Source organism: Clostridium frigidicarnis, from assembly GCF_900111985.1.
Lineage (GTDB): Bacteria > Bacillota > Clostridia > Clostridiales > Clostridiaceae > Clostridium_Z > Clostridium_Z frigidicarnis.
On record NZ_FOKI01000029.1, the window covers coordinates 1 to 45436 of the forward strand.

The 45436-nt window shown below is 29.4% G+C and carries 44 protein-coding genes and 2 riboswitches; of the genes, 28 read left to right on the forward strand and 16 right to left on the reverse strand.

Annotated elements, in window-relative coordinates; genetic code table 11:
- Positions 1-201: 201 nt before the first annotated feature.
- From noc to BM119_RS14425, 5 genes are all read left to right on the forward strand, one after another.
- Complete coding sequence (noc, locus tag BM119_RS14405) at positions 202-984, forward strand: nucleoid occlusion protein (protein ID WP_090042481.1); 783 nt, start codon at positions 202-204, stop codon at positions 982-984.
- An 859-nt stretch (positions 985-1843) separates the two neighbouring features.
- Positions 1844-2611 (forward strand): ParA family protein, encoded by a 768-nt coding sequence (locus BM119_RS14410; protein ID WP_090042442.1) that lies wholly within the window; start codon positions 1844-1846, stop codon positions 2609-2611.
- 7 nt (positions 2612-2618) lie between these two features.
- On the forward strand, positions 2619-3464 hold the full coding sequence (locus tag BM119_RS14415) for a ParB/RepB/Spo0J family partition protein (protein WP_090042443.1): 846 nt from the start codon (positions 2619-2621) through the stop codon (positions 3462-3464).
- 35 nt (positions 3465-3499) lie between these two features.
- Positions 3500-3997, forward strand: coding sequence for a DUF4446 family protein (locus BM119_RS14420; RefSeq protein ID WP_090042444.1), 498 nt, complete (start codon positions 3500-3502; stop codon positions 3995-3997).
- Positions 3998-4123: 126 nt separating this feature from the next.
- Positions 4124-4384 (forward strand): YkuS family protein, encoded by a 261-nt coding sequence (locus BM119_RS14425; RefSeq protein ID WP_177199441.1) that lies wholly within the window; start codon positions 4124-4126, stop codon positions 4382-4384.
- Between the two features lie 11 nt (positions 4385-4395).
- Here BM119_RS14425 and yyaC read toward each other — a convergent pair whose 3' ends face one another.
- From yyaC to BM119_RS14440, 3 genes are all read right to left on the reverse strand, one after another.
- Entirely contained in the window at positions 4396-5010 is a 615-nt protein-coding gene (gene yyaC, locus BM119_RS14430; protein WP_090042446.1) for a spore protease YyaC, read from the reverse strand.
- A gap of 61 nt (positions 5011-5071) precedes the next feature.
- The gene (locus tag BM119_RS14435; RefSeq protein WP_090042447.1) at positions 5072-6220 is read right to left on the reverse strand and encodes an aminotransferase class V-fold PLP-dependent enzyme; all 1149 of its coding nucleotides are present in this window, start codon (positions 6218-6220) and stop codon (positions 5072-5074) included.
- A 27-nt stretch (positions 6221-6247) separates the two neighbouring features.
- Complete coding sequence (locus BM119_RS14440; protein WP_090042448.1) at positions 6248-6895, reverse strand: LysE family translocator; 648 nt, start codon at positions 6893-6895, stop codon at positions 6248-6250.
- Positions 6896-7157: 262 nt separating this feature from the next.
- Between BM119_RS14440 and BM119_RS14445 the strand changes: the two genes are divergently transcribed.
- The 14 genes from BM119_RS14445 (at position 7158) to BM119_RS14510 (ending at position 19958) form a co-directional block, all read left to right on the forward strand.
- On the forward strand, positions 7158-7406 hold the full coding sequence (locus BM119_RS14445; protein ID WP_090042449.1) for a putative Se/S carrier protein: 249 nt from the start codon (positions 7158-7160) through the stop codon (positions 7404-7406).
- A 444-nt stretch (positions 7407-7850) separates the two neighbouring features.
- Entirely contained in the window at positions 7851-8696 is an 846-nt protein-coding gene (locus BM119_RS14450) for a mechanosensitive ion channel family protein (RefSeq protein WP_090042450.1), read from the forward strand.
- 34 nt (positions 8697-8730) lie between these two features.
- Complete coding sequence (locus BM119_RS14455) at positions 8731-8931, forward strand: DUF951 domain-containing protein (RefSeq protein WP_090042482.1); 201 nt, start codon at positions 8731-8733, stop codon at positions 8929-8931.
- A gap of 103 nt (positions 8932-9034) precedes the next feature.
- On the forward strand, positions 9035-9322 hold the full coding sequence (gene rpsF, locus BM119_RS14460; RefSeq protein WP_090042451.1) for a 30S ribosomal protein S6: 288 nt from the start codon (positions 9035-9037) through the stop codon (positions 9320-9322).
- A gap of 14 nt (positions 9323-9336) precedes the next feature.
- Complete coding sequence (locus tag BM119_RS14465) at positions 9337-9822, forward strand: single-stranded DNA-binding protein (RefSeq protein ID WP_090042452.1); 486 nt, start codon at positions 9337-9339, stop codon at positions 9820-9822.
- Between the two features lie 36 nt (positions 9823-9858).
- Positions 9859-10101, forward strand: coding sequence for a 30S ribosomal protein S18 (rpsR, locus tag BM119_RS14470; RefSeq protein ID WP_090042453.1), 243 nt, complete (start codon positions 9859-9861; stop codon positions 10099-10101).
- Positions 10102-10481: 380 nt separating this feature from the next.
- Complete coding sequence (locus tag BM119_RS14475) at positions 10482-10799, forward strand: MazG-like family protein (protein ID WP_090042454.1); 318 nt, start codon at positions 10482-10484, stop codon at positions 10797-10799.
- 16 nt (positions 10800-10815) lie between these two features.
- On the forward strand, positions 10816-11835 hold the full coding sequence (locus BM119_RS14480) for a YybS family protein (protein WP_090042455.1): 1020 nt from the start codon (positions 10816-10818) through the stop codon (positions 11833-11835).
- A 57-nt stretch (positions 11836-11892) separates the two neighbouring features.
- Positions 11893-13830 (forward strand): DHH family phosphoesterase, encoded by a 1938-nt coding sequence (locus tag BM119_RS14485; protein ID WP_090042483.1) that lies wholly within the window; start codon positions 11893-11895, stop codon positions 13828-13830.
- Positions 13827-14270: a 50S ribosomal protein L9 gene (rplI, locus tag BM119_RS14490; RefSeq protein ID WP_090042456.1), complete on the forward strand. Its 444-nt coding sequence runs from the start codon at positions 13827-13829 to the stop codon at positions 14268-14270. The genes BM119_RS14485 and rplI overlap by 4 nt, the downstream gene beginning before the upstream one ends.
- A gap of 15 nt (positions 14271-14285) precedes the next feature.
- Positions 14286-16193 (forward strand): Lon family ATP-dependent protease, encoded by a 1908-nt coding sequence (gene lonC / locus BM119_RS14495; RefSeq protein ID WP_090042457.1) that lies wholly within the window; start codon positions 14286-14288, stop codon positions 16191-16193.
- 105 nt (positions 16194-16298) lie between these two features.
- Positions 16299-17630 (forward strand): replicative DNA helicase, encoded by a 1332-nt coding sequence (locus tag BM119_RS14500; protein ID WP_090042458.1) that lies wholly within the window; start codon positions 16299-16301, stop codon positions 17628-17630.
- Positions 17631-18144: 514 nt separating this feature from the next.
- Positions 18145-18786: a lactate utilization protein gene (locus BM119_RS14505; RefSeq protein WP_090042459.1), complete on the forward strand. Its 642-nt coding sequence runs from the start codon at positions 18145-18147 to the stop codon at positions 18784-18786.
- 323 nt (positions 18787-19109) lie between these two features.
- A complete protein-coding gene (locus BM119_RS14510) occupies positions 19110-19958 on the forward strand; it encodes a YitT family protein (RefSeq protein WP_090042460.1) in 849 nt (282 codons plus the stop codon).
- Between the two features lie 265 nt (positions 19959-20223).
- On the opposite strand, the gene BM119_RS14515 is transcribed toward BM119_RS14510, so the two are convergent.
- From BM119_RS14515 to BM119_RS14525, 3 genes are read right to left on the reverse strand one after another with little or no spacing between them, the layout of a single operon-like run.
- A complete protein-coding gene (locus BM119_RS14515) occupies positions 20224-21033 on the reverse strand; it encodes a MetQ/NlpA family ABC transporter substrate-binding protein (protein ID WP_177199444.1) in 810 nt (269 codons plus the stop codon).
- Positions 21034-21052: 19 nt separating this feature from the next.
- A complete protein-coding gene (locus BM119_RS14520; RefSeq protein ID WP_090042462.1) occupies positions 21053-21712 on the reverse strand; it encodes a methionine ABC transporter permease in 660 nt (219 codons plus the stop codon).
- Positions 21713-21714: 2 nt separating this feature from the next.
- Positions 21715-22671, reverse strand: coding sequence for a methionine ABC transporter ATP-binding protein (locus BM119_RS14525; protein WP_090042463.1), 957 nt, complete (start codon positions 22669-22671; stop codon positions 21715-21717).
- A gap of 148 nt (positions 22672-22819) precedes the next feature.
- A riboswitch (SAM riboswitch) is annotated at positions 22820-22925 on the reverse strand.
- A gap of 450 nt (positions 22926-23375) precedes the next feature.
- Between BM119_RS14525 and sufC the strand changes: the two genes are divergently transcribed.
- From sufC to BM119_RS19990, 7 genes are all read left to right on the forward strand, one after another.
- Complete coding sequence (gene sufC, locus BM119_RS14530) at positions 23376-24113, forward strand: Fe-S cluster assembly ATPase SufC (protein WP_090042464.1); 738 nt, start codon at positions 23376-23378, stop codon at positions 24111-24113.
- Positions 24114-24140: 27 nt separating this feature from the next.
- On the forward strand, positions 24141-25550 hold the full coding sequence (sufB, locus tag BM119_RS14535) for a Fe-S cluster assembly protein SufB (RefSeq protein ID WP_090042465.1): 1410 nt from the start codon (positions 24141-24143) through the stop codon (positions 25548-25550).
- 12 nt (positions 25551-25562) lie between these two features.
- Positions 25563-26669, forward strand: coding sequence for a Fe-S cluster assembly protein SufD (gene sufD / locus BM119_RS14540; protein ID WP_090042466.1), 1107 nt, complete (start codon positions 25563-25565; stop codon positions 26667-26669).
- Positions 26662-27894, forward strand: coding sequence for a cysteine desulfurase (locus tag BM119_RS14545; protein WP_090042467.1), 1233 nt, complete (start codon positions 26662-26664; stop codon positions 27892-27894). The genes sufD and BM119_RS14545 overlap by 8 nt, the downstream gene beginning before the upstream one ends.
- Complete coding sequence (gene sufU / locus BM119_RS14550) at positions 27884-28315, forward strand: Fe-S cluster assembly sulfur transfer protein SufU (RefSeq protein WP_090042468.1); 432 nt, start codon at positions 27884-27886, stop codon at positions 28313-28315. Before BM119_RS14545 ends, sufU begins: the two co-directional genes overlap by 11 nt.
- Positions 28316-28668: 353 nt before the next feature.
- On the forward strand, positions 28669-30159 hold the full coding sequence (gene glpK / locus BM119_RS14555; RefSeq protein ID WP_090042469.1) for a glycerol kinase GlpK: 1491 nt from the start codon (positions 28669-28671) through the stop codon (positions 30157-30159).
- A 360-nt stretch (positions 30160-30519) separates the two neighbouring features.
- Complete coding sequence (locus BM119_RS19990) at positions 30520-30666, forward strand: hypothetical protein (protein WP_177199442.1); 147 nt, start codon at positions 30520-30522, stop codon at positions 30664-30666.
- Positions 30667-30699: 33 nt separating this feature from the next.
- On the opposite strand, the gene kamE is transcribed toward BM119_RS19990, so the two are convergent.
- The 8 genes from kamE to kal all read right to left on the reverse strand — a co-directional run bounded on the left by kamE (position 30700) and on the right by kal (position 39648).
- On the reverse strand, positions 30700-31488 hold the full coding sequence (kamE, locus tag BM119_RS14560) for a lysine 5,6-aminomutase subunit beta (protein WP_090042470.1): 789 nt from the start codon (positions 31486-31488) through the stop codon (positions 30700-30702).
- Positions 31488-33044 carry a lysine 5,6-aminomutase subunit alpha gene (gene kamD, locus BM119_RS14565; protein WP_090042471.1) on the reverse strand — a complete coding sequence of 519 codons (1557 nt, stop codon included), beginning with the start codon at positions 33042-33044 and terminating at the stop codon, positions 31488-31490. The genes kamE and kamD overlap by 1 nt, the downstream gene beginning before the upstream one ends.
- Before the next feature lie 3 nt (positions 33045-33047).
- Positions 33048-34544 carry a lysine 5,6-aminomutase reactivase ATPase KamC gene (kamC, locus tag BM119_RS14570; protein WP_242948438.1) on the reverse strand — a complete coding sequence of 499 codons (1497 nt, stop codon included), beginning with the start codon at positions 34542-34544 and terminating at the stop codon, positions 33048-33050.
- Positions 34537-35568 (reverse strand): lysine 5,6-aminomutase reactivase subunit KamB, encoded by a 1032-nt coding sequence (gene kamB, locus BM119_RS14575; protein WP_090042472.1) that lies wholly within the window; start codon positions 35566-35568, stop codon positions 34537-34539. Before kamB ends, kamC begins: the two co-directional genes overlap by 8 nt.
- A 34-nt stretch (positions 35569-35602) precedes the next feature.
- Complete coding sequence (gene kamA, locus BM119_RS14580) at positions 35603-36856, reverse strand: lysine 2,3-aminomutase (protein ID WP_090042473.1); 1254 nt, start codon at positions 36854-36856, stop codon at positions 35603-35605.
- 440 nt (positions 36857-37296) lie between these two features.
- On the reverse strand, positions 37297-38331 hold the full coding sequence (gene kdd, locus BM119_RS14585) for an L-erythro-3,5-diaminohexanoate dehydrogenase (RefSeq protein WP_090042474.1): 1035 nt from the start codon (positions 38329-38331) through the stop codon (positions 37297-37299).
- A gap of 94 nt (positions 38332-38425) precedes the next feature.
- Positions 38426-39244: a 3-keto-5-aminohexanoate cleavage enzyme gene (kce, locus tag BM119_RS14590; RefSeq protein WP_090042475.1), complete on the reverse strand. Its 819-nt coding sequence runs from the start codon at positions 39242-39244 to the stop codon at positions 38426-38428.
- 20 nt (positions 39245-39264) lie between these two features.
- Positions 39265-39648 (reverse strand): 3-aminobutyryl-CoA ammonia lyase, encoded by a 384-nt coding sequence (gene kal, locus BM119_RS14595; RefSeq protein WP_090042476.1) that lies wholly within the window; start codon positions 39646-39648, stop codon positions 39265-39267.
- A 112-nt stretch (positions 39649-39760) separates the two neighbouring features.
- Positions 39761-39938: riboswitch (Lysine riboswitch) on the reverse strand.
- A 764-nt stretch (positions 39939-40702) separates the two neighbouring features.
- Between kal and BM119_RS14600 the strand changes: the two genes are divergently transcribed.
- Both BM119_RS14600 and BM119_RS14605 read left to right on the forward strand, forming a co-directional pair.
- A complete protein-coding gene (locus BM119_RS14600) occupies positions 40703-41989 on the forward strand; it encodes an adenylosuccinate synthase (protein ID WP_090042477.1) in 1287 nt (428 codons plus the stop codon).
- 333 nt (positions 41990-42322) lie between these two features.
- Positions 42323-43048 carry an acyl-[acyl-carrier-protein] thioesterase gene (locus tag BM119_RS14605; RefSeq protein ID WP_090042478.1) on the forward strand — a complete coding sequence of 242 codons (726 nt, stop codon included), beginning with the start codon at positions 42323-42325 and terminating at the stop codon, positions 43046-43048.
- A gap of 206 nt (positions 43049-43254) precedes the next feature.
- On the opposite strand, the gene BM119_RS14610 is transcribed toward BM119_RS14605, so the two are convergent.
- Positions 43255-44499: a BaiN/RdsA family NAD(P)/FAD-dependent oxidoreductase gene (locus BM119_RS14610; RefSeq protein WP_090042479.1), complete on the reverse strand. Its 1245-nt coding sequence runs from the start codon at positions 44497-44499 to the stop codon at positions 43255-43257.
- A gap of 4 nt (positions 44500-44503) precedes the next feature.
- Complete coding sequence (locus BM119_RS14615; protein WP_090042480.1) at positions 44504-45298, reverse strand: nitrilase-related carbon-nitrogen hydrolase; 795 nt, start codon at positions 45296-45298, stop codon at positions 44504-44506.
- Positions 45299-45436: the final 138 nt, after the last annotated feature.

The following is a 45436-nucleotide window of genomic DNA, read 5'->3' on the forward strand; positions in this document are numbered from 1 at the left end:
TAATAATAAAAAAAATAAAAGAAACGCCAAAAGTTTACCCAAGACAATCAAATAGTATTAGTAAAAAACCTATAAAATAAAAGTAAACATTATAGTTTTCAATAAGATATTTAAAGTAAACTTTTTCTACCAAAAAAGAGGGTTTTTTTGCAATTATGTAGAAATGTTAATAAAAGGAAAATTGTGAGGGATGGTACGGGTATGCAAAATGAAGTTTATTATGTAGATCCACAATTAATTTGTCCTAATTTATATCAACCAAGAAAAGTATTTGATGAAGAAGCATTATATGAATTATCATTATCTATAAAAAGTTATGGAATAATTCAACCACTTTCAGTTAGAAAAATTGGTGATGATAAGTACGAATTAATTGCTGGAGAAAGAAGATTAAGAGCAGCTAAATTAGCAGGACTAAAACAAGTTCCTGTAATAATAGTACAGATATCAGATGAAGATTCAGCAGCTATAGCATTACTTGAGAACATACAAAGGGAAGAATTAAACTTCATAGAAGAGGCTGAAGCATATAATAATCTGATAAAAATACATTCGTATACACAAGAAAAATTAGCTGAATTAATTGGCAAGAAGCAATCTACAATAGCTAACAAGTTAAGAATATTAAAGTTATCAGATGATATAAGAAAAATTCTTTTGGAAAACAAGTTAACAGAGAGACATGGTAGAGCATTATTAAAATTACCTGATGAGAAGTTACAATTAGATGTGCTCAAAGAAGTTGTAAAAAGGGGTCTTAACGTTAAAAAAACAGAAGAGTTTATAGATAGAGAGTTATTAAAGCTTACAACAAAAGAAATAGCATCTGATGGTAAGAAGAGAATAAAAGGTGTGTTTTCATCTAAAATATATATAAACACAATAAAACAGGTTTTTGATAAATATGGTATAAATGCCCAATATAAATCAAAAGAGCTTGATGAATTTATAGAAGTTACTGTAAAAATACCAAAAAGTAAATAAAAAAAGGAATGTTTCACGTGAAACATTCCTTTTTTTACTTTATAGGATATTATAAAATTTCAAATCTGTGGATAATTTTATTAAGTGATGAAACATATGGAGTTTTAAGTTGAGAACTTTAATGAATAAAAAATTACAAGTGGCAAGTTGCAAGAGCTTAATAAATTGACAATTGACGATTGAAAATTGACAATTCAAGGATAAATCTTCTAAGGAAGATTTTAAAATTTAAAGAATATAATTTAGAGAAAATCTGTAATTTTCAACTTTCCACTTTCAATCTTCAACTTTATATTTAGGAAGTGTGTGACTTCCAACAATAATCGTCAATTGTCAATTATCAATTATCAATTAAAAAAGGGCGCAGTCTTTTGTTCTATATAGAATGTTATAGATTTTAAATTTGAAGATAACTTTATGAAGTACAAAACACAAGTAACAAGTTAATGACGTTTTTCTTTATATTGTTCTGAAAAACTAATAATTCAATTTTTAATTTTATATTTTTTGTAGAAAAAGCAACCTTAACTTATGACTTGTAACTGAAAACTTGTCACTTAAAGAAGGGTGTAGCTACAGTATTCTTTCTATAATACCGTAATTGTAGAGGAAATCTAACATTAAGGTTATAGACATCAGATAGAACAAATTTTCATTTGATGATGTTTTTTCTATTATCCCAATGTTAAATAAGTTAATCTAGAGAGATTATCAGATGAAAATTGACAAATTTAACAATAAATATTTAGATTGTTACAGAAAGTGGCTTTCAATCTGCGTTGTAAAAATATATAATAATAGTAGGTAGAGATTATATAGGGAGGTGAAGTTCTCTTATATGTATAGGAGAATATAAATTATGAAATCTATATGCATATTCAATCAAAAGGGTGGAGTTGGTAAAACAACTACAAATATAAATTTATGCGCCTATTTAGCAATGAAAGGGTATAGAGTTTTAGTTATAGATATAGACCCTCAAGGTAACACAACAAGTGGACTAGGTATTGATAAGAGAAAACTAAAGAGCTCTATATATAATGTTCTTACAGAAGATAAATCATTAAAAGATGCAATAATAGAAAGTCAACTAGTAAAAAATATGTTCGTTGTTCCATCAACGATGGAATTAGCTGGAGCAGAAGTTGAATTAAATAGCAAAGAAAATAGAGAAACTATATTAAAGAATAAAATAGAAGAAGTAAAAGATATGTTTGATTTTGTTCTTATAGATTGTCCTCCATCGCTAGGATTTTTAACAATTAATGCACTTAGTGCATCTAAATCTGTTTTAATACCTATACAATGTGAATTTTATGCATTAGAGGGAGTTGGACAATTAGTTCAAACTATACAAATGATAAAAAAATCACTTAATAAAGATTTAGAAATTGAAGGCGTGCTAATGACCATGTATGATGCAAGAACTAAGTTATGCAATGAAGTTGTTGGAGAAGTTAAAAATTATTTTAAGGATAAGGTATATAAAACTTATATACCAAGAAATGTTAGATTAGCTGAATCACCTAGCTTTGGTTTACCAATAATGCTTTACGATGATAAATGTAAAGGTGCAGATGCTTATGAAAAATTAGCAAAAGAGTTTTTATCAAAGCAAGGAGTGTGATTTAGTTTTGAGTAAGAAGTTTGGACTTGGAAAAGGCTTAGGAGCATTAATTCCAGAAGAGGAACAAATTGAAAAAGAAGATAAGACAAATGCAATATCTATGAACCTTATTAAACCTAACAATGAACAACCAAGAAAATACTTTGATGATCAGAATATCTTAGAATTAAGTGAATCTATAAGAGAATTTGGAATAATACAGCCTTTAATTGTAAAACAAGATATGAATAATTATACTATAATAGCAGGAGAGAGAAGATGGAGAGCTGCTAAATTATTAGGATTAAAAGAAGTTCCTTGTATTGTTATGGAGTTGACAGATAAAGAAGTATTAGAAGTATCACTTATAGAAAATATACAAAGGCAGGACTTAAATCCAATAGAAGAAGCTAAGGCTTATGAAAAATTATTGAAGGAATTTGATATAACTCAAGAAGAATTATCTAAAAGAGTGGGAAAATCTAGAGTTGTAATAACAAACTCTTTAAGATTATTAAAATTAGATGAAAGAGTACAAGAATATATAATGGATGGAGTAATAAGTGAGGGACATGGTAGAGTAATTTTATCTATACAAGATAAAGATGATCAGTATAGTGTTGCACAAAAAGTTATAGATGAGCAATTATCTGTAAGAGCACTGGAATCACTTATAAAAAACATAAGGAAGCCTAAAGAAGAGAAAGAAAAAGTAAGAAATTTTAATCCATACTACTTGGATATAAAAGAAAAGTTACAGCAAAGGTTTGATACTAAAATTAATATTAAAAACAAAAAAGATAAGGGCAAAATAGAAATAGAATATTATTCAGAAGAGGATCTACAAAGGATTTTGGATTTATTAGAAATATAATGTTTCACGTGAAACATTACAGGAGGTAATGAAATTTGGAAAATTTATTTGAAATGGTGAAAGATTTTTCACCGTACATAATATTAGGATTAACAGCAATAACTTTAATATTAATAATAGTATTAATTAGTATGTCTAGGGCCTTAGGAAAACTTGAAAATAGATATAGAAAGTTAATGAGAGGGACTACTACAAAAAATTTAGAAGAATCAGTAGTTGAGTATTTGGATAAAATCGACGAGGCTAAAGCTATGGTTGAAAGTTGTAACGGAAGAATGAATGAAATTGATGATAGAATAAAACAATGTGTACAAAAAATATCAGTAATTAGATATAAAGCTTTTGAAGATGTAGGAAGTGATTTAAGTTTTTCCATTGCATTATTAAATGATAATAATAATGGGGTAGTTGTTACAGGTATATTTGGAAGAAATGAAAGTACTACTTATGCAAAACCAATAGATAAAGGAATATCTAGATATGATTTATCAGAAGAAGAACAGCAAGTGTTAAATGATGCAATGAGTAAATAATTTTTTAAAATTTTTTAAGTTATAGTATATAATTTAAATATATTAATGATAAAGTTCTTATGTTGTATATTTTTTAGAATAAAACTTTCTTTAGAGGAGAAAATACCCCTAAAGGAGGTTTTTTTTATGAAAATATATTTAACTCCTAAATTAAATTATTTAAAGGATGATTTAGAAACATTAGGACATACAGTAGTGAATAGTAATATAAGGAATATAGAAGCCGTCATTTGTGATTTGAAAAATCAAAAAAATAGAGAGGAAGATATATTAAATAATATTTATAATAGAAATAATGATATATTAGTAATCGATTCTGGAAGCAAGAGTATAAATGATATAGAAAATATTTTAGAAAAACAACATTTACAAGGTACATTTTTATAGCCACTAATAAATTAGTGGCTATTTACTTTAAGTGGAGAACATATAGATGAATCTAAATAAAAATCATTTGAAGATTTTTTACCACCAACACTCTTAAGTACAGAGTGATATATACCTTGAGAAATTGTTTCAGCAAGTTGCATAACTACATACAATCTAGTATTTTGAAGAACCATAAATTCCATATTACCTGAAATATTTACTACTCCAGAAATACTTAAATCACCAACAGCAGGTAAATCTTTATTTACAGCAGAACCTGGAAATAGTGGTTTATTGTCAATTAAGACTTTACCTACATTGGGTAAACTTCCTAAACAAGCATCTATAGCAATTATATAAGGATTATTATAAGTAGAATGTATTTCATCTAAAGTAGATTGAAGATTTTTAGCGTGTACGGGATTTTCTAATGTACCTAGTATAGAGATACCTTCTCTATGCAGAAATTTAAGTTTGTGACCAACTAATGGACCTAAACTATCACCAGTTGACCTATCCGTACCTATGCAAAGAAATATTATATGACGTTTTTCTTTAATAATTTTAGAGAGTTTGGAACATAATAGATCTCTTAATTTAAAAGATGAACTAACATCAAGAGAATCCAAAATAATCTTAGACATGAAAAAACCTCCTTTTAGTAAATTATTAACCAAAAGAAGGATTCTTATACAAAATGACATATTATTTTAGTATTGAATTAAGGGCATTCAAAGTATAATTAATATCTTTTTCATCATTAAAATAACCTATACTAAATCTCAAAGTTCCACTTGGATATGTTCCAATTGTTTTATGAGCCAAAGGTGCACAATGCAAACCAGTTCTAGTCATTATCCCATATTGATAATCTAAAAGAAATGATAATTCGCTTGAATCCATATCTTTAAAATTAACAGAGATGGTAGAGGTTCTACCCTTAATATCTTTAAGTCCATATAAAATAGTTTTATCTATATTTAATAAACCATCTAAAAATATTTTTGCAAGGTTCATTTCTTTTTCTTCAATAGATTTTACATCTGTTTTTAATAAAAATCTTACTCCAGCATATAATCCAGCTATTCCAGGAGTATTTAAAGTTCCACTTTCAAATTTATCAGGTAAAAAATCAGGTTGAACCAATTGTGAAGATAGGCTACCTGTTCCACCCAGAATTAATGAATTACATTTTTCATTAAATGCGTCAGTTATCAAAAATCCACCTATTCCTTGAGGTCCTAATAGTCCTTTGTGGCCAGTAAAAGCTAAAGCACTACAATTTAATTTTTTAAAGTCAACTTCCATGGCTCCAGCAGTTTGAGCACAATCAACTATAAAATCTATATTGTTCTCTTTACATATAGAACCTATTTCTTCAAGTGGTTGAATGGTACCAACTACATTTGAACAATGTGTCATAACAACAAGTTTAGTGTTAGATTTTACGGCATTTTTTACATTTTCTACATTTATAAGACCATTTTCGTCACAATCAATAATATCTAGCTCGATTCCTAAGGAATTTTTCAATTCAAATAAAGGTCTAAGAACTGAGTTATGTTCCATTGAAGAAGTTATTATATGACAACCTGGTTTTATAAATCCCTTTAAAAGCATGTTTAAGGAATGTGTAATGTTAGCAGTAAATATAACATTTTCTGGTTTATCAAAATTAAATAATTTACAAATAGATTCTCTGCAATCATAAACAATCCTACTACTTTCTAGTGCGCTTGCATAAGATCCACGACCTGGACTAGCACCTAAATCAGTCATGTAGTTAAGCATAGCATTGCGTACACTATCAGGTTTTGGATATGTAGTAGCTGCATTATCAAGATAAATTTTCATAAAAAAGCCTCCTAGTAATTATTTAAATTAAAGCATGAGTTTAATTAATCCAAACAGAATAAATCCTGATCCTAAAATGATCAGTATATATTTTAAAACTTTTGATGTTAAATCTGACTTACCATTAGTTTTAGAGCTTAGTGATTTAAATCCTTTAGCTGCTAAGAAATTTAATACAGCAAACCATGCTGTCATTGTAATTAAAATGCTTATTATAAATAGAAAATAATATATTATTCCAGTATCGTGCCAAAATTGAACTATTGTACCACTTAAGATTAACCAAAGAGATAAAGACATAGGATTAATAAATGTCATTAAAAATCCAGATAAAAATGGAGGAAAGTTATCCGTGTTAAACATAGATGGTTTATCTCTTTTTTTACCATTAAATACATTTAATAGAATTAATATTGACCCTGAAATAATCCAAAAAAGACATTCTCTTTGACGGGTAGCTGTAAGTAGATTAGCTAAGCCTAGATGTATTATTAATAAATAAGACATATCAGCACTAATTGCACCTAGAGACACCTTAAATCCGTTTAAAAACCCATAATTAACAGTACGCTTAATAGATTCTAATCCAGAGGGGCCTAATGGAATACATATAGCAAATCCTGTGCTTATACCAGAGATTAAACATTTTAATAAAACCATAAAAGATATATCCATAGTCTGCTCCTTTAAATAAAAATAAATTTAATAACTATAAAAAATATATTTTAACCAATAAAGACCCATATTAGGTCTACAAAAGTATAATAACATATAATACTATTTTAAGTAATATTTGCGTCATAGACAAACATTAATGACAAATAAGTAGAAAAAATAAAATAAAAGGAATACTTTCTATTTTATTTGATGTGATAAATAATTTATACTATATTATATATAATGATTATAAATATAGTATAAATTATTAGGAGGACTTATGAAGGAATATTATTTAATTGTTTTTAAAAATACTCATGATGCGATACAAGGTGAGAAGGTGTTAAAAGAAGAAGGGTTAAATGTTATAATAATGCCAACTCCAACTTATATAACAAAAAGTTGTGGAATTAGCGTTAGATTTAATACTAGTGACGTGGAAAAGGTTAAAGAAATAATTGGACAAGATAAAATGGAAATAAAAAATATATATCATAAAACAGACGAAAAATTTGAGCTTGTAATATAAATATAGACACTTAGGCACATTCAAAAAAGTAACAAGTCAGTATGCTAGTCTTTAAATAAGTGGAGAGGTGAAAGTTGAGATGTGAAAACTTTAATGAGTGACAAGTTATGGGTTACAAGTTGCGGTTAAATCTTCTAAGGAAGCTTGGAATGAATTTACAATTGATGATTGAGAATTGACAATTGAAGGATAAATCTTCTTAGGAAGATTTTAAGATTTTAAAAATATAATTAAAGAAAATCTGTGATTTTCAACCTAAACTTTCAATTTTCCACTCTCAACCTTCAACTTTATATTTAGGAAGTCTGTGACTTCCAACAATAATCGTCAATTCTCAATTGTCAATTTAAAAAAGGGCGTAGCCTTTTGTTCTCTGACACAAAATATACATGGCATCTTGGACTTGTTATTTTCTTTCATGTGCCTTAACAAAGGAGAAGGGATATGAGTTTTATAAATAATATATTAAAAAATTTGAAAAATATAAATCTAGATTTAGATAATATTGTAGACAAAGCAATAAATATAATAATTATTATAATAGCTATGTGGGTTGTAATCATGATTTCTACTAAGCTTATAAATAAATTTATTGAAAAGCAAAGCAATATGAAGATATCTTTAGATGATAAGAAAGCTCATACAATTGGAGCAGTTTTAAAAAGTGTTGTTAGATACACTGTATATTTCTTTGGAATATCGGCAATCCTAACTTCAATATTTGGTCCTATAACGATAACTCTAGCGGGTATTGGGGGAGCTGCAATAGGTTTCGGAGCACAAAGCCTTATAAAGGACGTAATAAATGGTTTTTTTATAATATTTGAGGATCAATTTTCCGTAGGAGAATATATAAATATAGGAGATAAAGGTGGAGTTGTTGAAAGTGTTGGACTTAGATTAACAAGACTTAAAGATTTCAATGGAGATCTACACATTATACCAAATGGAAGTATTGTTATTATGACAAATCACTCAAGAAATGACATGAGAGTTTTAGTAGATGTAGATGTTGCTTATGAGGAAGATATAGACAATGTTATTAATACACTTGAAGAAGTGTGTAGTAGGTTCAAAGAATATCCAGATATTGTTGAAGGTCCTAAAGTTATAGGTGTAACATCTTTAAAAGATTCTGGTGTAAGTGTAAGAGTATGGGCTAAAGCAAAGCCAATGACACAATGGGATTGTGAAAATATTCTTAGAAAAGATATAAAGAAGGCATTGGATAATGCAGGTATTGAAATACCATATCCAAAAAGAACAATTTATAATATGCAAGAAAAATAATTATTATAATTTAGGAAAGGTTGGGTTTAATTTTATGCCTAAAGTATTTTACTTAGGAGATATCGTTGAAATGAAGAAACAACATCCATGTGGCAGCTATCAGTGGGAAATAATAAGACTTGGAGCGGACATAAAAATTAAGTGTGTAGGATGTAGCAGAATTGTAATGATTTCAAGAAGTAAATTTGATAAAGATGTAAAAAAGATAATAAAGCAAAATATACCTGAGGAATAAAAACAAAAAAATATTGCAAATTTTAAAACTTAGTGATACAATTACTTGGTAAATCCCTGCTGTGTAAAGCACAGCCTTAGGCCAAGGGGAGGAGGTGAATTAGATGAGAAAATATGAAACTATATTTATATTACATCCATCTTTAGACGAGGAGGCTGTAAAGTCTATCCAAGATAAATTTAAAGGTGTAATAGAAAATGGTGGAGGAGTAATTGATAACGTAGATTTCTGGGGCAGAAGAAAACTTGCTTACGAAATTTCTAAAGTTAGCGAAGGATATTATACTCTAATCAACTTCACTGCTAATACTGAATTACCAAAAGAGTTAGACAGAGTTTTTGGAATCACTGACGGTGTTATAAGACACATAATCGTTAAGGAAGAGAAATAAGGTGGTGTCAACAAGTGAACAAAGTTGTTCTTATTGGAAGACTAACAAAAGATCCAGAACTTAGGTATACACCAGGGTCTGGAATGGCTGTAACCACTATTACTTTGGCAGTAGATAGATACAATGCTTCTACTAAACAAAGAGAAGCTGACTTTATTTCTGTAGTAATATGGGGTAAACAGGCAGAAGCTACAGCTAACTACATGACAAAAGGTAGTTTAATGGCTGCTAGTGGCAGAATCCAAACGAGATCTTACGATGCTAAAGATGGCAGTAAGAGATATGTTACTGAAGTAGTTGCTCAAGAGGTTAGCTTTTTAGGAGGCAAAAACTCTAAACAAGATTCAACTAATTTTGGTGGCAACAGTGATTATAGTATGCCGGATAGTAATCCATTCGCGCAAGGCGCAGGTTTTGATAAAACAGAATCTAATCCTTTTGGCGGACAGTCATACGAAGAGGATATAACTCCAGTAGATGATGGAGATATACCTTTCTAAAAAATCTAACACTTTTTAAGGTAAGGAGGGAAAATGATGAGCAGAGATATGAAAAGAAACTCTAGAATGAAGAGAAAGAAAAAAGTTTGTGCTTTCTGTGTTGAAAAATCAGAAGGTATAGATTACAAAGACATAAGTAAGTTAAGAAAATATGTTACAGAAAGAGGTAAGATATTACCAAGAAGAATTTCTGGAACATGTGCTAAGCACCAAAGAGAGCTTACTTCTTGTATAAAGAGAGCTAGAAACATAGCATTATTACCATTTACAACTGAGTAATATACTAAATGTTTCACATATTAAGCTACTGATTAAATTCAGTAGCTTTTTTGCTTTTAAGCATCTTCAAAAAAATAACAAGTCAGTATGCTAATCTATTTTGTTTCATGTGCCTTATAGCTTTTTATTTCTTATATTGCATAAACTAAATAATAAATACAAAAATGTTTAAAAAACTACATAAATAATACAGTGAAATTAATAAAATACTATATATTGCACATATAAATATAATTATTTCTTTTTCATATTCATAAGTAGTGAATATATTACAAAATATGGCTTTGTATACTAAGGATTATAAAACAAACTTTAGTTGCATAAATATTGAAAAAAAACTACAATAAATATATATAACTATGGTAATGGGGGTATATGGGGTGAAAAAAAATAATTTTAACATTATGTCTAACGTAAAAATTATCGAAGAGCTAAAGGCACAGTTATTATGTATTATTGGAGAATTCTTTAGGCTTTTAACAAAAGGAAGTAATGTAGCTCATGATGCAATATTGGAATGTATATCAGGTGCTATAATAATTCTTTATATATTAGCTGAAAGATTAGGATATTCCTATACTGCTGTGGATGATAATATGAAGAAGAAAGTTAAACTAGGAATAATTGAGGAAGATTTAGTTGAAAAGGATGGAAAAAATTTAAGTAGGCTATATACTCATTTAAAGGAAAGAAATTAGAACTTTTGGAGGAGTTATGGAGAATAAGAAATTTAGCACTCAATCTATTGTTGAAGTTGGAATAATGAGTGGTTTAATCATAGTTATGTTTATGATAGTTAACTATGTTCCTATCATTGGAAGTTTATTTATGTTTGTACTTCCTTTGCCTATAACTATACTTTTAGTAAAGTATGATATTAAGGTTTCAACATCAGCTATAATTGTAAGTACGATCTTGCTTGCAATTATAAATAATCCTATAATAGCTATTGGGAACGCTCTGATGTTTGGGCTTACAGGTAGCGCTATGGGGTATTGTATTAAAAATAAGAAGACACCAATTTTTACTATTATGTTAGAAACAATAGCTTCAATTTTTTCAATGTTAGTAGGATATGCATTAACCATATATGTAGTTATGGGAACAAATCTTATAGCTATAATAAATCAACAAATAAATATGATTAGGGAATCAGTTGATCTAACTAAAGAAATATATGCGGGAATGGGCGTTTCAATAGATTCAGCACCTTTATTTGATGTAATAAATAGTATAACGCCTGAATTTTTAATGACTGTACTGCCTGGGGTCTTGGTGATGATTGCATTAATTACAGCATATATAAACTACATGGTTACAAAAACTATAATGAAAAAATTAAGGTATGAAGTAGCAGATCTAAGGCCATTTTCTACATGGTATATAGATAATAGGATAGGGGCAATGTTAATACTAGTTTTAATTATATCTTTAATGATGATTAATCATGGTATTGATATGGGATCATACATATTTGGTTCTATAAATGTTATTTTTCAAATAATGATGGTTGTATTGGGATTTTCAGTAATAATATTTTATTTGAAAGATAAATTGAAGTTGAAAAAAGGGTTTATTATTGTAATTTCTATACTTATATTATTTAATGTAACACTTAATAAGTTAGTTTTCTTAATAGGTATTGTTGACCTAGTTCTTGATTTAAGAAGACTTGATCCAAATAGTTTATCAAATAGTATAAAAAACTATTTGGATAAAAAAAATATCAAATAGGAAGGCGGCTTAGGAGTGGATAAATTTAAAGATTTTATACCAAGTACAAAGATTTATATGATATTTATAGCTATATTAATAGCTATTATTTTTATTTTTGGTCATATTATATTAGGGTTTGCATTTATGATTTTTTTCGCCATATTGGTTATATATAATATAAACAATGTTAGAAAAAAACATGATAAATTAAGAGAATTTATTGAAGAGTTTTCAAATAATTTAGATAGTGTAACGAGAAGTACATTAGGAAATCTATCATTCCCAATGATAATAGTGACTGATGATGGAAATGTAAATTGGTATAACAATAAGCTTACATCTATATTGAAAAGAGAAGAAATATTGGGAAAAAACATTAAAAATATTATAAAGGATTTTAATATAGATGATATAAAAAGTGGTACAGTAGGATGCTACAAATCTGTAAATATAAATGATAGGTACTTTGATATCTATACTAATTTAGTTAATACAGAAGGAAAGAGTTATGAAGATAAGTGTATAGTAATACTTTATTTTTATGATATAACTAAGCTTGAGACCTTAAAAGATCAAAGAGAAAGTATAATGCTTATAGAAGTAGATAATTTAGATGAGGTAATTAAAAGTACTGAAGAAAATTCTAGACCGCTATTGGTAGCTGAAATAGAAAGAACAATAAATAGTTATGCTCAAAACAATAATGCTATGATTAAGAAGTATTCTTCAAATAAGTATGTTTTAAGTGTTGAAGAAAAATATATAAAAGAAGATATGAAAAAGAAGTTTGAAATACTTGATACAGTGAGAGAAATAAACATTGGAAATAAATTGGCAGTAACTCTTAGCGTAGGTGTGGGTATGCATGGTGATACACCCTCATTAAATAATAAGTATGCAAATAGCGCTAAAGAGTTAGCACTTGGAAGAGGTGGAGATCAAGCTGTCATAAAATCAGGAGAAAAATTAGATTTCTTTGGAGGAAAAGCCAAAGAAGTTGAAAAAAGAACAAAGGTTAGGGCAAGGGTTGTTGCCCATGCATTAAATGATTTAATAAAAGAAAGTTCTAAGGTTTATATAATGGGACACAAAAATCCTGATATGGATTGCTTTGGAGCTGCAGTTGGATTAAGCAGTGCGGTGAATAAGCTGAATAAAGAGTGTCACATAGTTTTAAATGAAGTTGGAAGTGGAATAAGATATATTGTAGATAAAATAAAAGAAAATCCAACTTATGATGGGTTATTAATAAGCCCTGAAGAGTGTAAAGCAACTATTGATGAAAATAGCTTACTAATTTTGGTAGATGTACACAGTAGAGGTTATGTTCAAGATTCTAAAATTGTGGAAAATGTGAAAAACATAGTTATAATAGATCATCATAGAAGAACAGTTGACTTTATAGAAGGTGCTATTTTGACATATATTGAAATATATGCATCATCGACTTCAGAATTAGTCACAGAAATGATACAATATATGTTAGATAAACCTAAATTAAATCAATTAGAGGCAGAAGCTCTTCTTGCTGGAATATGTGTTGATACAAAAAATTTCTATTTGAAGACAGGGGTAAGAACTTTTGAGGCAGCATCTTTTTTAAGGAGATCAGGAGCCGATACTATAGATGTAAAGAAAATGTTTGCTCAAGATTTGGATACTTATATAAAAAGAGCTGAAATCATAAGAACTGCTAAAGTGGAAAATAATATTGCCATTGCTATTGCTCCTCCAAATATAGAAGATACTGTAGTTGTTGCTAAATCAGCTGATGAGCTACTAAATATTACAGGTATTCAGGCATCCTTTGTCCTTGCTAAAATGGGAGAAGACGTGTATATAAGCGGACGCTCATTTGGAGATGTAAATGTTCAACTTGTTTTGGAAACTCTTGGAGGAGGCGGACATATGACCATAGCAGGAGCAAAAGTTAACAATTGCAGTTTAGAAGAGGCTGTTGAAAGATTAAAAAGCGCTATAGCTAAATATTCAAGGGAAGGTGAAACAAAATGAAAGTAATTTTATTAGGTGATATAAAGAGTGTTGGAAAAAAAGGCGAGGTAATAAATGTTTCAGATGGATATGCAAGAAATTTTTTATTTCCTAGAAAGCTTGCTCAACAAGCAACAGAAGGAAATATGCATATATTAAACACTAAAAAGGAAAATGATAGAAGAAAAAAAGTAGCAGAGATGGAAGAAGCACAAGCTTTAGCTGATAAATTAAAGGGTAAAGAAATTATTATAAAAGCTAAGGCTGGGGATAATGGTAGATTATTTGGAGCAATAACAAGTAAAGATGTTGCAGAGATCATAAAATCTCAATACAAAATTTCTGTAGATAAGAAAAAAATAGTTATGGAGACAGTAAAACAACCAGGTGCATTTGAGATAGAAATAAAAATATATCCAGAGGTATCTACAAAAATGAAAGTTATTATTGTTTCTCAGTAATAAGGGGGATTAAGCTTGAAATCACAATTTGATAACAAGATTGAAGAATTAACAGTAGATGAGCTGCTAGATAAGGGAACCTCTTTAGAAGCACAGATAAATGTATTATATGAAATAGCTGATAACATATTAGATGAAGGTGCTTTAAGAGCTAGAACAGTAAAATATAAGCTTCAAAAACATGTTAAGAGTAATGATATATATAAGAGAATATATGCTTTAAATAAAATAGTTAGCGATGGTAAAGGGGTAGAGAATATACCCACGGCTGAAACAATATCTGAGGTTATAGAAGACACTAATAATTGGGTTTCAGAGAACATCGCTAAAAGATATATTCAAAATAAAATCGAACAACAAGTTGAGAGATCACTAGTTGAAAAGCAAGATAAATATGTAGATGAAATTAGATTAGGCATAATGAAAAAGCAAAAAGGACCTGAAAATACTAAAACATTAAAAAAGTATGATACGTTAAAGAAGCTAGATGAAAAGAAACTTACTAAAAACATACAAAGTATTTTAAGACCTGAAAGCTTTAGTGAGATAGTTGGACAAGAGAGAGCTATTAAATCTCTTTTATCAAAACTAGCTTCTCCATATCCTCAACACATAATACTTTATGGACCACCAGGAGTTGGAAAAACTACAGCAGCAAGACTTGCTCTTGAAGAAGCTAAAAAGATTAAGTTTACTCCATTTGATGGGGATGCAAAATTTATTGAGGTTAATGGAACAACATTGAGATGGGATCCAAGAGAGATAACAAACCCATTATTAGGTTCGGTACATGACCCAATTTATCAAGGAAGTAAAAGGGATCTAGCGGAAATAGGTGTACCAGAACCTAAACCAGGGTTGGTTACAGATGCGCATGGTGGTGTATTATTTATTGACGAAATAGGTGAACTAGATAACATACTTCAAAATAAGATTTTAAAGGTGTTAGAGGATAAAAGAGTAGAATTTTCATCATCATATTATGATCCAGATGATGAAAATACACCTAAATATATAAAGTATTTATTTGACAATGGAGCTCCGGCAGATTTTGTTCTTATAGGAGCAACTACAAGAGAACCATCTGAAATAAATCCAGCTCTTAGATCAAGATGTGTTGAAGTTTATTTTGAGCCCCTTTCAGCTAAAGATATAGAAAGTATAGTTGAAAATGGTGCTAAAAAATTAAATGTTACCATTGAAGATGGTGTAGCAGAATTAATAAGTAGATACACAATAGAAGGAAGAAGAGCTATAAATATTTTATCAGATGCATATGGATATGCTTTATATAATTCAGATAATGATGATATAGAAAACTTAACTATAACAAAGGCATATGTAGAAGATGTATTATCCGTTGGAAGATTTTCACCATATGAAAGATTAGATAATTATAATAAAAAGGAAATAGGACATGTTTATGGATTAGGCGTAAGTGGATTTATTGGATCTACACTAGAAATAGAGACTGTTGTGTTCCCAGCAAAGAAAAAGGGAACTGGTCAAGTTAGATTTAATGACACTGCTGGTTCTATGGCAAAGGATTCAGTGTTTAATGCTGCGTCTGTTATAAGAAAAATAACAGACAAAGACATAAAGGATTATGACATACATGTAAATGTAGTTGGTGGAGGTAGGATAGATGGACCCTCTGCTGGTGCAGCTATTACAGTGTGTATAATTAGTGCATTACTTAATAAGCCAATTAGACAGGACGTTGCAATAACTGGAGAGATATCTTTAAGGGGAATGGTAAAGCCAGTTGGTGGTATATTTGAAAAAGTATATGGCGCTAGAAGAAAGTGTATAAAGCTTGTTTTAGTTCCAAAAGATAACGAAAAGGAAATACCATTAGGACTTAAAGATATTGAAGTTAAACCAATTTCATCAATAGAAGAATTAATGAATATAATATTTTAAGAAAAGAGACTCTTACTATTTTTAGTAAGAGTCTTATATTTAACATCGTAATGGTTTATAATAGTAATATTATTAAAGGTATTATAGCAGATAAGGAGAGGGTTTATGGATACATCAGTTATGAGAAGTCTTCCTCATAATCTTGATGCCGAACAGTCAGTTCTTGGCTCAATGATTATAGATAAAACAGCAATTGCTCAAGCTGCTGAAGGATTAAAGGTTTATGACTTTTATAGGGAAGCTCATAAAGTTATATTTAAAGCAATAATAGAGTTATTCCAAAAGGATGAACCAGTAGATATAATAACTCTTATAGAGCATTTAAGATCTACAGAAAAATTAGAGGATGCAGGTGGAATAAGTTATATAACAGACATAAGTCAATCAATGCCATCTACAGCAAACTTAAGTGCGTATATAAAAATAGTTGCTGAAAAATCTATGCTTAGAAAGCTTATAAAATCCTCAAATGAGATAATTGAAAAAAGTTATAATAACCAAAGTATGGTGGATAATGTACTTGATTTTGCACAAAAACAAGTATTTGATATATCAGAAAAGAAATCTAATAGCGATTTTGAGCCTATAAGTGATGTTTTAGAAAGAGGATTTCTAGAGATAGAAAGACTTTATAACAATAAGGGCGATATAACAGGTATACCAACGGGATTTAATGATTTAGATAATATGACATCTGGTTTTCAAAGTGGTGAAATGATACTTATAGCAGCCAGACCATCAATGGGAAAAACAACATTTTCACTTAATATAGCACAGCATGCTGCATTAAGAGCGGGTAAAAGTATAGCATTTTTTTCCCTGGAAATGTCTAAGGAACAATTAGCATATAAACTTTTATGTGCAGAAGCAAATGTAGATATGTTAAAACTTAGAACGGGTAATTTAGATGATGAAGATTGGGAAAACATAGCTAGAGCTTCAGGACCTCTTGCAGCTGCAAAGATATATATTGATGATACTGCAGGTGTTTCTATTATGGAAATGAGATCTAAGTGTAGAAGATTAAAGATAGAACATGGGATAGATATGGTAATGATAGATTATCTTCAACTTATGAGTGGTAGTGGCGGAGAAAATAGACAACAAGAAGTATCAGAGATTTCAAGAGGAATAAAAGCATTAGCTAAAGAAATCGGGTGTCCTGTTGTTGCATTGTCTCAGTTATCACGTGCTCCAGAACAAAGAGCAGATCATAGACCAATGCTTTCAGATCTTAGAGAATCAGGATCAATAGAGCAGGATGCGGATATTGTAATGTTCTTATATAGAGATGAATATTATAACAAAGAGACAGAGGAAAAGAATATTGGAGAATGTATTATAGCTAAGCAAAGAAATGGTCCAGTAGGCACTGCAAAACTTGCATGGCTTGGTCAATACAGTAAGTTTGGTAATCTTGATACAATACATCAATAATAAATTATATGAATTTATAGATAACTTAAGAAACATTAAACATGTACAGTGTTTTCGGTTAAAAATTGAAATCAATTTAAGTGACAAGTTGTAAGTTGCAAGTGGCAAGAGTTTAAGAAATTGACAATTGACGATTGGAATTTGACAATTTAAGGATAAATCTTCTAAGGAAGGTTTAAGTGAATTGAGAATTGGCGATTGAGAATGGACAATTCAAGAAAAAATCTTCTCATGAAGATTTAAAATTTTGAAAAAAATATATTTAAAGAAAATCTGTGATTTTTATCCTGAATTTTCAACTTTCCACTCTCAACAATAATCGTCAATTGTCAATTATCAATTGTCAATTAAAAAAAGGGCGCAGCCACTTTTGTTCTATAGTGTAAAGATACAAAATAGGAGGCCACTAAAAAGTTAATTTTTGAAAAACGCAACCAAACCATAGGGTTTACAAGGTGTAATTTCAGAAAAAATGATACTTTTTTAGTGGCCTTCAAAATAGGGAGAATGTTTTATGGATAAAAATTTAGAATTTGTTGTAGATGAAAAAATAAAAAGAACAATATCAGCTTTAGAGCGTAACAACATGGAAGGATATTGTGTAAATAACAAGGAAGAATTAATAGAAAAAATAAAAGAAATATGTAAGGACGGGGAAATGGTATCTGTTGGTGGATCTATGTCCTTATTTGAATGTGGAGTTATAGATTTATTGAAAAGTGGAAAATATAATTTTTTAGATAGATATAAAGAAGGTTTAACTAAAGATGAAATGAAAGAAATATATAGAAAGAGTTTCTTTTGTGATACTTATTTTACAAGTTCAAATGCAGTAACTGAAGATGGAATGCTTTATAATGTAGATGGCAACGGTAACAGGGTAGCTGCTATGCTCTATGGTCCAGACAAAGTTGTAGTTATAATTGGAATAAATAAAATAGTTAAAGATTTGGATAGTGCCATAGAAAGAACTAAGACAGTAAGCGCACCTGCCAATTGTAGAAGACTAAATAGAAATACACCTTGTCATAAGATGGGTGAATGTATGAATTGTAATAGTAATGAGAGAATATGTAATGAATATACACTTATAAAAAGGCAAGGAACTAAGGGCAGAATAAAGGTTATAATACTTAAAGAAGAATTAGGATATTAATAAAGGTGAATAATTATAAGAAAGATCACAAAAATATATATGTAAGCTATATACTTAAATAAAAGATACATATAGGAAAATAAAGAATAATAATCTATTTTATATTTAATCCTTGTCAGTATAATTATACAGACAAGGATTTTTTGTATAATATAGTTAGTTCAAAAATTTATTGTAAATTAAATTGAGGGAATATATATAATTCAATTTGGATAAAAAAACTAATAAAAGGTAAAATAATAATGAAAAATGTTGACCTTTGAAAGATTTTAACAATACAATATAATTGGGCTGAAACATATGAAAAGAAAGGGGAGAATATTATGTTTAATAAAATAAAAGATTATGTATTTATTATATTAGGGGTTTGGTGTGTTGCAGCAGGAATATACTTTTTTATGATGCCTAATAACATAGCTGGTGGAGGAATAAGTGGATTATCTATAATTTTAAATCACTATGTTCCTGTAATTCCAGTTGGGGGAGCAATGTTTGTAATAGATGCCGTACTTTTTGTAGTTGCATTTATAGTTATAGGTCCAAGTTTTGGTGGGAAAACTATTTTTTCAAGTTTATTATTGTCATCAACTACATTTTTACTTGGAGAGATAGTTCCATTAAAAGGTTCATTAACTGGGGATATGTTTATGGAAATGCTAATAGGAGTAATGTTATCAGCTGTTGGAATGGCCATTATATTTAATTTTAATGCATCAACTGGGGGAACTGATATAATTGCAAAAATACTTAACAAGTATTTTAATATAAATATGGGTAAAGGTGTTTTAATGGTAGATTTAGTTGTTGTTATTCTAGCATTAATTGCCTTTGGATTAAAATCAGGATTATATGCATTATTTACAGTAGTGTTAAATGGTATTGTTATAGATAGAGCTATTGAAGGTATAAATGCACTTAAGGAAGTTAGAGTGATAAGCGATAAGTTACCAGAAATAGAGAAGTTTATTTTAGATGAACTTGAAAGAGGTGCTACAATATATCATGGAACAGGCTCATATAGTAGAAATAATGTAGATATATTAAGTACAGTTGTTGATAGGAAAGAGTTTATAAGAATAAAAAATCATATAAAAAAAATAGATCCAGATGCGTTTGTTTGTGTAAATGATGTGTTTGAAACTTTAGGAGAAGGATTTAAGAAAATAGTTTAGGAACGTGAAAGGAAATAACAAGTCAAATATACTAGCATACTGACTTGTTATTTTTTTGAATGTGCCTTAAACTACAAAAACTGATATTATGCAAATCTAGCATAATATCAGTTTTTTGTTTATGAATATAAAATTATAGGATTTTTTAAGGCTAAAAGAGTGAAAATATCTAAGGTTAAAAATGGCGTATCTAGTTTGGTATAAACAAATAGTTTTATTTAATAACTACAAAACTAGCGTTGAACCTAAGAATTCATTGATGGAACTAAAATGCAGGAAGAATACTTCCATTATATTTATCTTCAAGAAATTTCGTTACTTTATCGGAATTAAGAGATTCAGATAAGGTTTTTATTGCTGGAGAGTCTTTATCTGATTTTCTAACGGCTAATATATTAGCATAAGGGGAATCTTTACTTTCAAGCAATAATGCATCCTTTGAAGGATTAAAATTAGCTTGTATTGCAAAGTTTGTATTTATAACAGCAGCATCAACATCTTGTATAGTTCTTGGTAGTTGAGCAGCATCTATTTCAGATATAGATAAATTTTTTGGATTCTCTGTTATATCACGTACAGTTATTAAATCACCAGAATTTAATTTTATAAGACCATTTTCTTCAAGAAGTCTTAAAGCTCTAGCTTCATTAGTTGGATCATTAGGAACTGCTATTTTTGCTCCATCTTTAAGATCTTTAAAATCTTTTAATGTTGCAGAGTATAAACCAAGAGGTTCTAGGTGGACTTTTACTGTGTAATCTAAATCATAACCTCTATTTTTAACTTCTTCATCTAAAAATGGGATATGCTGAAAGAAATTTGCATTGATTTCTTTGTCAGCTAAGGCAGAATTTAAAACTTTATAATCAGAGAACTCTATAATTTGTAGTTCATAGCCTTTTTCAGATAAATCATCTTTAATGCATTCTAATATTTCTTTATGTGGAACAGGAGTAGCACCAACTTTAATAACTTTTTTATCCTCAGAATTATTAGATGAAGAGGATGTGCCACATGCAACCAACGATAGGGTAACTATAGATGTTAAAAGTAATGCAAAAAATTTTTTCATAATAAATGCCTCCAATATTTTTTTATTTGTTTACTAGCTTATAAACTAAATTTCCAATAGTTTGGAAAACTTGAACAACAATAATTAATACAATAACTGTGTATATTAATATATCTGTTTGGAATCTGTAATAACCATATTGTAAAGCTAAATCCCCAAGTCCTTTTCCACCAATAACACCAGCCATAGCGGAATATCCAACTATGCTTATAACAGTTAATGTTATTCCAAGAATAATGGATGGAAGAGCTTCTTTAAACATAATTCTAAATATTATCTGAAAATCACTACATCCAAAGGATTTAGCTGCATCAATAACACCTTTATCAATGTCTAACAAGGCTGTTTCTATAACTCTAGCAGTAAATGGAGCGGCACCAATACTTAAAGGAATTATAGCTGCAGTTGGACCTATAGTTGTGCCTATTAGTAATCTTGTTAAAGGCAGCAATGCAACTAAAAGTATAATAAAAGGAAAAGAACGTAAAGTGTTTACTATAAAATCTAAGGTTGAATATATAAACTTATTTGGTCTTAAACCATCAGATGATGTAACAACCAATACTATTGCAGGGATTACTCCAAGTAATATTGAGTAAATAGTTGATTGGATAACCATATTTAAGGTGTTTAAAAGTTCAGGATATATAAGATTTTGAAATGCTGTGAAGAAGTTTATCATCTTTATAGTACCTCCCATTGAATATTTGAAGAATTAAGGTATTCTGTTACCAAATGGCTATGTTCTGATGGAAAATTTATTGTTAATGTACCGAGTAACTTATCTCTAAAGTTCTCTAATTTTCCTCCTACTATTGAAAAATCAATATCTAGTTTTCTAGCCATAGATGTTATAACAGATGACTTACTTATATTACCTGGGAAAAATACTTTAATGGTAACACCATCTAAAGAAACATCATAGTTTTCACCAAGAAAATCATTAAGATCTTTATTTGGTTTTAAAAACAAATCATCAACATAACCGCTATATAAAAAGTTTCCGTTTTCCATTAAGGATACTTTGTTACAAATTTCCTTAACAACTTCCATTTGGTGAGTAACTATTACTATTGTTATACCAAGTTCCTTATTTATTTTCTTTAATAGGTTAAGAATGTCTTTAGTTGTTTTAGGATCAAGGGCAGAAGTTGCTTCATCACACAAAAGAATTTTTGGATCCAACGTTAGCGCTCTGGCTATGGCAACTCGTTGTTTTTGACCACCACTAAGGCTTTTAGGTTTTACATTGGCTTTATCTTCAAGACCAATTATCTTTAATAATGAGCAGACTTTTTCATCTATATAGGATTTATCATATCCCCATATTTTTAATGGTAAGGCGATATTGTTATATACGGTATCTCTAGATAAAAGGTTAAAATTTTGAAAAATCATACCTAAATCTTTTCTAAGAACTCTTATTTCATTATTTGTAAGAGATGAGAGTTCCTTTCCCATAACATTAATTGTGCCTTTTTCAAAACTCTCTAAATGATTTATACACCTTAGTAGTGTTGATTTTCCGGCACCGCTGTGACCTATTATTCCATAAATATCATTTTCTTTTATTTCAAGATTGATATCTTTTAATATTTCGGTATTATTAAAGCTCTTATATAAATTTTTTATCTTTATCAATGATAGTACCTCCTTGAATATTAATACATAAATGTAATAAATTTGATTTAAATATTTAAAAAAATTAAAGCATATGTACAATAATTAAAAACATATACAAATAAAAAAACACTAGAGAAGAAACTCTAGTGTTGAAAACACGTCTATTCTCTCATCTTTCAGGTAAAAAACCTGCAGGATTTAGCACCGACGTATAAAAACATACCGGTTGCTGGGTTTCATAGGGCCAGTCCCTCCACCGCTCTTAATAAGAACTAATTATTAAATTAAATAAATTATATTTTATTTAATTTAATATGTCAACATAAATTTTAAATAAAAAAATGATTTATTTAATTTTGAATTTATTATTATAAGGGACTAACCCCCATGAAACATGCATTCTTATATTAAAAATTTTATCTCAAAATAAAAGTATAAATGATATATGGTAGATAAAGTTACAGTTAAAAAATAAGGAAAAATGAACTTATATATGGTTCAATAAAGTTTGGTTATTTAGAATAAGTGCTGTTCATATATTACGACAATATGAATGTAGTTTTATTAATGAAACATATATAATTTCAAAAGGACAGAAATTTTTTAGTAAAACACACTAAAAAGGTATAGTTTCCTATTGATTAATTCAGACCTTTTTAGTATGATATAAATATGAATCCAGAGTGAAATAATCGGAATTAATTTTTAAGGAGTGAAAAACTATGTCACAAGAACTTTTAAATATAGAAAATTTACACACTAAAGTTGAAGATAAAGAAATCCTAAAAGGATTAAATTTAAATATAAAAAAAGGTGAAATACATGTAATTATGGGACCAAATGGAGCTGGGAAGTCTACTTTGGCAAATACTTTAATGAGTCATCCAAAATATTTTATAACAGAAGGTAATGTTAAGTTTGAAGGTGAAGTAATAAATGATTTAAAAGCAGACGAAAAAGCTAAGAGAGGAATTTTTTTATCGTTTCAATATCCAGAAGAAGTACCAGGTGTTACAGTGGAAAACTTTTTAAGAACAGCTAAAGGTGCTGTTACAGGAAAATATGTTGGAATGGTTAAGTTTAAAAAAACATTAAAAGATAATATGGAGATTTTAAAAATAAATGAAACTTATGCAAATAGATATCTGAATGTTGGATTTTCAGGTGGAGAAAAAAAGAAAAATGAGATTTTACAAATGGCTATTTTAGAGCCTAAGCTTTCTATATTAGATGAAACAGATTCAGGATTAGATGTAGATGCAATAAGAGTTGTTTCAGAAGGGGTAAAAGTGTTATCTGACAAGGAAAAATCTATACTTATAATTACTCATCATAATAAGATACTAGAATATTTAAAACCAGATTATGTTCATATACTTGTTGATGGAAAGATAGTAAAAACAGGTGGGATAGAACTTGCGTCAGAAATTGAGGAAAATGGTTTTGAAAGTTTTAAATAATTATGATGAATAAGGTGGTGAAGATGAATGGAAGAAAGAAATAGAACCCAAGTTGATGATGTTGAAAGAGGAATATACGACATAAAAAATAAGTTTAATTATAAATATAAAGTTGATAATGGTTTAACTGAAGATATTATAAAGAACATATCAAAAGAAAAAAATGAGCCACAGTGGATGCTAGATTTTAGACTAGAATGTTTACAGATATATAATGCTATGGATTTACCACCCTGGGGACCAGATATAACTGAATTAGACATAAACAATATAATAACATATATAAAACCGAACACTGAAATGAAGGGAAATTGGAGTGATGTACCTGATGATATAAAGAAAACATTTGATTTATTAGGTATACCAGAAGCAGAAAAACAATCTCTTGCAGGAGTAGGTGCTCAATATGATTCAGAGGTTGTTTATCATAGTATAAAAGATGAACTTGTTAAGCAAGGGGTGGTTTATACGGATATGGAAACAGCCATTAAAGAGTATGAAGATATAGTAAAAGAATATTTTATGCAGTGTGTATATCCATCAGATCATAAATTTGCTGCACTTCATGGAGCGGTCTGGTCGGGAGGCTCCTTTGTATATGTTCCAGAGGGAGTTCAAGTTGATATACCACTTCAATCATATTTTAGATTGAATGCACCAGGAGCAGGGCAATTTGAGCATACATTAATAATTGTTGAAAAGGGAGCAAAATTACATTTTATAGAAGGATGTTCAGCTCCAAAATATTCAGTAAACAATTTACATGCTGGATGTGTAGAGCTATTTGTTAAAGAAGATGCAACTTTAAGGTATAGCACAATAGAAAATTGGTCCAAAAATATGTTTAACTTAAATACAAAGAGAGCTATAGTAGATAAAAATGGAACCATAGAATGGGTATCGGGATCATTTGGATCTAAGGTTTCAATGCTTTATCCAATGAGTATATTAAGAGGAGAAAGAGCAAAATGTGAATTTACAGGAGTGACATTTGCAGGGAATGGTCAAAACTTAGATACAGGAGCACAAGTTATGCATTTAGCTCCGTATACATCATCAAATATTAATTCCAAGTCAATATCTAAAAGTGGTGGGGTTGCTATATATAGAGGTGTTGTAAACATAGGAGATAATGCTCACCATAGTAAGTCAACAATTTCTTGTGAATCATTAATGCTTGATGATAAATCTAAATCTGACACAATTCCAACAATAATAGTAAATAACGATGAAGTAGACTTAGGACATGAAGCTAAAATAGGAAGAATAAGTGATGATACTATATTTTATTTAATGAGTAGAGGAATAAGTGAGAAAGAAGCAAAGGCAATGATTGTTAGAGGATTTGTAGAACCTATAGCTAAGGAACTTCCTCTTGAGTATGCTGTTGAAATGAATAACTTAATTAATATAGAACTAGAAGGAACTATAGGTTAGGGAGGGGAAAATATGAATAGTAATTTTAAAAATATAAATAAAATACCAGTATTAACTTATAGATGGTTAAATGTGAATGATGTTTCCATTTATGGTTACTCCCTTCCACAAATAAGTGAATTTAATAATCAAATTGTAGATGGAGTTTTCCAGGGAAATATTGAAGTTATAAATGATAAAAAAATGAATTTATCACAATATGATTTAGATGAGAATTTAGAGTTTGGTGTATCTAAGGAATTAGTTAATCTTGCTGAAAATGAAAAAAATATATTAATGTTAATTAAAACAAAGAAGAATGAAGAAGTTAAGGATATTATAAAAATTAAATATGGATTTAATGAAAAAAATAATACCTTAGTTGATTACAATATTATAGATGCTAATGAGAATAGTAAAGTAACAATTATATTAGATTATTTTAGTGGAGATAATAGTGAGGGATTTCATAACGGACTAACAAAAATTTTTGCTAGAAAGAATTCCATAGTAGATGTTGTCACAATTCAAAGACTAAATAATAAGGTATACAATTTTAATAGTACGGTAGCAAATATAGAAAAAGATGCAAAAGTTAATTTTATTAATGTTGAGCTTGGTGGTAAATATACAGTAACTAATTATAAATCAAATTTAGTTGAAGATAATAGTAATGCTGACTTAAGTTCAATTTATGTAGGAGATAAGGATAGAACTATAGATATAAATTATCTTACAGTTCATAATGCAAAAAGAACTGAAAGTAAAATGACTGTAAAGGGAGTATTAAAAGATACATCTAAAAAAACATTTAGAGGTACTATAGATTTTAAAAAGGGATCAAGTAAATCAAGAGGAGAAGAAGAGGAATTTGTAATACTTCTTGATAAAACAGTTAAATCAAATGCAGTTCCTTTACTTTTATGTGAGGAAGATGATGTAATTGGATCACATGCAGCTAGTTCAGGGAAAATAGATGAAAACAAACTCTTTTATTTAATGAGTAGAGGATTTAGTGAGAAAGAAGCAAAAAAACTAATAATTGAAGCATCTTTTAATCCTATATTAGATAAAATAAATGATGAAGAAATAAAAGCTTCTATAAGGGAAGATATACAAAGGAGGCTTTTAAATGATTAATGTTGATGAGATAAGAAAAGATTTTCCAATACTTTCTCAGAAAATAAATGATAAAGAGTTAGTATATTTAGATAATGCAGCTACAACCCATAAACCATTAGAAGTTTTAAATGCTATAAATAACTATTATACAGAGATTAATGCTAACCCTCATAGAGGAGCTCATTACTTAAGCGTGAAAGCAACAGAGAAATATGAAGGAGCAAGAGAAATAGTACGAGAATTTATAAATGCAGATAATTCTTGTGAAGTAATATTTACAAAGAATGCAACAGAAGCCTTAAATTTATTGGCTTATTCATATGGAATGACATTTATAAATGAAGGTGATGAAATAGTATTATCTATACTAGAGCACCATAGTAATATAATTCCATGGCAGAGGGTTGCAAAAGCAAAAGGTGCAATAATTAAATATATGTATATAGATAAGGATGGTAGAATACCTAAAGAAGAAATAAATTTAAAGATAACAGATAAAACTAAAATTGTAGCCATAAGTCATATATCTAATGCCATTGGAGTTATAAATCCTATAAATCATATAATATCTGAGGCACACAAAAATGGAGCAAAAGTAGTTTTAGATGTTAGTCAGAGTGCACCACATATGAAGATAGATGTTAAAAAATTAAATTGTGATTTTATGGTTTTTTCAGGTCATAAGATGTTAGCACCAATGGGTATAGGTGTTTTGTACGGAAGAAAAAGTCTATTAGAAGAAATTCCACCTTTCTTATCGGGAGGAGATATGATAGAGTATGTTTCTGAGCAAAATGCTACTTTTGCTGAATTACCTTATAAGTTTGAGGCAGGAACTCAAAATGTAGAAGGTGCAATTGGATTATCAGTAGCGATTGATTATATACAAAAAATTGGCTTTGAAAATATTAAAAATATTGAAGAAGAATTAACAAAGTATGCACTGGAAAAAATGAAAGAAATACCATATGTAACCATAATAGGGCCTAAAAATATGGAAAATAGAAGCTCGGTAATTTCCTTTATTGTTGAAGATGTACATCCTCATGATGTAGCTAGTATACTTGATAATTATGGAATAGCAATAAGATCAGGTCATCATTGTGCTCAACCTTTAATGAAGTATTTAGAAGTAAATGCTACATCAAGAATAAGTTTTTATTTTTATAACAAGAAAGAAGATGTTGATAAGTTTATAGAAGCTTTAAAAAAGGTTAGGGGGTGGCTTGGATATGAATCTTAATGACATATATACTGAGCTTATAATGGAGCATAATAAGAGCAGCAGAAACAGAAGACATTTAGATAAGCCTAGCATTATAGAACTTGGACATAATCCTAGTTGTGGAGATGAGATTGCATTAGAAGTTAAGTTTAATGGTAACAGTATAGAAGATGCATCATTTACTGGGTGCGGATGTGCTATATCACAGTCATCAACATCTATAATGATAGACTTAATAAAGGGAAAATCAAAAGAAGAAGCATTAGAATTGGTAGAGAAGTTTATATCAATGATAAAGAAAGAAATAACATCTGAAGAAGAGCTGGAAGAACTTGAAGATGCTATAGCATTTAAAAACATATCAAATATGCCAGCAAGAGTTAAATGTGCTGTTTTAGCTTGGCATACATTAAAAGAAAGTATAAATAAGAATGAGTAATATGAAAATATGATTTAATTATAATTAATTAAGTCATATTTTTTTTATAATACAATAAAGAAAATATTCAAAAAAATTGTTAAAAAAATATCACTAATTGTCGAAAAATAAGAAATGCACTAAGAGAGAGGAAATGAGAGAAACAATGAGAAAAATAAGAATTAAATAGGGGTAATAAAAAATTTTTGGGTTGAAACAAGTAAATGTTTTCAATTAATATAGTACTATAATTTAAGTGAATATGAATTTGGCAGAGAATTAGAGCCGGGAATTTAAGAGGATTTATCTTTTTATTCTTAGGGCTTTTTTTGTTAGTATAAGTAATAAAAAAAGGTTTAGGGGAGTGAAGTAAAATGGCAAAATATATTATGTCACTAGATCAAGGTACAACTAGCTCAAGATGTTTACTTTTCACAGAAAGCGGAATAATAGCAAGCAAAGCACAAAGAGAATTTAAGCAGATATACCCTAAGGCTGGATGGGTAGAGCATGATCCAATGGAGATATGGTCAAGTCAATTCAGTGTTGCAGTAGAAGCTATGGCTAAAATAGGTGTTGATGCAGAGGATATAGAGGCAATAGGTATAACTAATCAAAGAGAAACAACTGTTGTATGGGACAAGAGAACAGGACTCCCAATATATAATGCCATAGTATGGCAATGTAGAAGAACAGCAGAGTATTGTGATGAACTTAGAAGTAACGGAACAGATAAAATTATTAGAGAAAAAACGGGTCTTATTTTAGATGCCTATTTTTCAGGAAGTAAAGTTAAATGGATACTAGATAATGTAGAGGGTGCAAGAGAAAAAGCAGAGGCTGGACACTTACTATTTGGAACAATAGATAGTTGGATAATTTGGAACTTAACAAAAGGTAGAGTTCATGCTACTGATTATTCAAATGCATCAAGAACATTACTTTATAATATACATGAATTAAAATGGGATGACGAACTTTTAGAAATATTTAATATACCAAAATCTATGTTGCCAGAAGTTAAGCAATCTAGTGAGGTATATGGTTATTCTGACAGAGTTTTATTTGGGGCAGAAGTGCCTATAGCAGGAGTAGCAGGAGATCAACAAGCAGCATTATTTGGACAAACATGTTATGAGGAAGGTACTGCAAAAACTACTTATGGTACAGGCTGTTTCATGCTTATGAATACAGGTACAAAAGCTGTTGACTCTAAGAAAGGACTATTAACAACTATAGCATGGGGACTTAACGGAAAAGTTGAATATGCTTTAGAGGGTAGTGTATTTATAGCAGGTGCAGCTATACAATGGCTTAGAGATGAAATGAGAATGATAAAGCATGCATCAGATTGTGAAGAATATTGTAATGCAGTAGAAGATACAAATGGTGTTTATATGGTTCCAGCATTTGTTGGACTTGGAGCACCTTATTGGGATCCATATGCTAGAGGAACAATTGTAGGACTTACAAGAGGAGCGAAAAAAGAGCATTTTGTAAGAGCTGTTGTTGAATCTTTGGCATACCAAAGTTGTGATATATTAAGAGCAATGGAAGAAGATTCTGGAATAACTCTTAAATCTTTAAGGGTAGATGGAGGAGCATCAGCTAATAATTTCCTTCTTCAATTCCAGTCAGATATATTAGGAACAAAGGTTGATAGACCTGAAATTATAGAAACAACAGGATTTGGAGCAGCATGCCTTGCAGGTCTTGCAGTTGGATTCTGGAAAAATCAAGATGATATTAAAGAAAAGTGGAGTCTATCAAGATCATTTATACCAATGATGACTGAAGAGTATAAAGGAAAGCTAATAGCTGATTGGCATAGAGCTGTTGGTAGATCTCAAGGTTGGCAAATTTAAAATTATAAATATAAAATCTTAATGAATTATTTTTTAAAACAACGAGAAGATATTCATTATAGATGAATAAAAGCTATGAGACATAGGAGATACATTCTATATTTCATAGCTTTTAAAGTTTTATCTGATTTCTAGTGGCTCTAACACTTCAACCTTCTACAAGTTGGAGATAGGGGTCATCACGACTTTAGATAAGTTCTTCTAAGCTCTTCTAAGTTTTAGGTAGAATAAGGTAGTTTTCTTAATAAAGCTATATTTTAAGCTAAGAATTACTTTCTATATAAAGTAAGAATAAAAAATCTATATAAGAGAAGTATAAAAATATAGGATGAAATATAAAAGCTAAGGAAGTGAAAATATATGAGTAAAAATAAAGATACCCAAAAATCTAAAAATCAAAGTTTAGCAGCTCATGGCGATGATAGTGCTAAATCTAAAACGGGATATAATAGTGCAGGAAATAGCGCATTATCAGAAGATGCAAGAAATACTAAGGGAAAGAAATAAAAATAAGACTGCTGGTAATCAGCAGTCTTATTTTTATTTTAAGCCTCTACTTGTAATTTCAGTTACAGCAAATGTAGCTACATCATCTGCATATTTACCAGGACCAAAACCAGCATCATAACCAAGCTCTTTTGCAAGCTCATGGCTTATTCTTGGACCACCACATATTAAAATAACTTTATCTCTAATTCCTTCAGCTTCTAATAGTTCTACAAGTTCAGTAAGATTTTGAATGTGAACATTTTTTTGAGTAACTGTTTGAGATACTAGAAGAACATCAGCTTTAAGTTCTATAGCTTTTTTTATAAAATCTTCATTAGCAACTTGGCTACCAAGATTATATGCATCAATCATATCATATCTTTCAAGTCCATAATGACCTGCATAACCTTTCATATTCATGACGGCATCTATACCAACCGTATGAGCATCTGTTCCAGTACTAGCTCCAACTATTACAATGTTACGTTTAATATTTTCTTTAATATATTCATTTATTTCTTCCATAGATAGTGTGTCTACTTCAACTGTTTGGACATGTATAGATTCATAGTCAACAGTTGAATTTATACTTCCATAAACAACATAGAAAGTAAAATTTTTATCAAGGGATTGATGATGAGCAACATTTGGTTCCTCAAGTCCCATCTTCTTTGCTAATAGTTTAGCAGCCTCTGCACCTTTATCATTATCTGGAACAGGAAGGGTAAAGCTTACTTGAACTTTTCCATCATTCATGGTATCACCATAAGGTTTAAGCTTAGTTAAATCAAGTGTTTTATCAAATTCTCTTTTATCAGTAGAATATAAACCTCCACTCATTATTTATCCCCTCCTAACATTAAGTCTATAAATGGATTGAAATATTCATTAGCTTTTTCTGTTACACCAGCTAATCCTTTACCTCCATCAATTGGACGCTTAACTCCTCCAAAGATACCTTTTTCTAGAGTTTTAAATAATCCTTCTCCTTCAATTTCACCTAAAAGATCACAGGCTTTGTAAAGAACTTCATCAACTCTTTTTTCCATTAGTCCGCCTTGTTTAAAAGTTATTTCAGAGCCAAGATCGGCCATAGTATGAGCTATATACTGAGCATTTTCTATAGATAAAAATCTATCTGACATAAAAGGAGTATGAATAGCTTCAGTTAACATACCTAAAAGATGAATTCTTTGGTTTGTAAGAACTGTAACTATATTAAATAAAGCATCTTGAACTTGACCCTTAAATACATTGCCTGTCATAAATTTAGTAGGAGGCATATATTTAAGAGGAGCTTTTGGGAAAATTTCTCTAGCCATTTGAGCTTGAGCAAGTTCATAAAGGAATCCATTCTTAACATCAGGATTTATTTCAAATGCATGTCCTAAACCTTGTTGCTCAGATGGTAAACCAGCTATTAGTGCAAATTGTTCATTCATAAGTTGAGATGCTAGTACTGTGTGAGCTTCCTCTACAGCATCAGCAGTTGTTAAATAGTTATCTTCACCAGTGTTTATAATAACGCCGGCATATCCATTTATAACTCTTGAGAAGAATTGGTCTACAATAGTTCTTTTCATATTTATATCTCTGAACAAGATTCCATAAAGAGCATCATTAAGCATTACATCTAATCTTTCAATAGCTCCCATTGCTGCAATTTCAGGCATGCAAAGACCAGAACAATAGTTACATAATCTTATATATCGTCCAAGTTCTTCACCAATATCATCTAGAGCTTTTCTCATAAGTCTAAAGTTTTCTTGAGTAGCAACAGTTCCACCAAAACCTTCTGTGGTTTCACCATATGGAACATAGTCAAGAAGACTTTGACCAGTTGTTCTTATAACAGCTATTACATCTGCACCTTGTTTAGCAGCCGCAACAGCTTGGGTAATATCCTCATATATATTACCAGTTGCGACTATAACATATAATAAAGGTCCTGTTTTATCGCCATATTTATTTAATAAATTATCACGTTTATCTCTATTTTCTTTAATTAAGCTTACATATTCCTTAGCTATAGGCATTATAGCCATTTTAATTTCAAATAAATCTGAAGATGGTAAAGTAGTTAAGTTAAGGTCTTTGCTACTAACCTTTTCAGCAATTTCTTGAGGTTTTAGACCTGTTTGAACCATAGCATTTCCTATAAAATAAGCTGCACCTAATGAAAGGGCACCATTATTAGAAATATTATCAACTACTATATTAGGTAATGGAACCCCAACCTCATCAACTCCATCTATTCCAAGAAGTCTACACACAGTTCTTTCAACTGCAACAGTTGTATGCTTATCAATAAATTCTTGAGTATCTACTGCTATATTTTTAGCATGTTGTCGAGCTTTCTCAACAACTTCAAAATTAAGATTTACTTTACTTTCCATATTCTAATCCCCCTCTTCAAGACTTTGATTATAAAGATTTTTAGCAATTTCTATAATTTCTTCTTCTAAGCCAAGTAATATACATATATTTAAAGCGTCCTTAGGAACATTATTTTCCTTAGAAACACGTTCTAACCGATAATTCATATGATCTTGTATTATTTCGATTGAATGAGTTTTATTTAAATCTATACTTTTCTTTAAACTATCAAAACTTAACTGTTTTAATCCTATAACCTGATAATGAACCATTGTAGAGTCAACTATGTTGTCATAGTGAGTTGATATAAGACTAATAGATTGAAGCTTGTTTAAATATTTACATAATGATTTTACAAGGAAAGATCCTTCTTTAGGATTAGTTCCTCTTGCAAATTCATCTAAGGTAATAAGTCCATTTTTATTTTTACTATGAGCTAGTACTTGTTTCAATTTCATAATCTCAGCACCAAATGTTGATAGCCCTTGGTGGACAGATTGAAGATCATCAGAGATGAAATATATAAAGTCTAACAAAGGGATTGTCGCTTCATTACAGAAAACAAAGAAGCCCATTTGAGTAAGAAGAATATTTAATACAAGAGTTTTTAGCGTTATACTTTTTCCACCCATATTAGCTCCAGTTATAACTGTTGTACCGCTAGCAATTTCTATAGTTACAGGAGTAAAAATCTTTGACTTTTTCTTTAAAATAGAAGCAACTTCAGGATTTACTCCATCAATTATTTTTATATACATTGAGTCACTTATATTAGGTCTTGACCCATTAAGAGTAATGGTAAGTTTGGACTTTGCAATTAAAAAATCTAATTTTCCTACAGACCGTATATTTTCTCTTATTATATCTATATAGTTTTTAATATTATTAGATAAAAATTTCCTTATATTTAATTCCTCTTCTTCTTCAAGAACAACATAGCTAAGTCTTTTTTCTTTTAATGAAGTAATTGAAGTTTCATCAGAGGAAGTAAAAATTTCCTTTTCAATTGAGCGTTTTTTATTACGTATTTCTTTTAACTTATCAGAGTACTTATCATAAATATGAAAGGTAGGTAATTTTTTACCTTCAGGATCTAAAAGATTTATAACAGGTTCTAATGAAATAAAATTAATATCTTTAAGATGTAACTCTAAATTAAGTTCATTAAAACATTCTCTTAATTCATAAATTACTAAAGCAAAACTCTTTATTTCAAATAATTCAACATCATCAAGAGGTGAGCCATTTTCACACCTTATTAAAGAATTAGATATATCTTTAATTTTACAAAATAACCTTTCAATATTTTTGAAAAGCTGTTTTGAGGATACATAGTTATTAATAATAGATTCTATATTATTTAATTCATCTATTAAAAGATGCTTTGAACTTTCATTAAAAGGTTTTATATTTTTTCTTAATTTATCACCTAAAGGAGTAATTACCTCTAGTTGATTTATTACATATGTAAAACCTATTTGATCTCTTTGATATTGATCTAAAAAGTAAATATTAATCACCTCCTATTACATCGAAAACAGGTAGAGATATTTTTTCACGCATTAACTTTAAAAAAATACCTTTATCAAATTCATATCCATATGGAGATTTAGGATTACAAGTAACACAAAGGAGATTTATGGGCTCTAAAACTTTTAGAGCCCCTCCTTTATAAAGGAATTTGTTTAATGTATCTTTTTGAATAAATAGCTTAGTGCCATCATCAATTATTATAGTAAGATTTGAAATATCACAATTCTTAACTAAATCATTTAGGAGTTTGTCATAAACTACACCTTTTATATAAATATAAGACACAGAGTCATTAAGGTTATCTATTATTTCCTTGGAGGAACTTAAGGAAGTAATAGAATTTAATTTTTTAAATTCTCCATTTTTATAAAGAAATGTAACTCTATAAGAATCATCTAAATTGCTACATACAGAATAAACATTTTTATCTTCAATCATAGGGGTAGAAAGAAGAGTAACACAATGGACTGTATTATCTACAACTTTGTTTATATCCTTATGAAGAGATGCACCAGTAGATAATATAGTTGCTTCTGTAATAGTTGGAGAAGCAACAGTTCTTCTACTTAAGGCGCCATCAACTATAACTAAATCAGATCCTAAAGATTTTAGTTTTGAACATATTAGGTTCATTTGGCTATTTAGAGAAGGACCGCCTAAATCAACGTATCCATCACTTAAGGCTCTAGTTATAATAATTTCACCCATTGATGAGTTAATACCAGTTGTAGATAAAATTTCTCTAGTAATATCACAATATCCAAGACATTGTCTTGCAGTTGCGATTAATGTTCCATTCTTAACATAAATTGTTGGTTTTTCTGTATTAGTAACAACATCGGTATCTTCACCGTCTCTTCCTATAGAGGTTAGTGCAAGTTTTATATTTTCTTTATTTAACTTATTTATAATATAATTAAGAACTGTAGTCTTCCCAACATTTTTAGACATTCCTATTATGGATAACAGGGAATAATTTTTAATAATATCAGTTAGACGATCGTAAGTCATAAACATTCTCCTAAATAATTTTTATTACACCAAGTTAGTTATGGTGATTTCTCTTATTTCTTTCTAATCCTTCTGGTTCCAGTGCTAATTTATCTCCTCTTTCAAGAGAGGCAACACCTGTATATTTGTAATCTTTTTTACCTGTACACACATCACAATGGCATTCTTCAGAATAACTAGCAGGCTCTTGATAAGTAGTAATAACTCCTTCAAAGTTTCTTAATATAACTTTATTTGCACTTTGAGATATAACATAGTTAGGCATTACAGGAGTTTTTCCACCACCACCAGGAGCATCCACAACAAATGTTGGAACACAATATCCAGATGTATGTCCTCTTAATCCTTCAATTATTTCTATACCCTTAGATACTGGAGTTCTAAAATGTTCAAGCCCCATTGAAAGATCACATTGGTAAATATAATAAGGTCTAACTCTTATTTTTACTAAGTCATGAACTAAATCTCTCATAACATGGACACAATCGTTTACACCTTTTAAAAGTACAGATTGATTTCCAAGAGGGACACCAGCATTAGCTAACTTTTCACAGGCTGCTTTAGTTTCAGGTGTTACTTCATTTGGATGGTTAAAGTGAGTATTTAACCAAATTGGATGATATTTTTTTAGCATATTAACTAAATCATCAGTTACTCTTTGAGGTAAAACTACTGGAACTCTTGATCCTATTCTTATAATTTCTACATGAGGGATAGCTCTTAATTTACTGATTATATATTCTAGTTTTTCATCAGAAATTAAAAGAGCATCACCACCAGATAGAAGAACATCTCTAACTTGTGGTGTTTTAGCAATATACTCAATAGCTTTATCTATTTGAGACAAAGGAAGAGCAGTGTCATTTTGACCAGCAAATCTTCTTCTAGTACAATGTCTACAGTACATAGAGCATTGGTCAGTTACTAAAAGAAGAACTCTATCAGGATATCTATGAGTTAATCCAGGTACAGGTGAATCCGCATCTTCATGAAGTGGATCTTCAAGATCTGCACATGATTTATGAAGTTCAAGATTAGTTGGTATAGCTTGTCTTCTTATAGGGTCAAATGGATCATTTGGGTCAATTAAAGATATATAATAAGGAGTTATTGACATTCTTAAAGTTCCAAGAACATTTTTAACTCCATCTTCTTCTTCAGGTGTTAATGGGATATACTTTTTCAATTCATCTAAAGTTTCAATTCTGTTCTTTAGTTGCCATTTCCAGTCATTCCATTGCTCGTCTGAAACATCTTTAAAAAGATCAAAACGTCTATTTATTTTCACTACAAAACACTCCTGACATTATTTTATATATTATGATATAATATAGCTTGTTAATTTTTAAAAATTATTTTCATTTATTCCTATAAAATAGTTGTATCTATTTTATAGGAATTTTTTTGCTTTATAGGATATTATAAAATTTCGAATCTATGGGTAACTTTGATAACTATTAAAACATATAGATTTTTTAGTTGATAATTGAAGGTTGAGAGTTGAGAGTGAAGGATAAATCCTCTTAGGAAGATTTTAAAACTTAAAAAATACAATTAAAGAAAATCTGTGATTTTTATCCTAAACTTTCAACTCTCCACTCTCCACTTTCAACTAAAAAGGGCACAGCCACTTTGTTCTACAAAAGTATAGGAATTTATAGAAATTTTCAATTCTAAAATACTGAAACTGTCAATTCTCAATTATAACGTGACGCAGCCACTTTTGTTCTATAGATAAAGTTTTTCAAATATTTCTTTTAAAGTATCACTTTCTCTAAGTTCAGAAAGAGTTATTTCAGCATGATCTTTAGTATAACCATTTCCAACTATCATAGTTACATCTTTACCTACACCTTCAGCTCCAAGTGCTGCTTTGGTAAAGCTTGTAGCCATAGAGAAGAAATAAACTATTCCATTATCTTTTACTGGTAATATACAAGACATTTCTGTGTTTGGTATATTTACACAGCTTATAGAGATGTCAACTTCGTTTCCGTTATTAGCAGCTAATGTTTTATTTAATACATCTATTGGAGTAGTTGCATCAGTTACTATAGCTTCATGACAAAGGCCCCATTGTTTTAAGTTTTTAGCTTGAGCTTCTTTTCTAACCATAGCTATAACTTTTCCTGTAGGTCCAACTCTTTTCATAGCTTCATATAAGCAAAGCATTCCGGATTTTCCAGCACCTCCAAGTATTAATACACTTTGACCAGGTTTTACAAGTTTAGCAGTTTGAGCAGGTGCACCAGCAACGTCTAAAGCTGCTAAAGCTAGATTCTCTGACATATCACTTGGTAATTTTGCATAAATTCCACTTTCAAATAATATAGCTTGAGCTTTAACTTCTACTCTGTCTATATCTTTTTTAACATCAGTTATTTTTTCTATTTTTAAAGGTGTTAGTGATAAAGAAACTAAAGAAGCTATTTTATCTCCAACTTTTAAATCTCTACCTTTTATATCTTCACCTATTTTAGATATAGTTCCTATGAACATACCGCCTGAACCAGTTACAGGGTTTTGCATTTTACCTCTTTCAGAAACTATAGATAATATTTGAGCTTTTATTTTTTCTGAATCTCCATTTGCAGCTTCTTCTATTTGAGTAAATGAAGCAGAGTCAATATTTAATGCATGAACATCTACTAAAATTTCATTTGAGTATATCTCCATATTATTATCAATTTTATAAGCAGCTTGAGTTAAAACTCCTTGTGGTTCTAAAACTCTGTGAGTTCCATATTTACATCCTTTTGTCATATTAGTATCCCCCTTGAATTTGAATTTTTTCTTTTTATTGGGTGTATAGTATATTAAAAACTTAATTTTTAACAGTTATACTGATAAAATTAAATTATTTTAAACCTAATATTGTTCTTGCTTCACTAGGTGTTGCAATTTCTCTACCTAATTCTTTAGCTATTCTTACAACTTTTTCAACCTGTTCAGCATTAGATTTAGCTGGTTGACCTTTTGACATATATACATTGTCTTCAAATCCAACCCTTACATTTCCACCTAGAAGTATTGCCATTGTAGCCATATTAAATTGGTTTTTACCTATGCCAGATACAGTAAATGTACTTCCAGCTGGTATACTTCCGACCATGAATACAAGATCTCTAGGAGAGGCAGATATTCCACCATTAACTCCCATTACGAAGTTGAAATGCATTGGACTTTTTATATATCCTTTTTTATTTAGGCGTAAAGCCATATCAATCATACCTTTATCAAAAACTTCAATTTCAGGTTTGATATTAAGACCTATCATTTTTTCACCAAAATATTTTATTGTATTTTCAGTGTTAACAAATATATCATCTCCACCAAAATTACAAGTTCCACAGTCTAGTGTTGCCATTTCAGGATTTAGATATATCGGTTGAAGCCTTTCTTCATCAGACATACCAACAGCACCGCCTGTAGAAGGTTGGACAATAACATCAGCACATCTTTCTTTTATAGCATTTATACAAGCTTCAAACCTATCTTTACTTTGAGTAGGTGTTCCATCATCTTCTCTTACATGAAGGTGAATTATACTTGCACCAGCTTTATATGCCTTTTCAGCTTCATTGGCTATCTCTTCAACTGTATAAGGAACACTAGGATTATGTTCTTTAGTAACTTCAGCTCCACATATAGCAGCTGTAATTATAAGCTTTTCCATTCTTATTACCTCCCCCAAGATTATTTATTTCTTTGTTTATTTTTAGGTACTACACAAGTTCCAGAAGCCTTGCAGACAACAATAGGTTCTGATAAAACATCACAGGCAGAATCATTGATATCAGGTCTTGGAATAATAACTTTTCTTGCTTCAAAAACCATTTTTCTAGATGAGTTTCCACACTCAACTATCTCGCCAGTAGCTTCTATATAGTCTCCTGCATAAACTGGAGCAAGGAATTCTACCTTATCATAAGCCCTAAAAAGACCTTCATCTCCATCATTTTTAATAAGTAATTCAGTTGCTACATCTCCAAATAATTGAAGCATTCTAGCACCATCTACTAGATTTCCACCATAATGAGCATCATGTGAGCTCATACGTAGTCTTATAAGAGACTTCATTAACATAACCCCCTCTAATCTTTAAGTTAAAAATAAAAAAGCACTGAAAGATTTCAGTGCTTGCATGCTAAATAAGATGCATATGCTAATTATGCAATGAAATCAAATCCATTACATAAATAGCTCTCCATATTAATATGGCAAGAATAAAGTTTTTGTACTTTAATCCCAAGATACATTATATGAACATAATATACCTTTCGGCAAATAATTAATTCATTAAGAATATTGGAGGTTCATCTCCTTAACAATTCTTAATTACGCCAATTATTCGCGCCTCTATTTATGTTTTCTTCGTTAAATTTTAAATTTACCTATATATAGATTATATTTGACAACATAAGGAAATGTCAATATTATCTGAAAATAAAAAATATTTAATTTTTTGTGTACGATATAAAAATCCACAAGATGTTAATTTGTGGGCATCTATAACAAATATAGATAAATGTTTTAATAAATTGTTAAATTGTTTAAAAATTACTTTTTATTAAAGATATAGCATTTAACTTTCTTCCATAGATATATTCTGGTTCAGGATTTTTTTAGAATTTTAGGATAGGGTTAAGAAACTCCAAGAGAGTAAGCTAAACTAAGATTTTTAAAATTAGTAATCTCGGCTCTAGATACGATTTCTATTTTTCATTTATAATCCTCATGGAATTTAAGGGATGCTTCATAAATATTCATAAATTATTTCTAAAAATTTTGATTTAAAATAATTTAAGCAATAATAAAACGTTTTCGTTGTTGGGTTTAAAGTACAGAAAAATTTGTAAAAAAATAAAATATAGTGTATATAATAGGTGAAAAACTTACTTTAAAGCTTATGAAAACAATTTTATTACGAAATTTCAAGACCAAATACAAATATAACATTCGTAATTTTATTGACTATTGAATTCTACTTTGATAGTATTTTATAGGGAGAATATTCTCTAAAAATAAATAAATTGTTTTTTGGAAAAGCTATATTTAATAGACTTTTTAAGATAAATTATAATGATTAATTAGATTTTAAACTATAAAATCATTAAAAAATGGAGGTTTTTATATGTCAGCATTCATAGTTGTAGGAGCCCAATGGGGAGATGAAGGAAAAGGTAAAATGACAGACTACCTTGCAGAAGACGCAGATGTAGTTGTAAGATACCAAGGTGGAAACAATGCAGGTCATACTGTAGAAGTTGGGGATAAACAATACAAGCTTCATTTAATTCCATCAGGAGTTCTTTATGAAAATAAGCTAAATGTAATAGGTAATGGACTAGTTGTAGATCCAAAAGCTTTATTTGAAGAAATGGATTATCTAAAAGGCTTAGGTGTAGATATAACTCCAGAAAAATTAATAGTAAGTGATAGAGCACAAGTTATAATGCCATATCATAAAGTACTTGATGCATTAAAAGAAAAAGCTAGAGGAAAAAATGATATTGGAACAACAGGAAAAGGAATAGGACCTAGTTATACTGATAAGTTTGAGAGATGTGGAATAAGAGTTTGTGATTTAATGCATAAAGATGTTTTCAAAACAAAACTTATGGAAAACATAGAAATGAAAAATGCATATATAACAAAAGTATTAGATGGAGAAGAATTAAACTTTGACGAAATCTATGCACAGTACTTAGATTACGCAGAAAGATTAAGACCATTTGTAAAAGATGTATCAGTTAGGGTATATGATGAAATAAAAGCTGGTAAAAAAGTTTTATTTGAAGGAGCTCAAGGAATGCTTCTTGATATAGATCATGGAACATATCCATATGTTACATCATCAAACACAACATCTGGTGGAGTATGTAGTGGAGTTGGTATAGGACCAAACATGATTCAAAACGCTGTAGGTATAGCTAAGGCTTATACTACTAGAGTTGGTAAGGGACCATTCCCAACAGAATTAAATGATGAGACTGGTGAGTGGATAAGAACTAAGGGTCATGAATATGGAGTTACTACAGGAAGATCTAGAAGATGTGGATGGCTTGATTTAGTAATACTAAAAACTACTGCTAGAGTATGTGGATTAACATCATTTGCTGTTACTAAAATAGACACATTAGCAGGATTAGAAAAAATAAAAGTATGTGTTGGATATAAATTTAATAATGAAGTAATAGATTATTTTCCAGCAAGTCTTGAAGATTTAGCTTTATGTGAGCCTATTTATGAAGAATTTGAAGGTTGGGAAGAAAAAATAGAAGACGCAAGAAGCTATGATGAACTACCTGAAAATGCTAAGAAATATTTAAAGAGAATAGAAGAATTCACAGGAGTTAAAATAGCAATAGTTTCTGTAGGACCAAAAAGAGACCAAACTATGATGGTTGGAGAAATATAATATAAATACAAAAAAGTAGCGTTTGTCGCTACTTTTTTTTACGCTATTAGGATAGTATAGAAAAATTTAACCCTAAAATGCCGATAAAACCTAGGGTTAAAGGGATTGAGAATTGAAAATTTACAATTGACAATGTTGGATGAAATCTTCTTATATAAAATTTCTAAAATAAAAAACCTTATTAAAGAAAATCTGTGATTTTCAACAACGACTTTCAACTTTTATTCTAAATAAATTGTTAAAATTCATTGTTTATATGTTTTTTATATTGTTATTTTTGAGATACAGTAATATTATCTTTATAAGGCTTAAAATGGAAGTGGGGATGAATAAATGGGCGTTTATGAAAAAGAGTATGAGATTTTTTATCAGAATGTTGATATGTTTAAAAATTTAAGTATTCCATATTTGATGGATTTATTTTCTGATATAGCCTCTAGTCAAAGTGAATATATAAATTTAGGAGTTCAGTACCAAAAAGAACACAATGTAGCGTGGGTGTTGTACAAATGGAATATTGAAATACTTAAAAATATAAAATATGAGGATAAAATAAAGATTAGGACTATGGCATATTCTTTTAAGAAGTTTTATGCTTATAGAACATTTGAAGTTGAAAATTCTAAAGGTGAAATAGTTGCTACTGCAAAATCTACATGGCTTATGATTGATATAAATAAAAGAAGGGCAATAAGAATACCAAATGAATTTTGTATTGGATATGGATCAATATCCGATGAACAATTGAAATTAGAAGATGTGACTAAGTTTAATGGAGAAAAACAAGAGGATATAAAAGTTAAGTATAGCAATATAGACTGTAATAATCATGTTAATAACGTAAACTATATAAGATGGGCCTTAGATAATACTCCATTAGAATATATAGAAAAAAGAGAAATTAAAGAAATTAGAATAGTGTATAGTAAAGAAGCTATATATGGAGAAACTGTTGAAGTTTATACAGAATTTAATTGTGATAAAGAAGATATTATAGGGTTATATAAATTTAATCATGAAGACACAGAACTATGTAAAATACAAATTTTATTTAAATAAGTTTAAATAAAACGATAACAAAAATTACTTATAAAGACATTTTAAAAATTGACAATTGAAGATTGACAATTGACGATGAAGGAGATTTTTCTTCACTTTGTTTAGAAAAACTTAGAATTAAATTCTAGAATTAAGATTTTTCTCAGAAAAATTAACCATAATTGCTAATTTTCAATTGTCAATTAAAAAGTGGCTTAGCCACCTTTTTAAAAGTTGTAACAGCTTTTAGCCACCTTAGAAGCAGAACTCCAAGCCCATTGAAGGTTAAAACCACCACAATCACCGTCTACATCTAAAATTTCACCGCAAAAATATAAGTTTTTTATTAACTTAGATTGTAGTGTCAAAGGATCAACCTCACATGTATTTATTCCACCACAAGTTACTTGAGCATTGTTGAATGAATTAGTATCTGTTACTTTAAAAGTCCAGAATTTAAAAATGTTAAGTAAAGTTTTTCTTTCATCCCAAGTTAGTTCATATGCGGGCTTGTGTATTGAAGGTATACTACATTCCTTTAAAATTACGGGTATAAGTTTTTTATTTATTATTCCAACAAAACAATCCGCTAGACTTCTATAGGAAAACGTACCTAAATGATTATCTAAAAAACTATTCAAATCGTTTATAGATATATCAGGTAACATATCTATTTTTATTTCAACATTTTCTTTTAAACTTAAAGACTTAGAAGCAATTCTGCTAATTTGTAGTATTGGAGGACCTGATATTCCGTAATCAGTAAATAGTATTTCTCCAAATTCTTTTCTTTTAGACTTACCATTAACAAAAATCTCAGCATATCCGTTAAACTTTACACCAGATAAGGCTTTTAGATGTTTATAATCAAGTTTTAACTGAACAATAGCCGGTACTGGGGTTACTATGCTATGACCAAATGATTTAGATAAAGTATATCCAGAGCCATCTGAACCAGTATTGGTAGCTGATTTACCACCAGTTGCTATTATTAGTTTATTGCAAGAAAAAACCTCATCATTATCTCTTATTGATATAGTAAAAGTATCCTTAACCTTTTTTATTGATGCAACTTTATGATTTGTATATAGGGGTATTGATCTGTCTTCAATAGCAAACCTAAATAGATCAACTACAGAGGAGGCTTGTAAAGACATAGGGTACATTTTGCTGCCTTCTAAAGTAACTAGAGGTAATCCTAACATTGAAAAGAAATTTACAGTATCATCTACAGAAAAATCTTTTAATGTGTCAATAAAGAATTCGTTATTATCGCTATGATAATTTAAAAATGGATAAGATATAAATGCATTTGTTATATTGCATCTACCATTACCAGTAGTAAGAACTTTTTTACATATTCTATCAGAACCTTCTAAAATGGCAACATCTAGCCCTAAATCTTTGCAAGAAATAGCAGAAAAAACGCCAGAAGCACCACCACCAATTATAATCACGTCATGAAATATCATAAGTTTAAACTCCTTTATAACCTAATATATATAAATCTTCTTTTCTATCATTTTTCACGTTAAATGTTTCTCTTAGATTTGTTACTAAATCTAAATCTAAATCTCCAATAATTAGTCCCTCTTTATTAAATAAAGTTTTAATAATAGTTCCATCAGGAGATATTATTGATGAATCACCACTATAATATAAATCATTACCTAAACCAACTCTATTAACACCAAGAATATAGCATTGATTTTCTATAGCTCGTGATTTAAGTAGTGATATCCAATGTTCACGCCTAGATTGTGGCCAATTAGCAATAACTATTATAGCATGACTTTTCTTTGAAAGTATTTGAAATAGTTCTGGAAATCTTAAATCATAACATATAGTGCTTCCAAATATAAAATTATTAATTGGTGTTATAACAAAATCATCTCCACCAACATAAAAATTGGATTCTTCACCAAATGAAAATGGGTGGATTTTTGAGTATGAGGATAGAACATCACCAGATTTTGATACAATTAACAAGTTATTCTTAGCTTTGTTTTTATATTCTTGAACACAGCCAAAAGCAATATTAATATGAAATTTTTGAGAAAGTTTGCAGAACCATTTAATAGTATCGCAATCATTAGAGTTTTTTTCTTTAATTTCTAGGGTATTCATAGAAAAACCTGTCAATGTCATTTCAGGGAAAATGGCAAAATCACAATTGTATTTTTTACATTTTTCTATAAAAAATTGTACTTTATTTTTATTTGCATTCTTATTTTCCCAAACAATATTTAATTGGCATAAAGCTACTTTCATAGATATCACTCCAAATTAAAATATTTAAATATAAATTTGCACATCAACTTTCCACTCTCAACCTTCAACTTTATATTTAGGAAGTCCGTGACTTTCAACAATAATCGTCAATCGTCAATTCTCAATTGTCAATTAAAA

Bases quoted from the DNA above. Each gene is read 5' to 3' on its own strand.
- noc (WP_090042481.1), top strand. From the start codon at position 202: ATGCAAAATGAAGTTTATTATGTAGATCCACAATTAATTTGTCCTAAT.
- BM119_RS14410 (WP_090042442.1), top strand. From the start codon at position 1,844: ATGAAATCTATATGCATATTCAATCAAAAGGGTGGAGTTGGTAAAACA.
- BM119_RS14425 (WP_177199441.1), top strand. From the start codon at position 4,124: ATGAAAATATATTTAACTCCTAAATTAAATTATTTAAAGGATGATTTA.
- yyaC (WP_090042446.1), bottom strand. From the start codon at position 5,010: ATGTCTAAGATTATTTTGGATTCTCTTGATGTTAGTTCATCTTTTAAA.
- BM119_RS14435 (WP_090042447.1), bottom strand. From the start codon at position 6,220: ATGAAAATTTATCTTGATAATGCAGCTACTACATATCCAAAACCTGAT.
- BM119_RS14440 (WP_090042448.1), bottom strand. From the start codon at position 6,895: ATGGATATATCTTTTATGGTTTTATTAAAATGTTTAATCTCTGGTATA.
- BM119_RS14445 (WP_090042449.1), top strand. From the start codon at position 7,158: ATGAAGGAATATTATTTAATTGTTTTTAAAAATACTCATGATGCGATA.
- BM119_RS14450 (WP_090042450.1), top strand. From the start codon at position 7,851: ATGAGTTTTATAAATAATATATTAAAAAATTTGAAAAATATAAATCTA.
- BM119_RS14455 (WP_090042482.1), top strand. From the start codon at position 8,731: ATGCCTAAAGTATTTTACTTAGGAGATATCGTTGAAATGAAGAAACAA.
- rpsF (WP_090042451.1), top strand. From the start codon at position 9,035: ATGAGAAAATATGAAACTATATTTATATTACATCCATCTTTAGACGAG.
- rpsR (WP_090042453.1), top strand. From the start codon at position 9,859: ATGAGCAGAGATATGAAAAGAAACTCTAGAATGAAGAGAAAGAAAAAA.
- BM119_RS14480 (WP_090042455.1), top strand. From the start codon at position 10,816: ATGGAGAATAAGAAATTTAGCACTCAATCTATTGTTGAAGTTGGAATA.
- BM119_RS14485 (WP_090042483.1), top strand. From the start codon at position 11,893: ATGATATTTATAGCTATATTAATAGCTATTATTTTTATTTTTGGTCAT.
- rplI (WP_090042456.1), top strand. From the start codon at position 13,827: ATGAAAGTAATTTTATTAGGTGATATAAAGAGTGTTGGAAAAAAAGGC.
- BM119_RS14500 (WP_090042458.1), top strand. From the start codon at position 16,299: ATGGATACATCAGTTATGAGAAGTCTTCCTCATAATCTTGATGCCGAA.
- BM119_RS14505 (WP_090042459.1), top strand. From the start codon at position 18,145: ATGGATAAAAATTTAGAATTTGTTGTAGATGAAAAAATAAAAAGAACA.
- BM119_RS14510 (WP_090042460.1), top strand. From the start codon at position 19,110: ATGTTTAATAAAATAAAAGATTATGTATTTATTATATTAGGGGTTTGG.
- BM119_RS14520 (WP_090042462.1), bottom strand. From the start codon at position 21,712: ATGATAAACTTCTTCACAGCATTTCAAAATCTTATATATCCTGAACTT.
- sufC (WP_090042464.1), top strand. From the start codon at position 23,376: ATGTCACAAGAACTTTTAAATATAGAAAATTTACACACTAAAGTTGAA.
- sufB (WP_090042465.1), top strand. From the start codon at position 24,141: ATGGAAGAAAGAAATAGAACCCAAGTTGATGATGTTGAAAGAGGAATA.
- sufD (WP_090042466.1), top strand. From the start codon at position 25,563: ATGAATAGTAATTTTAAAAATATAAATAAAATACCAGTATTAACTTAT.
- BM119_RS14545 (WP_090042467.1), top strand. From the start codon at position 26,662: ATGATTAATGTTGATGAGATAAGAAAAGATTTTCCAATACTTTCTCAG.
- sufU (WP_090042468.1), top strand. From the start codon at position 27,884: ATGAATCTTAATGACATATATACTGAGCTTATAATGGAGCATAATAAG.
- glpK (WP_090042469.1), top strand. From the start codon at position 28,669: ATGGCAAAATATATTATGTCACTAGATCAAGGTACAACTAGCTCAAGA.
- BM119_RS19990 (WP_177199442.1), top strand. From the start codon at position 30,520: ATGAGTAAAAATAAAGATACCCAAAAATCTAAAAATCAAAGTTTAGCA.
- kamE (WP_090042470.1), bottom strand. From the start codon at position 31,488: ATGAGTGGAGGTTTATATTCTACTGATAAAAGAGAATTTGATAAAACA.
- kamD (WP_090042471.1), bottom strand. From the start codon at position 33,044: ATGGAAAGTAAAGTAAATCTTAATTTTGAAGTTGTTGAGAAAGCTCGA.
- kamB (WP_090042472.1), bottom strand. From the start codon at position 35,568: ATGACTTACGATCGTCTAACTGATATTATTAAAAATTATTCCCTGTTA.
- kdd (WP_090042474.1), bottom strand. From the start codon at position 38,331: ATGACAAAAGGATGTAAATATGGAACTCACAGAGTTTTAGAACCACAA.
- kce (WP_090042475.1), bottom strand. From the start codon at position 39,244: ATGGAAAAGCTTATAATTACAGCTGCTATATGTGGAGCTGAAGTTACT.
- kal (WP_090042476.1), bottom strand. From the start codon at position 39,648: ATGAAGTCTCTTATAAGACTACGTATGAGCTCACATGATGCTCATTAT.
- BM119_RS14600 (WP_090042477.1), top strand. From the start codon at position 40,703: ATGTCAGCATTCATAGTTGTAGGAGCCCAATGGGGAGATGAAGGAAAA.
- BM119_RS14605 (WP_090042478.1), top strand. From the start codon at position 42,323: ATGGGCGTTTATGAAAAAGAGTATGAGATTTTTTATCAGAATGTTGAT.
- BM119_RS14610 (WP_090042479.1), bottom strand. From the start codon at position 44,499: ATGATATTTCATGACGTGATTATAATTGGTGGTGGTGCTTCTGGCGTT.
- BM119_RS14615 (WP_090042480.1), bottom strand. From the start codon at position 45,298: ATGAAAGTAGCTTTATGCCAATTAAATATTGTTTGGGAAAATAAGAAT.